The following is a 56160-nucleotide window of genomic DNA, read 5'->3' on the forward strand; positions in this document are numbered from 1 at the left end:
CCGCCCTCCTCCCGGACCGCCAACCTCGGCGACCGCGCCTTCGGGCACCTGCGCGAGCTGATCCTCAGCCGCGAGATCCCCGGCGGCGCCGAGGTGCCGGAGGGACGGCTGGCCGAGCGGCTGAACGTGTCGCGCACGCCGATGCGCGAGGCGCTGGTCCGGCTGGTCGGCGAGGGGCTGCTGGAGCGCACCAGCGAGCGCAGCTACCGCGTCCGCATCGTCTCGGCCCGCGAGTTCTTCGAATGCATGCAGATGCGCGAGCTGCTGGAATGCCACGCCATCGAAACCGCGGTTCCGCTGGTCGGCGACGCCGATCTGGCCGAGCTGCGGCGCGGGCTCGACGCGCTGGAAGGCGGCGAGGACGACATGCAGCACTGGCTCTACGACAACCATTTCCACAGCTTCTTCGCCCGCGTCAGCGGCAACGCGACGCTGGCCGAGACCATCACCCGCATGCGGGTGGTCGCCCGGCTGTTCCGCATCTCCAGCAGCTTCCACCGCAAGGGCGAGATCGACACGGAGCACCGGGCGGTGCTGGACGCGGTGGAGCGGCGCGACGCCGCCGCCGCCAAGGCCGCCATGCTGGCGCATCTGCGCAACCTCCAGGACGACGCCCGCCGCGCCATCGCCGCCGAGGCCAATCCGGGCGGCTATTTTTTGTAATTCCGCTTTTCCGTGATCCCGGCAACCGCAAGACCCGTCCTTCGGGACCGAGGGAGAGTTCCATGCCGCAGTTCGACACCGTAATCCGCAACGGCACGCTGGCCACCGCGTCCGACGTGTTCGCCGCCGACCTCGGCGTGATCGGCGGCCGCATCGCCGCCATCGGCGCCGGGCTGGGACCCGGCACCCGCGAGATCGATGCGGCCGGCCGGCTGGTGATGCCCGGCGGCGTCGACGGCCATTGCCACCTCGATCAGCCGACCAGCGACGGCTCGCAGTCGGCCGACGATTTCGAGACCGGCACCCGCTCGGCTGCCTGCGGCGGCACCACGACGGTCATCCCCTTCGCCTGCCAGTTCAAGGGCCAGTCGCTGCGCGACGCGGTGACCGACTACCACCGCCGGGCCGACGGCAAGGCGGTGATCGACTACGCCTTCCACCTCATCGTCAGCGACCCGACCGACCAGCTGCTCGGCCAGGACCTGCCGGCGCTGATCCATGACGGCTACACGTCGTTCAAGATCTACATGACCTATGACGACATGAAGCTGAACGACCGGCAGGTGCTGGAACTGCTCAGCGTCGCCCGGCGCGACGGCGCCATGGCGATGATCCATGCCGAGAACGCCGACTTCATCGGCTGGCTGACCGACAGGCTGCTCGCCGCCGGCCACACAGCACCACGCTACCACGCCGATTCCCGGCCGATGCTGGTGGAGCGCGAGGCGACCCACCGCGCCATCGCCATGGCCGAACTGGCCGATGTGCCGATCCTGATCGTCCATGTCTCGGGCCGCGAGGCCATCGAGCAGATCCACTGGGCGCAGGGCCGCGGCATGCGCATCTACGCCGAGACCTGCCCGCAATACATGGTGCTGACCGAGCACGACCTGCACGGCCACGGCATGGAGGGGGCCAAGTGCATCTGCTCGCCGCCGCCGCGCGACAAGGCCAACCAGGCGGCGGTCTGGGACGCGCTGGCGGGCGGCACCTTCCACATCGTCTCGTCCGACCATGCGCCCTTCCGCTATCAGGACCCCAAGGGCAAGATGCTGCACGGCGCCGACACGCCCTTCAACTGGATCCCCAACGGCGTGCCGGGCATCGAGACGCGGCTGCCGATCCTGTTCTCCGAAGGAGTGAAAAAGGGCCGCATCAGCCTCCAGCGCTTCGTCGAGCTGTCGTCGACCAACCCGGCCAAGATGTACGGCCTGCACCCGCGCAAGGGCAGCCTCGCCATCGGCGCCGATGCCGACATCGTCATCTACGATCCGGACCGCAAGGTGACCATCACCAACGCCATGCTGCACCACAATGTCGACTACACCCCCTACGAGGGGCTGGAGGTGACCGGCTGGCCGGAGACCGTGCTGTCGCGCGGCGAGGTGGTGGTGGAGGGCGGCGCCTGCGTGGCCCAACCCGGCCGCGGCGCCTTCCTGCGCTGCGACACGCCGGATCTGGCACGGCCGAAGGTCGGCGCCGACTGAAGAGACGACTGCCCTTTCCTGAATTTCAGACGCGAGGATCACCGACCATGGACGCCCTGACCATCACCGCCGGCCCCTTCACCTTCGGCGCCCGTTTCGAGACGGCCGCCGCGCCGAAGACCTGCGCCAAGTTCCGCAGCCTGCTGCCCTACGAGGGCCAGATCGTCCATGTCCGCTGGAGCGGCGAAGGGGTGTGGATTCCGCTGGGCGACACCGATTTCGGCCTCGGCTACGAGAACCACACCAGCCACCCGGCGCCGGGCCAGTTCATCCTCTATCCGGGCGGCATCAGCGAGACCGAGATCCTGCTGGCCTATGGCGGCGTCCAGTTCTCCAGCAAGATGGGCCAGCTCGCCGGCAACCACTTCATCACCATCACCGACGGGCTGGAGAATCTGGCGGAACTCGGCAAGCGCACCCTGTGGCAGGGCGCGCAGCCGATCCGCTTCGAACCGGCCCGCTGACGCGGCAGCGGACATCGGCGGTCGGAACGACCTCAGCAACCGGGCCTGGGCGGTGACGGTGCCGCGGTCCGTTTCCGGCCCGTCCGTCAGGACGGCACGGGCTCCGGAGCCACGTCGTCGAACCGCCATTTGAGCCGCACGCCCCCCTCGCCCGTCGGCGCCAGCGCCGGAATGGCGGAGAGCAGCCGCCGCGTGTAGGCGTGGGACGGATGATCGAAGACGGTGTCGCGGTCTCCCTGTTCGACGATGCGGCCGTCCTGCATGACAACGACGCGGTCGGCGATCTGTTCGACCACACCGAGGTCATGGCTGATGAACAGGCAGGAAAAGCCGTGCCGCGCCTGGAGATCGGCGAACAGCTCCAGCACCTGGGCGCGCACCGTCACGTCGAGGGCGGAGACCGGCTCGTCGGCGATCACGAAAGCCGGACGGCGGACCACCGCGCGGGCGATGGCGACGCGCTGGCGCTGGCCGCCTGACAGCTCGTGCGGATAGCGGTCGGCAAAAGGTCCGGCGAGGCCGACTTCCGACAGCACCTCTGCCACCCGGTCGGCCTTCTCGCCCCGGCCCATGGCTGGCACGGTGCGCAGGGCCTCGCCGACCAGCGCGCCGATGGTCATTCGCGGGTCGAGCGAGGAATAGGGGTCCTGGAAGACCATCTGGCAGTTGCGGCGGTAAACGGCCCATCCCGGGCCGCCCGCCCCGATCGGCCGGCCGGCATAGCGGATGGTCCCGCCGCTGGAGGGCAGCAGCCCGGCGATGGCGCGGCCCAGCGTCGTCTTGCCCGAGCCAGAGCCGCCGACCAGGGCCACCACCTCCCGCGGCATGATCGACAGGGACAGGCCGTGCAGCGCGCGCTTGCCCGCTTCCTTGCGGAACAGGCCGCGGCGGCCGCCATACTCGACGACGAGGTCCCGGACCTCGATGATCGGCGTCGCGGCGGGCGGAATGGGCCGCGCGGGCAAGCGGCGCGGCATCGCCGACAGAAGTGCCCGGGTGTAGGGGTGTTGCGGCGCGCGCAGCAGCTCGTCGCTGCGCCCCTGCTCGACGATCTCGCCCCTGCGCATGACGATGATGCGGTCGGTGTAGCGCGCGACCATCGACAGGTCGTGGCTGATCATCAGCACCGCGGTCCCGTGCGCCCGCGTCAGCCCGACCATCAGCTCGAGAACGTCGCGCTGAACCACGGCGTCGAGCGCCGTCGTCGGCTCATCGGCGATCAGCAGCGCCGGCTGGAGGAGCATGACCGAGGCCAGCATGATCCGCTGGCGCATGCCGCCCGAGAACTGGTGCGGGTAGGCGGCCAGCGCCCCGTCGGGATCGGCGATGCCGACCCGCCGCAGCATGTCGAGCACCAGGGCGCGCCGTCCGTCGGCGGACAGCGTGCGCTGGTGCACGGCCAGCCCCTCCTCCAGCTGCCGCCCGATGGTCATCGACGGGTTGAGCGAGGTCATCGGCTCCTGGAAGACCATGCCGATGCGGCCGCCACGCAGGTCGCGCAGCTCCTTCGCCGACAAGCCGGCGAGGTCGCGGCCCTCGAAGCGGATGGTGCCGGCGGTGCGGCGGATCGCCGGCGGCTGGAGCGCCATGATGGAACGCACGGCCAGCGTCTTGCCGCTGCCGGATTCGCCGACGATGCCGACGATCTCGCCCGGCGCCACCGCGAAGCTGACGCCGCGGACGACCTCCGTACCGGTGGCCGCGACGCTGAGGCTCAGAGCCTCCACGTCGAGAAGGGCGCCGGAGGAAACGATGTCGGTCATGTCAGGAGGCCCCTCTCATGCGCGGATCGAGCCTGTCGCGCAGCGCGTCGCCCAGCAGGTTGATGCCGAGCAGGGTCAGGGAGATGCAGAAGCCGGGGAAGATGGCGAGCCAGACCGCCTGGGCGATGAAGGGCCGGCTTGCCGCCAGCATGTTCCCCCAGGTCGGCGCCGGCGGCGGCACGCCCAGCCCAAGGAAGCTGAGCGCGCTTTCGGCCAGCAGAACCCAGCCGAACATCGAGGTGGCCAGCACGATCATCGGCCCGACGCAGTTCGGCAGGATGTGGCGCAGGACGGTGTAGAGTTCCGAATTCCCCATCACGCGCGAGGCCTCGACGAACTCGCGCTCGCGCAGCGACAGCACCGTGCCGCGCACGATGCGGGCGACCGAGGGCGTGTAGGCGAGGCCGAGGGCGACGATGATCCCATAGCTGTTGGCGCCGGCCACCGTCAGCAGGCCGAGCGCCAGCAGGATCGCCGGAAAGGCCAGAAGGGCGTCGTTGAACGCCATCAGGATGCGGTCGGTCCAGCCGCGCAGATAGCCGGAGACCAGGCCGACCGCGGTGCCGAGCAGGCCGGCCGCCGCGACCGTGGACAGGCTGATCAGCATGCTGGTCGCCGCCGCCGCCATCAGGCGGCTCAGCACGTCGCGGCCGAACTCGTCTGTGCCCAGCCAGTGGGAAGCCCCCGGCGGAGCCAGCCGGCCGACGAAATCGATCTTGAGCGGGTCGTAGGGAGTCCAGACCGCGCCCAGCACCGCCCCGACGACGACCGTGCCGATGATCGCGCCGCCGAGGACGACGTTGAGGGAAAGCCGTTTCATTCCGCGGTCACCCTGGGATCGAAGAGCGGATAGAGCAGATCGACCACGAGGTTCACGGCCACGTAGACGAAGGCGACGAACAGCAGGCAGCCCTGGATGACCGGATAGTCGCGCGCGAAGATCGCGTCGACGAGCAGACGGCCGAGCCCCGGAATTGTGAAGACCGTCTCGACCACCGCGATGCCGCCCAGCAGGTTGCCGAGCACCAGCCCGATCAGCGTCCAGGTCGGCCCGAAGGCGTTCTTGAAGGCATGCCGCCACAGCACGGCGGATTCGGACAGCCCCTTGGCGCGGGCATGGGTGATGTAGTCGAGACGCAGCACCTCCAGCGTGCTGGCGCGGGACATGCGGATCAGCACCCCCATCTCGTGCAGGAACAGGGTCATCACCGGCATGACGATGTAGAGCAGCGCCGCTCCCGGATCCTCGGAGAAGGACACGTAGCCGACGACGGGAAGCCAGTTGAGCTGCAGGCCGAGGAAGAGCAGCAGCAGCAGGCCGAGCCAGAAGGTCGGGATCGAATAGAGCAGCGTCGCCGTTCCGACCAGGAACAGGTCGGTGCCGGTGTTCTGGCGCCACGCGGCGATCATGCCGGCCGGCACCGCGAACAGGCTGGCCAGCAGCACGGCGATGAGAACGACACGCGCGCTGATCCAGAAGCGGTCGAGCACCAGCGGCAGGACCGGCTGGTTGGAGGTGATGGATATGCCGAGGTCGCCGTGCAGCATGTTGCCGAACCAGATGCCGAACTGGACCGGCAGGCTCTGGTCGAGGCCCAGCCGCTCATGCAGGTCGGCGAGGCTGGCCGGGGTCGCGAGATCGCCGAGCATCAGTGCGGCGGGATCGCCCGGTATGAGGCGGATCAGCACGAAGACCGTCACCGCCATGATCAGCAGCGTCGGCACCGCCATGGCGATCCGTTTGAACACGAAATGCAGCACGCCCGTCTCCTCTCCGCGGCGGGACCCTGCTACCGGGGATCCCGCGACCTCACCCATGCGCGGACGATCAGTTCCCGACCACCCTGGCGCCCCAGACGCGAGCCTTGCCTTCCCACGGGTCGGCTCCCTGGACACGCTTGGTGTGGGCCCAGGCTTCCTGACCGTTGGAGAAGATGATCAGCGGAGTCGCCTCCATCTGCCGCTTGTGCAGCTCATCGAAGATCGCCTGGCGCTGCGCCTCGTCGGAGATGGTGGACACCTTCGTGATCAGGTCCTGGACCGCGGGATCGTCCCAGATCTTGCGCGGCTGGCTGTCCTTCGGGCCCGAGAACTGCTCATAGCTCAGCGCCGGGTCGAGGCGCCCGGAATAGGAGAAGGACATCATCTGGTAATTGCCGGTGTTGTAGCGGTCGAGCTGCGTCACCCATTCCAGCACTTCGATCTGGGCGTTGATGCCGACCGCCTGCATCATCGCCTGGGCGATCACCGCGGCGTTGAAGCTGGGGACATGGACGCGCTTGTTGGCGATGATTTTAATGGGCTCGCCCTTGTAGCCGGCCTCCTTGAGCAGCGCCTTCGCCTTGGCCGGGTCGTAGGTGTAGCCCTTGGCCTGGACGGCGTCGTAGTAGGCGGAGGTGACGGCAACGCCGGAATTGTTCGGCTTGCCTTCGCCATTCGTCACGGCGGCCACCAGCTGCGGGATGTCGAGCGAGGCGGCGATCGCCTGACGCAGCTTGACATTGCCGAGCAGCGGGTCGCGCGTCTGGAACAGGAAGGTGTGCTTGGTGGTGGACGGGTAGAAGCCGGCCTCGACCGTCTTGGTCTTGTTCAGCTCCGGCACGTCGGTTTCCAGCACCTGTGCCACGTCCACCGCGCCGGAGGCCAGCGCCGCCTTGGCCGTGGAGGCATCGGGAACCACCAGGAACTTCACCGAGGCGAGCGCCGTGCGCTTGGCCCCGACCATGCCGTCGGGCTTGTCGCCCGGCGGCGACTGGTAACCGTCGAAGCGGGCGACGGTCACATACTCGCCGCGGCGCCATTCACCGAAGCGGAAGGGACCGGTGCCGACCGGCTTGTCCCAGCTGCCGTCGGGCTTCAGCGAGTCCTTGTGGAGGATGGCGGTACCGCCGCAATCGGTGCGGGCGAGGGCGTCGAGGAACAGCGCGCTGGCATGATCGAGCGTCATGGTGACGGTGCGGTCGTCCGGCGCCTCGACCTTCTCGACCTTCAGGCCGTTCCGCCCGTCGAAGTCGGAGCGGCAGCGCCAGTCCGTCTTCGGATCCATATAGCGGTTCCAGCTCCACAGCACGTCCGCCGACGTCAGCGGAGCGCCGTTGTGGAAGGTCACGCCCTGGCGCAGGCGGAAGCTGTAGGTCTTGCCGTCGTCCGACCGCTCGACCGATTCCGCAAGCAGCGGTGCGACGGAGCCGTTGGCGCGGTAGCCCACCAGCCCCTCGACCATGTGCAGGACGACGGCATCGGTGTTGTCGTCCCGGTTCACGCCCGGATTGGTGCTGCGGATGTCGGCGTTCAGCGCGACGGTGATGCTCTGGGCGGAGGCGGTCGCCGCTCCAGCCGCCAGCGCCGTGCCCAACAGGGCTGCCAGGAACCTCGTCATCGACCTACCCCTCTGTTCATGCGTCATTGTCGTTGAACGCCGGCCTGTTTGCCGGCCGGCGCGTAAAGGCTAGGAACCACCTGCCGCCGGCCCGGATGGCCCGGCCGGCGGACGCACGCGGATCGCCATGCCGTCCCGCTGCGGATCGGCGCCACCGCTGCAGACCCCGCCGTCGATGCGGATGCCGTGCAGGGCGGCGAAGGCGTAGCTCTGCCACGACCGCTTCACCGCATAACCCTGCTCCGCCAGCGCATCGGTGACCGAGCGGCGGATGCGGTTCGACACGTCGATGGTGTTGGAGACCGCCATGACGCGCGGGGCGCTGACCGCCTCCAGCATCGGCATGCCGAAGTCGATCACGTTCATGATCCCCTGCGCCATCGCCGGGGCGATGTAGCTGCCGCCCGGCGCCCCCATCACGACGAAGGGCCGGTCGCCCTTGAAGACGATGGTCGGCGCCGCGGAGCTGGCGCGCCGCTTGCCCGGCGCGATGGAGCCGGCGCGCCCCGGCCGCGGGTCGAAGCGGGCCATGGTCCCGTTGTACATGAAGCCGAGACCGTCGGTAATGGCGCCCGACGGGCTGCCCAGCGTGTGCGTCAGGGCGACGGCATTGCCCTGGGCGTCCACCACCGAGATGTGCGTGGTGTCGCGGCTGGATTTGTCGAGCCGCGACACCTCGGCGCGGTTGCCGGCGCGGATGTCCTCGGCCAGCGCCCCGCAATAATCCTTGGCGATCAGCCGGTCCACCGGGACCTCCACATAGGCCGGGTCGCCCATGTGCCTGTCCTTGTCCACCGTCATCCGCTTCATCGCCTCGGCAAGCAAGCGGACATGCTCGGCCGAGCCATGCTCCAGCGCGCCGATGTCGAAATTCTCCAGGATGTGGAGAAGCTGGAGCATCGGGAAGCCGCTGGCCGGCGGCGGGCTGGTCGAGATGCGGTGCCCGCGATACTCGCCCCAGACCGGCGCCGCGGTCGAAACCTCGTAGGCGGCGAGATCGTCCAGGCCGATCAGCCCGCCATGCACCGCCATGTCGGCGGCGATCTCCTCCGCGATCTCGCCGCGGTAGAACAGGTCGGGTCCGCCCGCCGCGATCCGCTCCAGCGTCCGCGTCAGGTCGGGGTTGAGGACGAGATCGCCGGGGCGCTTCACCGTGCCGTCGGGCCGGAAATAGATGTCCCGGCCGGTGCGGCTGTGGCGCAGCTTGTCGATGGTGTCGACCTCGCCGCTGCCGCTCTGGTCGAGCGACCAGTACCAGTGGACATGGGGCCGGACCATGAAGCCGCGCCTGGCCTGGGCGATGGCCGGGGCCATCACGTCGGCCCAGTCGAAGGTCCCGTAGCGGCCGAGCGCCTCGGCATAGCCCTTCAGGCTGCCCGGCGTGCAGACGGCGAGATGGCCGATCTCGCTGATGCCGCCTTCGAGCAGGAAGCCGAAGCCGTCGCGCGTCTGGCCGAGCAGCAGGTCGGTCCACATGTCAGGCCGGGCGGCGAGCGGGGCGCGGGCGTAGAATTCCAGGATGTCGTGGACGCCGCGTCCCGGCATGTAGACCTGCATCGAACCGAAGCCGCCGATGCCCGACATCTGGGGATCGACGACCCCCTGGACGAAGGCGCAGGCGATGGCCGCGTCGACGGCGTTGCCGCCGCGCTCCAGCACCTCCGCCCCGGCTTCCGCCGCCTCGGGCTGGGGGGCGACGATCATCGCCTCCCCGATCCGCTCTGCCACCATGATCGGCCCCCCCTCTCAGCCCCTGGCCGCGCGGCGGCGCTTCAGCATGTCGGCGAAGAAGTCCTGGACATGGCCGACCACCTTGTTGCCGTCATGCGGGACGTTGGGGACCAGATCGAAGCGGACCCGCATGCCGGCGGCCTCGAAGGAGCGGCGCAGGCTGTCGAGCCGCTCCGGCCGGGTGCGGCCGGCGTCGTTGGCGCCGGGCATCCAATGACGGCCGCCCTCGCGGTGGGTGATCTCCCAGGTCTCCAGATCGGCGGCGCCGACCACCATCTGGACCGGAACCGACGCCATGGCCGCGGGATCGACCTCGATGCCGAAGCGCGCCTTCATGTCGCGCACGCCGACCCACCAGTCGCGCGTCGGGTCGAGCAGCGTCACCGATCCCGGCGCGCCGATGGAGACGGCCCACAGCCGCTGCGGCCGCAGCAGGAAGAAGCGGTTGGCGAAATGCCCGCCGCCGGAATAGCCGAACAGGGCGAAACGGGACACGTCGAAGCCATAGCGCTCCCCGACCTCGTCGACGATGGACAGCAGCACCTCGTCGTACCGGATGTCGGCTTCCTGCATGTACTTGAAGCCGTCGCGGTTGCCGTCGCCGCGCACCCCCACCGGGAACAGCGGGCAGAGGATGGCGCAGTTGTTCCAGCGGCCGAAGTCGGCGAAGGCGTCGCGGTAGGCCATGAAGGCGCGGCCGGTCCCGTGCATCACCACCGCCAGGTCCGGAGCGGCGCCCTCGACCGGCGGCGGAACGTAGAGGCAGTAGGAAAAGCGCGGATCGTGCCGGCTGGCGAACACCGTGGTGTGGCCGAGGTCGTAGATTTGCCGGCCGCGGTCCTGCGGGGCGCCGATTTCGGCATCGGCACCGGCCTTGGCACCGGCGGGACCGCCCGGGGGCGCGTCGAGGAGAGTCATCGCGGTTCCAATTGGTATAGAAATTGGCGCCAAAATTGGTTACACATTGCCGGCGCGTTGGCAAGGGGGCAATTCCGTTTTTCCGATGATCGGTGGGCACAGCGTTCCGCCGGTCCGGATGGAAGGAGGTGGCGAGCGGATTCCGGCGGAGGGGGAAATCCCCGGACATCCGTTGCCGCCTGCGCGGGGCCGCCTTACGATACGGCGCGCCGGCTCCGGTGCCGTCTTCGGCGCCGCCGGAGCGATGGTTCAGACAGAATGCGAGGTCACCTGCGTCCCATGAGCGTCAAAGCGGATCCTGCCTCCGGCAACCTCGTCGACCGCATGGCGCGCGACATCCAGGCCGGCGTCTTCGCGCCGGGAATGTGGCTGAAGCAGATCGACCTGGAGACCCGCTACGAGGCCAAACGGATGGAGGTGAGGCGCGCGCTCGACCAGCTCGCGCTCAAGCGGCTGGTGCGGCATGTGCCGAACCGGGGTTATCACGTCCATACCCCCGACAACCGACAGGCCGAGGAGGTGCGCGAAGTCCGGCTGATCCTGGAGACGGCGGCGGCAGGCAGCGTCGTCGCCAATGCGACCGCCGCCGACATCGCGGCGCTTCGTGCGCTCGCGCAGCGCTTCGCCGACCTCATCCTGGAGGGAACGCTGCTGGACCTTTACGAGGCCAACATCGCCTTCCACGCCAAGCTGCTGGCGCTGGGGTCGAACCGCGAGCTGATCAACATCGTCTGGGAATTGCGGGGACGCGGCCCGTCGGCGCCGGTCACCCAGTGGAAGACACGCGCGCGCATCGAGCAGTCGAACCGCGAACATTTCCACATGGTCGAGGCCATCGCGGCCGGCGACGCCGACGCGCTGCGCCGGCTGACCGCCGACCATATCCTGCAGACGGAGGAACGTCAGCCGACGCAGCGAGACGACGGCGCGTGATCAGGACAATCGCGTTTGAGAACATGTTTGTAGCCGGGCCATACGGGCCGGTGCGGAGCGGCGGCCAACACGGTCCGGACAGAAGCTGGCACTGACCGGGCCGACTTTGCGGAAAGCGATTCTTCCGCCGGCTGCCGCTATGTGGCCGCGTGCTCTTCGATGCTATCGACGCGTTCCGGATAAAACGCCAAATGTTCGCGGATGGCGGCCACGGCAGGATAGGGAGTCTCGTAGGTCCAGACAGCGTTGACCGCGACGCGATCGCCCACGCGCAGGCTGTAGTAAGTGGCATCGCCTTTGTAAGGGCAATGCGTCGTGTGCGCCGTGCGCTCGAAGGCCGTCATGTCGGCATCCGCGCGGGGAATATAGTGGACCACGGGCAACTTCGCCTCCGTCAGCGTCAGGGCGCGTGCCGTGTCGGCGACGACCCGGCCGGCGAAGACGACACGGATCCGATTCGGGTTGGGGTTTATCGTGATGGGATGCTCGGGGCCGGGAATTTTCACAGCGATACTCCTTGCTCGCCAGTGGTCGCGCCGGTCATGGCGCGGCCATCATGCCATAGACCAGCGACTCTTGATCCCGACCTGTCGGAATCAAGAGCTTCGGCGGTATGGGCCGGCCACTTATGACCGTGGTGCCGCCGATCGGCGGCCGGCGCTCTCGCCATGCTACTCTGGGCGGCGTGACGGAGCGTTGTCCCTGTTTCACATCCGTGCCACAGGTGGCTCCACCGATGAAAGATGGGATCTCAATGAGCATGCAGCCATGGGAAGGACGTGACCGGCTGGTCGCGATCGACATCGAGACGACCGGACGGCGCCTGCCGAGCCTCCAGGACATCCGCAAGGCGCCCAAGGGCCTGCGTCAGCCCGGCATCATCATCGAGATCGGGTGTCTCGAACTCTTCCGTGAGGGCGATGGCTGGAGGAAAGCGGGCAGCTGGGAGTCGCGGGTCAACCCCGACGCCCCTCTCCATCCCGACGCCATCAAGGTGCACGGCATCAAGCCAGCCGACCTGAAGGCGGCGCCCCGCTTTCCCGAGGTGGCCGACGCGCTTCTCGCCTTCCTTGGCGAGGATCTTCTGGTGGCGCATGCCTATGAGAACGAGATGGACTTCCTGAACTACGAGTTCGCGCGCTGCGGACGCGCCGCATGGGGTGCCGACACGTTCCCGGCGGACCGGTTCATCTGTACCAAGGAGATGTCGCACGCGGTCTTCCCCGGGGCTTCAGGCTCGCTCGATGCGCTGTGCGATCGGCTGTGGCTCGACCGGAGCGATCGCTTCGCCCACCATGGCGCGCTGCTCGACGCAGACCTGACGGCTGACGCCTTCGTCAAGATGGCGTTGGGAGATACCGGCCCGCGCGACGCCGTGTACGAGTGAGGCGCAGCGCTTCGTCTCTCTGCATGCCGCCGTCTGCAACACCGTCACCCTCCGGCACCGCCTGGCCTCCCGCCGCACCCTGCGCACCTTTCGGGGCGCAGGCAATGGCCGATTGGCTGGCCGCGACCGCAGCGCCGTGACGCAGTCGGCGGATGCCAGGTTCTATGCAGGCCGGTTCAGTTCCCGTGACAATGCCTCCGCTGCGGCTCGGATGGACACATCAAGGTCGGCCGGCGTCAAGCAGCAGCGCTTCGGCGTCGGCCACGGACAGCGGGCGGGCGAACAGGTAGCCTTGAGCATAGTCGCAACCGATCCGGGTCAGGACCGCCCGCTCCTCTTCGGTCTCGACCCCTTCGGCGACGACCTCCAGCCCGATGCGGTGGGCCAGCTCGACGATGCCGCACAGCAGCGATTCCTGCCTGGGATCGCTGCCGAGCGCGCTGACGAAGCTCTTGTCGATCTTCACGATATCGAAGGGCAGGCTGCCGAGGTGCGACAGCGAGGAATAGCCGGTGCCGAAATCATCCATGCACAGCTCCACGCCCAACGCATGAAAGCGTTCCAGAATGGCACGTGCCTGATCATGGTCAGCGACGGTCATGCTCTCCGTCACCTCGACCTTCAATCCGGCGGCGCGGCCGCCGGCCAGATACGCCAGCATGTCGTCGACATAGCGTTCGTCCCACATCTGGCGGGCCGACAGGTTGACGTTGACGGTCAGGGCCGCACCCCCGGCCATCCGGCGCCAGCGACCGAGCTGCTCCACCGCCCGTTCCAGCACATGGCGGCCGAGCGGCAGGATCTGGCCGGTTTCCTCGGCGACCGGGATGAACTGGGCCGGGCTGACCGGACCGAGGTCAGGGTGGCGCCAGCGCACCAGCGCCTCGAACCCGGTGAGCCGGCCGTCGGGAAGCGAGACGATCGGCTGATAGACCAGGAATATGTCGCCGGCCTCCAGCGACGGGGTCAGATCGCGTTGCAGGCGGCTGCGGATCAGGATCGCCTCGCGCAGGGAAGCGTCGAACAGTACGGTGCGCCCCTTGCCATGCTCCTTGGCACGGTAGAGCGCGATGTCGGCATCGCGCAGCAGGCCATCGGGATCATCGCTGGTGCCGTCGTCGACCGCCAGCCCGATGCTGAGCCCGACCCGCAGTTCCATGCCGCCGACGCAGAGCGGGCGCTGGAAGGCGGTCTCCAGCCCCTGGGCGCGGGCGATCGCCGCCTCCCGCCCGGACGGGACCGCGACGACGAATTCGTCGCCGCCCAGCCGGACGACGAACTCCCCTGCGTCCATCAGGCCGGCGATCCGCTCCGCCGTCGCGACCAGCACGCGGTCGCCCACCGCATGGCCCAGGCTGTCGTTGACCACCTTGAAGCCGTCGAGATCGAGGAACAGCAGCGCCAGATCGCTGCGGCCGATACCCTCCGCTGCCCGGCTCTCGCGCAGCCAGTGGATCAGATAAGCGCGGTTGGGCAGACCGGTCAGGAAATCGTGGGTGGCCTGATGGACCAGCCTCGCCTCGTAGGATTTGCGGTCGCTGACATCGGCGGCGGAGCCGGCCAGCCGCGCCACCCGGCCGTCCGGACCGGCGGCGACGATGCCGTGAAGATGAAGCCAGCGGACGGCGTCCTCCGGCGTTGGCCCATCCGGCTTCGGCCCTTCCGGCTTCGGGTTGGGCGGCAGGACGCGGAACTCCACATCGAAGCTGGCGCCGTCCGCTCCATGCTCGCCCTGACGGATCGCGGCGAGCACGGCATGCCGGTCGTCGGGATGGATGTGGGCCAGCAGGGCGGCGAGGCCGGGATCGCCGCCGTCGGCCGGCAGATGAAGCATCTGGCGCAGGCGGGCCGACAGGTAGAAGTCTCCGCTCTCCAGGTCCCAGTCCCACAGCCCGTCGTTGGTCGCGGCGGCGGCCATGGCATAGCGGCGCTCGCTCTCGCCCAACCGGCGCGTCTTCTCCTCGATGGCGGCGAACAGGTCCCGCAGGGCGGTCCGGCTGTCCTCCAGGCTGCGTCCGAGCAGACCCAGCTCGTCCCGCCGGAAGCCAGCTTCACGCCGCCGGCCCCCGCCCTGGAACGGGCGATCGAGGTCGCGGCGGGCCAGACGCCGGGCGTCCTCCACCAGACGGCCGAGCGGGCCGACGATGCGGCTGCGGGTAAACCACACGGCGGTCCCGGCCAACGCCAGGACCAGCACGGCGATGATGCCGCCGCCGACCGCCATCAGCCATTGCAGGGCCTCGATGTCGGTCAGGGTGGCGGCGGTCAGCCGCGCACGCTGCGCACTCAAATGGCTGTTCAGCGCCGCCAGCCCTTTGACCGCGTCGCGGCGGCAGGCGTCGAACGCCTCCGCCGGGATGGCCGCCGCCGGATCCTCCATCTGCACCTGGATGGCGTCGAGAAAGGCGGCGATGGCGGCAATGGCCCGCGCCTCGTCCTCGCCGGGGGTGACGATGTCGCGGTAGATCGCAAGATTGGCCCGCGCCAGGGCCAGGGACCGGTCCAGCGCCGCATGGCCGCCCGCCGCATGGCCGCCTGCCGCATGGCCTGCCGTGCCAGCCTGCGCGCCCTCGCGGAAATGGTCGATGACGCCGCCCAGGCCGAGATGCCCGCGGACCTCCGACAGCGCGTCCGATCTGGTGGCGGCCTGTAGATCGTAATCGCGCCAGCCGTCGGCCACCCTGTCCATGCCCTGCATCAGTTGCAGCCCGACCGCCAGCATCACGGCCAGACAGACGACCAGGGCCGCCGCCAGCAGCAGTGCCGAGCGGGCGATGGTCAGGGTCCGGCGGCCCGTTCCGGAGCCGCTTCCGGGGCCTGCCCTGTCATGCATGGCACCGGGCAGGGCTCCGGACTCTTCACTGACGATGTCGGTCACCCCGGTTTTCCCTCCGCCCTCTGGAAATCACGCGCGCAACGCCTGGGAGAAGCTGTGCGCCGCCCCTTCCAGCCGCTTGGTCTCGCTGCCGAGCGATTGTGCGGAGGAGAACATGCTTTCCGCAACCATTCCGGCCTGTTCGGCTGCCTGTGCAACCTCGGAAATCGCGGCGCTGACCGCGCCGGCCGCACCGGCAGTCTCCTGGATGTTGCGGGCGATCTCGCGCGTCGCCTCGTCCTGCTGGGTGACGGCGTCGGCGATCTCCTGCGCCATGCGGCAGACCTGCCCCAGGCTGCCGCCGATGCCCTGGATGGCGTCGACCGCGCCATCGGTGGCGCTGCGGATCGTCGCGATCTGCTGGGTGATGTCCTCGGTCGCCCGGGCGGTCTGGTTGGCAAGATTCTTCACCTCCTGCGCCACCACGGCGAAGCCCTTGCCGGCCTCCCCCGCCCGTGCCGCCTCGATGGTGGCGTTCAGCGCCAGAAGGTTGGTCTGGCTGGCGATGGCGTTGATCAGCCCGACCACCTCGCCGATGCGCTGCACCGCCTCGGCGAGGCTGGCGACGGTGGCGGAGGAGCGGTCGGCCTGTTCGACCGCCGCCGTGGTCATGGCGACCGAGCCCTGCACCCGCTGGCCGATCCCGGCGATGGAGGCCGACAGCTCCTCGGTGGCGGTGGCGACCGCCTGGACGGTTCCGGCGGTGCGGGCGGCTGCGGCCGAGACCTCCTGCGTGCTGCCGATGGTCCGGCTGGAGGAGGAGGCCAGATCCTGCCCGGTGCGGTGAAGCGTGCCGGCCCGCCCGGCCAGCGCGGCGGCCAGCGAGCCGATCTCCGCCTCGAAGGAACGGAGGTTGCGTTCCAGCGCCTCCTGGCGCCGGCGGGCCTCTTCGGCTTCGGCGCGTTCGCGGTCCCCGGCGGCGCGCAGCCGGACCAGCCCGTCGCGGAACACCTCGACGGTGCCGGCCATGGCGCCGATCTCGTCGCGGCGGCCGACCAGCGGCACGGCACCGTCCAGATCGCCGCCAGCCAGACGCTGCATAGAGGCGGCAAGCCGCGCCAGCGGACGGACGATGCGGTGATGGGTGAACCACAGGAACAGGCCGGCGATGGCGACCAGCAGCACCAGCGCCACACTGCCGCCGGTCAGCACCGTGCCGGTCAGGCCGGCGATGCCCTGGCGGTTGGCCTCGCCGAGAGCGGCGCGCGCCCGCGTCAGCTCGCCGTTCAGCGTCCGCATCGCCGCCACCGCCGGCGCAGTGTCGAGTGCCGCGGTGCGGGCCAGCCGGTCGAGCGGCGTGTGCGCCGCCACCGCGGCCTCCGCCTCCGTGAGTTTGCTGTCCATTTGCGCCATCGCCGCGGCGATGCTGTCGAGGGCCTTTTCCTCCGCCACGCTCAGCTCGCCGGCATAGCGGTAGACCTCCAGATTGGCGGCAGCGGATTTCAGGCTCTGCCGGACGTCGGCGGCACGGGCGGGATCGCCGCTCAGCAGATAGTCGCCGAAACGGTGGATCACCCCGCCGAAGCCCAGCGCGCCGCGCAGGTCGGACAGGGCGTCGGCCTTGGCCGCGGCGCCCAGGTCGTAGGCGTTCCAGCGCTCGTCGACCTGCCGGATGCCCTGCACGGTGACGAGGCTGACCGCCAGCACCAGCGCCAGCACGGCGACCAGCCCGGACGACAGCAGCCAGCCGAGCCGGGCGATCCGCCGGTGGGCGGAGAGCGGAAACCTGTTCTGGTGGCTGTTCTGGTGGCTGCTCTCGACGGCGGTCATTGACGGTCTCCCATCCGGCGGCGGCTGAGGTGAAGGAGCCAGTGGTCGACCGACAGCCGTCCGCCGCCGCGAACGATCAGGCCGGCGAGCAGCAGCATCCAGAAATAATGCTGCGGGTTGCTGAAGGCCGGGTTTGCCGCACCCAGCACGAATTGGATCGTCAGCGCCATCGCCAGCAGCGGCAGCGCCGCCAGCCGCGTCGCCAGCCCCAGCACCAGCAGGACCGGCATGGTCAGCTCGGTGGCGGCGGCCAGCAGGGCGGCGATATCCGGCGGCAGCAGCGGCACCCGGTATTCCTCCTGGAACAGGAAGAGGGTGGCCGGCCAATCGCCGACCTTCTGCAGGCCGGAGCGGAAGAAGATCGGCGCCATCGTCAGCCGGACGGCAAGGTCGAACAGGGGGGCCGCATACCGGTCGAGCCATCCGGCGGCATGGTCGCGGAGGTCCGGCAGCCGGGCGAGCCGGGCGGGGTGCTGCCCCCAGGAAGACGTCCGGGGACTTGCGGGCGATGACGTCATGGGTCGTTCCCTTCGCGTCCGGTGAGGGAGGGGCGCCGGTCCAGCGCGAAGCCGGCCAGCAGCCGGTTCTGCAACAGCAGCGCCAGCAGGGATTGGAGGTCGGCGCCGGCGGCCGCCTCGTCCGCGGCGGCCTCGTCCAGGGTGGCGCCGGCCAGCAACCCGGCGGCGAGCGCGCCGTCGGCCGCGGTCAGCCGGGTGCAGCGCACCTCGCCTTCGCCGCAACCGTCTCCGTCGCCGGGGACGCGGCCGATCAGAACCGCTTCCGGCAGGGGCGCCGGTGTCGCGTCGGCATCCTTCCACAGCGCATGGAGGTTCCAGCCCGATTGCACCAGCCGCAGCGACGGGTGCGGCGCCAGCCGCAGGGAGCCCGCCTGGTCCGGCGGGATGGCGGCGAGCCGGGCGAGGTCGAGCGGTTCGGCGTCGGCGGCGAACAGCGCCTCGTGCATCGCCCAGTCGAGCCGGGCGAGGTCGGGCGCCCAAGCCGGGAGTTCGGCGGCCGGTTCCAGGTCGGCAAGCCAATCGGCGAAGCCGGCGCCGTAGCTCCACAGCATTGGCAGGCGGGGCGGGGCCTCCGCCGCGAAGCGGCAGGCGAGCATGGTGAAGGGCTGCTCGCCCAATTGTTTGGATAGCGCCCGGCGCAGGGTGGGGTGAGCGTGACCGAGAATAGCGGCCAGCGACCCCATCACCGTGTTGCGGTAGACCGCCAGCCGCCCGGCCGGCAAATCCGGGCGCAAGGCCGCGGCGACCGCCGGATCGCCGCGCAGCAGATAGGCGGCGAAGTCGCGCTGAAAACCAGCAAGTTTCGCGTCAGCCGGCACGATGGACCTCCGCGATCCTGGCCGGCATTTCGACAGGCCGCATCCGGGCATCGAGCAGCCGCTGCGCCCTTCCCGCCTCGGCCAGAAGCCCGTCGAGCGGCGGCAGGTCGTTGTCCCATTCGACCAGCACCGGCCGTGGGCCGATGCGGTCCAGCACCTCGGCACAGAGCGCCATCACAGGCTCGCCGACCGTGCTGCCATGGTCGTCGATCAGCAGCTCCTCGCCGCCGACCGTCACGCGGGCATGACCGGCCAGATGCAGTTCACCGACCGCCTCGGCCGGGATGGCGTCGAGCCACGCCGACGGATCGAAGCCGAGATTGACCGAGGAGACGTAGAGGTTGTTGACGTCGAGCAGCAGGCCGCAGCCGGTGCGGGCGGCCAGTTCCGCCAGGAATTCGGCTTCGGGAATGGCGCTGTCGGCGAAGGCGAGGCAGGCCGCCGGATTCTCGACCAGGATGCGCCGGCCGAAAGCGTCCTGGGCGTGGTCGATGTTGCGGCGGACCCGGTCCAGGCTGTCCTCGGTGTAGGGCAGCGGCAGCAGGTCGTTGAGGTAGGTGGCGTCGGTGACGCTCCAGGACAGATGTTCGGAGATCAGCCCCGGTTCCAGCCGGTCATAGAGGCCGCGCAACCGCATCAGATGGTCGGGGTCGAGACCGCCGGCACTGCCCAGCGACAGGCCGACGCCGTGGCAGCTTACGACCGTGTCGCGGCGGACCCGTAAAATGCCGGCCAGACGCGGGCCGCCGGGAACCAGATAGTTTTCCGGATGGATCTCGACCCAGGGAATGGGACAGCCGGCCGCGACGAACGCCTCCCGATGCGGCTCGCGCAGGCCGATGCCGGCGGCGACCGGCACCGGCCGAGGGAGCGTGGAGGGCGCCGCCGCGGCCATCGCCTCAGCCCTTCTTCTTGGTGTTGGCGCCGTCGAACGGCTTCAGCGATCCCATTTCCTCGGCACAGGTGCCGGCCTTCACCAGTTTCCAGTCGCCGCCGTCGAAGGTCAGGTTGCTGTTGCCGGCGCAGGAATGCAGGCCCTTGGCATGGGCGCAGCCATTCTCGCCCGGCTTGGAGATGCCATAGCATTTCTCCATGTTGGACTGCGCGGCGGCCGGGCCGGCCATCAGGGCCAGGGCACCGGTAAGCGCACCGGCCAGGGCGCCGGCGATCGGAAGCAGGGCCAACGTCGTCGTGGGGGTCTTCGCGGGGGTCTTGGTGGCGGTCATGGTCGTGTTCCTCCGTTGCGGAATGACTGTGGTTTTGGAAAGGTGGGCGCCGGTCAGGACGCCGGGACGCGGTCGTGCAGCAGATCGACGAGCGCCTGCGGCTCCGGGCGTTGGGTGAAGTCGGCGTCGATGGCGGCGAAGCGCACGACGCCGCTTGGCGACAGCAGGTAGGTCGCCGGGATCGGCAGCTGCCAGGGCTCTCCGGGCGGACGGCCCTGGCGGGCGTTGAGGTCGAGGCCGCGGTCGCGGTAGAGATCGCGCAGTTCGTCCGGCACACGGAAGACGAGGCCGTAGCTGCGGGCCACCATCGCCCCCTGGTCGGACAGGATGTCGAAATCCAGCGCGTTGCGCTCCGCCAGCGTCAGGCTGTGGTCGGGCAATTCGGGCGACACCGCCACCAGCCGGGCGCCCCCGGCGGTCAAGTGCGGCAGCGCCAGCTGCATGGCCCTGAGCTGGGCGCAACAATAGGGACACCACTCGCCGCGATAGAACAGCAGGATGACCGGCCCCCGCTCCAGCGTCTCGTAGAGGGAGACCGTCCGGCCCAGATGGTTCGGCAAGGCGAAGTCGGGAGCCTGAAGGCCGGGGCGCAACGCCCCCAGCTCGACCCCGCGCGCCTTCAGATCGGCGACCACCCGGTCCATCATCGCAAGCACCCCCGGCAGGGTCTTCCCGGTCTGCGCCCGGATGCTGCGGAGTTGGCGTTGAAGACGCATCGGGCATTTCCCTGTCGGCGTGTCCGTTGCCCCGATCCTGTCAAAAGCCGGATTTGCGAAACATAGGGGGACACGCACAATATCTTTGCGCAGAATGCAAGAATGCGCCTGGGGACGGGATGTGGCAGGGCGCGGGGCGCGGAGGACGGCATGGACCGGCTGGACGATCTGACGGTGCTGGTAGAGGTGGTGGACAGCGGCAGCCTGTCTGCGGCGGCGGAGCGGCTGGGTCTCTCGGCGTCGGCGATCAGCCGGCGCATCGCCCAGATGGAGAACCGGCTGGGCACCCGCCTGCTGGCGCGCACGACGCGGCGGATCGCGCTGACCGACGCCGGCGCCACCTTCTGCCTGCGGGCCCGCGCCATCCTGGCGGCGTTGGACGAAGCGGAACAGTCGCTGACCGAGATGGGCGAGGAGCCGCGCGGCACCCTGCGCATCACCATGCCGGTGCTGTTCGGGCAGATGCGGGTGGCGCCGCTGCTGGCATCGTATCTGCACCGTCACCCCGGCGTGTCGCTGGAGGTCAGCCTGAACGACCGCGTGCAACGGCTGGTCGAGGAGGGGTTCGATCTGGCGATCCGCGCCGGACGGCTGGCCGACTCCAGCCTGATCGCCCGCCGGCTGCGGCCGTTGCGCCGCCATGTGGTGGCCAGTCCGGACTATCTGGAGCGGCGTGGCGTACCGCGGTCGCCGGCCGATCTCGTCCGTCATGAGTGCCTGACGCTGCTGTCGGGTTCCGGCCGGACGGAATGGGAGTTCATGGCCGGCGACCGGCGCGAGATCCTGCGGCCGTCCGGCAGTTTCCAGGCCGACAGCCTGTGGCTGCTGCGCCATGCCGCGGTGGGCGGGCTGGGGCTGGCGCGGCTGGCCGATTTCATCGTCGAGCAGGACATCCGCGCCGGCCGCCTCGTCCCGCTCCTGTCCGAACTGGAGGTGACGGACGAGGCCATCCATGTCGTCTACCCGGCGACCCGCCACGTCTCGCCGAAGGTGCGCAGCTTCATCGAGCATCTGCTCACCGGATTGAACAAACCGGAATCAGCCGACCTGCCGGGATCAGCCGACCTGATAGACACCTCCGGCGCTTGAGACTGCAACAGGCCGGGGAGCAGCTTGCGCCCCCCCCCCGCTGCCGGTCCTCGCTTACAAGGCGGCATGCCCCTTCACCGCCACCTCAAGGCGGGCCTTGAGGTCGAGGAAGCGCGCATCGATGGCCAGCGGGTCATCCCGGTTGAGCGCGATCATCGCCGCCCGTGCTTCGCCGCCGCGGATCACCTCCAGCGCCTCCGCTTCGATCCCTGCCACGATGGCCGCGGCCACGGCTTCCGCGCTCTCGCGGCTGAAGCCCAGCTCCGGGCCGGCAGTGTTCGACGCCATCATCGGGGTGTCCGTGGCCCCGGGATAAACGGTCAGCACATGGACGCCCTCGCCTTTCAGTTCACGGCGCAAGGCCTCGCCGAATCGTGCCAGACCGGCCTTGGCGCCGGCATAAGTGGCGTAGAATGGCGCGCCGACTAGCCCCAGGCCCGACGAAACATTCACGACCATCCCCTCGCCGCTGGTGCGCAGCGCTGGAAGAGCGGCCCGCGTCAGCAGGATCGGCGCGGTCAGATCGACGGCGATCATCGCGAGGATGTCCTCCTCCGCGACATGCTCCAGCCGCCCGGCACGGACGCCGCCGGCGTTGTTGACCAGGATGTCGAGCCCGCCCAATGCGCCGAGCGCCTGGTCGAGCGTCTGCCGACGCCCCTCGGTGGTCGCGACATCGGCCACGATGCCGCTCACCGAATTTCCAGCCTTCCGCAAGGCATCGACCGCGGCAGCCAACCGGTCGGGGCGCCGGCCGGTGATGGCAAGGGCCACCCCCTTCTCGCCGAGCGCCTGGGCAACAGCAAAGCCGATGCCGCTGGAGCCGCCGGTGATCAGCGCGCGTTTCCCAGAGAGAATCATGTCAGCTCCGTATGGATCGATTGTGGCAATGGGACCTGCCGGCTGGGGACAGGAACAGCGCTGTGCCCCCGTGTCAGGCGACGGCGGGCTTGCTCCACTCGTTGCCCTTCATGAAGGCGTCGAGCGGCGTGTGGGTGATGTGGTTGGTGTAGTTGCTCATCACCTTGGTGGCGACGCCGAGCACCACCTCCAGCACGTTGCGGCGGGTGAAGCCGGCCGCCAGGAAGGCATCGACGTCCGCGTCGGCGACCCAGCCGCGATTGCGCACCACCAGCGTGGCGAAGCGGTGCAGTGCCTCCAGCCGGGCGTCGGGCAGTTCGCTGCCGGCGCGCAGCGCGGCGATCACGTCCTCGCCCATCTTCTGCATCCGGGCGAGCGTGGTGTGGCCAGCCATGCAGTAGTGGCACTCGTTCTCGAAATTGGCGGTCAGATAGACGACCTGCTGCTCATGCGTGGTGAGCGTGGTCTTGGAGAACAGGTCCCACAGCGCCGTGTAGCCGGCCAGCAGTTCCGGCGATTCCGCCATATAGGACTGCAGGTTCGGCACGAAGCCGAAAGCGGCCTTCACGCCCTCGAAAATCGGCTTTGCGGCATCGGGGGCGGTGTCGAGGGTGTGGCTGGTGAATTGGGTCATGGAGGAGGGTCCTTGTTCCGTCGGCTGCGTTCGACGGGACGGACCCTGACCCATTCCAAGAGCGGCGCGTAGGCGGGCTGCGCGACTAATGCCTATGCCTCCTGGGAATGATCCTGCTGGGACTGGCGTCCACCCAAGTCCGCATCCTCAACCGGCGCGCCATCTCCATTCACGATCCCCGCGACGAACTCCGCAAAGGCGCGCGCCTTGGTGCTGGCCAGCCGCCCGGTGGGAAACACCGCCCACAAATCGATCGGCGGCAGCGTCCAGTCTTCCAGCACGCGCCGCACCGACCCGTCCGCAAGCTCGGGACCGAACATCCAGTCGGACGCGACCGCCAGCCCCAGATCGGCCAGAACCGCCGCCCGGATCCCTTCCGCCGCGCTGACCCGCAGCCGGCCGCGCACCACGACCGACGCTTCGGTCCCGCCCTGCCGGAATGCCCAGCCGTTGCTGAGCTGGCTATAGACCACCGCATCGTGATCGGCGAGATCGGCCGGGGTCCGCGGCACGCCCGCGCGGGCAAGATAGGCGGGCGTCGCCACGACCGAACGGCCACCGCTGGCAATCCGCCGCGCCACCGCCGTCGAATCCGACAGCGTACCCATGCGCAGGGCGACGTCGATCCCCTCGGACACCAGATCGATCACCCGGTCGTCCAGGATCACCTCCATGTCCAGGTCCGGATGGCGGCTCAGAAACTCGGGGAGGCGCGGCACGATCAGCAGCCGGGCGAAGGTGGTCGCGGCGCAGATGCGCAGCCGGCCCGACAGTCCGGCACCGGCGCCCCGCGCCTCCAGTTCCGCTTCGTCGGCCTCCCGGATGGCGAGCCGGGCGCGCTCATAAAAACGCAGTCCCGCTTCGGTGGGCGTCAGGCCGTGGGTCGACCGCAGCAGCAGGCGCACCTGCAACCGCTCCTCCAACTGCGCAATCGTCTTGGAGATGGCCGGCTGCCCCACCCCCAACTGCCGGGCGGCACCCGAGAAGGAGCCGGTCTCCACCACGCGCACGAAGCTGGCCATCGCCTGCAATCGGTCCATCGTTATTCCTGACAGGAATTGCCGTTATCGCTCCAGCCGGTCTGCCGCCCGGAGGTTGGAATGGCGATAACTCTCCCATCGGCGGCGACGCTGCAAGGGAGAAGCGAAGGACTGGGGAGCCGTCAACGAGATCGTGCCCGCCGGCCAATTGCCCGCCCGCTCCGCCGCCGCAAACGGCTGATCCGCATTCCCTCCACTCCATACGGCAAAGGACTTCCCCATGTCGCTCCAGGACAGGCTCGACGCCTTCAAGGCCGATTTCCAGGCGGGCAAGCCGCCCTACAATGTCCCCCGCACGGTGATCGAGACGATGCACCGCGCCACCGCCGAACTGATCGCCTCGGACGCCGCCGGCCGTGCGCTCAAGGCCGGGGACAAGGCCCCCGCCTTCACGTTGAACGACCCCGACGGCAAGGCGGTGTCGTCCGCCGCCCTGCTGGCGGAGGGGCCGCTGGTGGTCAGCTTCTACCGCGGCGTCTGGTGCCCCTACTGCAACATGGAACTCCAGGCATTGCAGGCGGCGCTGCCGACCTTCCGGTCCCTCGGAGCGAACCTGCTCGCCATTTCGCCGCAGACGGCCCCGAACAGCCGCAAGTCGGTGCGCCAGAACGCGCTCGGCTTCCCGATCCTGTCGGATCCGCACAACGACGTCGCTGCTGCGTTCGGCCTGCGCTTTGCGCTGCCCGATTATCTGGTCGAACTTTACAAGGGGCTGAAGAACGACCTGCCGGCATTCAACGGCGACCCAAGCTGGACGCTGCCGATGCCGGCCCGCTTCGTCATCGGGCAGGATGGCACGATCCTCTACGCCGAGGTCAACCCGGACTACACCCGCCGCCCCGAACCCGAGGACATGCTGCCGGCCCTGCGCGGCGTCAGCCGGACGGCGGCCGCGTGATCTCCGGCGATCACAACGGCGTCCTTCAAGCGACGAATCAAGCCGTGTGCCTGCGCAGAACCGCCATTGCGCTTCACCATCTCAGGAACCGACGTCCGGCGAGACAGCCCGCAACACCCATGAGGAGGATAGCGGCGGAATACCAAGCCGCCACGAAAAGCGGGCTGTCGTCGGGGCAGTGCATCGCGTAGAAGGTGGCCGCGATGCCGCCCGCTGCCAGACCGGCGAACCCGCCCGCCAGCGCCGGGCGCTCCGGAGCGCCCCGCCGCATCACGGCGATCAGGAGGGCAAGCGGCCCAATGGCCATCAGTGGGATCAGGATCAGGCAGAAGCCGGCGTTGGCGCCGACGAGGCGCGACTGCCAAAGGTTCGCCGGGACCTGATAAAGCTCCAGCGCGACCGCAGCCGCCAGGAGGACCGGAACGGCGCCAAGCACCAGCCGCCAGCCGCCGGCCGCCATTCCCGGCCGGCTCAGGCGCAGGGCGACGCCCAGGGCGCCCAGGGCCAGCGGCACCGTCGCGACGAACTTGAACAGGAAACGTGCGCTCTCCGCCGCCCGTCCGATGTCCGGCCGGATCCCGATCACGGCAAGGAAGACACCGCCGGCAACGAGAATGCCCAACAGGGTCGCCGTCATGAAGGCCGTACCGAAGCCGAAACGCGGCGGCGGGTCGAGCGCCAGCCGGTCGATCAAATCCTCTGTCCTCATGTCGACTGGATCCGGCACAGCTGCGCCAGGGATTTCAACGCCCGGTGCAGCGCGACGCGCACCGCGCCCTCGGTCATCTTGAAGCGGTCGGCCGTTTCGCGGATGCTGTCGCCGTCGATCGAGATCGAGCGGACGATGTCCTGCTGGCGCCGCTTCAGGGTCGCCAGATGGCTGTCGATGTCCAGCTGCGCCAAGCCCCCGGCCTGCTCCTCGGCCGCTAACGTGTCCATGACGTCCTCAATCGGCACATTCGTCCGCCGGCCCCTCCGGCGCAGCGCATCGATGATCTTATTGCGCACGATCGCCCCGATCCAGGGACCGATCGGCCGTGACGAATCCCAGCTCCCACGCTTGAGATGGATCGCCAGCAGAACCTCCTGCACGATGTCCTCGGTCTCGCTGTCCGGTGCCCCCAGCGTCCGGCAGCGTGACCGCGCCATCGCCCGCAGATGCGGAGTGATGCAAAGCAGGAACCGGCGGTAGGCAGCGGAATCGCCGGCGAGCGCCATGCGCATCAGGTCCGCCCATTCCTGCTCCAATCCCTGGTCCCACATGCTCGTCCCCCGGTCCGGATGCGATGACGGTCAGGCCGAGGCTTCATTCTATTGCACCCGATCCGAATCGCGAAATCACCGTCGGTCACAAAGGCGTGATCGGCAAGAAGCCGGCCTGCGTGGCCGTCCGGCGTCCATGGGTTTCGCCCGCGCAGGCTTTGTAACGAACCCGTGCTTCGCGGCGTAAGGACCTGAAGGGGGATACTCCCCACCCCAGGGAACGCGGAGATCGGGAATGCCGACCGGAAACATCCATGGCGCAGGGCGCAACGGGGAACGCCTGTCCTCAACGGCGGGAGATGGCGATGCGGATGATGTCGTCATCGGCGATCACGGCGCCGTCCGCCTCCTTCCAACTGGGAAGCGAGGGAAAATCCTTCCTGGGGATGTCCAGGACATTCAGGTGCCGCGCGAGGATCGCCACCGTCTCGATGGGGATGCCGACCAGACGCCCGCCATGGCCGAACCAATCGTCGCATCGCGACACCAGCACGATCCTGCCGTTCTGCATCCGAACCACCTCCGTCACATGGCCAAGGGTACGATCGTCCTCGTCGAGCAGCGGAAGTCCGCGCAGATCGCCGACCCGGACTTTCTGCGGGAAGCGCCGCTTCATCCGCTCCTCCGGCGTCGAGCTGTCCGCCTCGGGCAGCGTCTGGGTGTGGGCTCCTCCTTCCGCTCGCCTGGGCTTGGCATCGTCGGCATGGGCCGGGCTTCGGATCAGGCCCAGAGTCATCGCAGCGAGAAAAAAGACAGTCATGGCGGATCGCATGATGATGCCTCATGGATAACTGAAATCTTTAAACAAAGAAATAGCCCAACCACCGATATGCGTCAATATTCGCGTATAAAATAAAATAGTTTAGACGCAAAGATGGAGAATACCGAAAATGAAACCTTTAAAATTTATGCATCCTCTTACGGTCAGGCTGATGCATTGGACGAACGCGGCGGCGATGATCATCATGATCATGAGCGGGTGGAAGATCTACAACGACGAGGTTCTGTTCGGCTTTCTGCATTTCCCCGAGGAGATCGTGCTGGGCATATGGGCGCAGCACGCCCTGCAATGGCACTTCCTGGGCATGTGGATCCTGGTGCTGAACGGGATCGCCTATCTGACCTACGGCATCCTGTCCGGCCGGTTCCGCCGGCTGTTCTTCCCCATATCTCCGCGTGAACTGGTCCGCGAGGCCGTGGCCGCCCTACGATTCCGGCTCGAGCACGCCGACCTCACGCACTACAACGCCGTCCAGAAGAGTCTCTATGTCGGCGTGATCCTCGTGGTGGTGCTTCAGGTCGTTTCCGGCCTCGCCATCTGGAAGCCGGTGCAATTCTCTTTCCTCGTGTCGCTCTTCTACGACTTCCAGGGCGCGCGTCTGGCCCATTTCGCCGGAATGACGGCCATCGTGCTGTTCGTCCTGATCCATGTCTCGCTGGCGATTTTGGTGCCGCGGACCCTTCTCGGCATGCTGACCGGCGGGCCGCGCCTCGATGCCGGCCGGGAGACTCCGGTAACGCCTTCCCAAGCCTCGAACCCGTGACGGATGCCGACCATGCCTCTGCGCCGCCCGTTCACCTCGCTCTTCCGGCCGCAACGCGGACCGGACCAGACCGTCCTCGCCGAACACCGCGACCTCATCGAGACGATCGGCCGCCGCAAGCTGCTGCGCGGCACCCTCAGCCTCGGCGCCCTGACGATGCTGACCGGCTGCAACGTCTCCGACCGCGATGCCGTCCAAACCGTTCTCCGGGCGGTGTCCGGCTTCAACGACGGGGTCCAGGCCCTGCTGTTCGACCCGAACAAGCTGGCACCGACCTATGCGGCGTCCCAGGTCGTAAAGCCGCCGCGCTTCAACGCCTATTACGAGATCGAGGACCTGAAGCCGGTCGACATCGGCGGCTGGAAGCTGGAGCTGAGCGGCCTGATCGCCGACAAGCGGCCCTGGAGCCTGGAGCGGATCTACGCCCTGCCGGAACAGGAAGAAATCATCAAGCACATCTGCGTCGAGGGCTGGGATTACATCGGCCAGTGGTCGGGCCCCAACCTCCGGGATTTCCTCACAAGAGTGGGGGCGGACCTGAGCGCCAAATACGTCGTCTTCCACGGGAACGACGATTACATGGAGAGCATCGACATGCCCTCGGCTCTGCACCCCCAGACCATCCTGGCCACCAAATACGCGGGCGAGCCGATCACCGATCCCTTCGGCTTTCCTCTGCGCCTGCGCACGGCGGTGAAGCTCGGCTTCAAGAACCCGAAATGGATCCGTGCCATCGAGGTCACCAACAGCTACTCGCCCGGTTTCTGGGAGAAGCAGGGCTTCAACTGGTTCAGCGGGCTTTGACATGCCGGAAGCTCGATAAACCGTGCCTTCGCTGTCCCTCGCCGCCCTCTGCGCCGCGACCGGCCTTGTCCTGTGGATGGCCAGCGGCTACGCGCTCGCGCGGTCGCTGGCGTTCGACCGTGCCATCGCCTTGACGCTGGCGCCTGTCCTGGGCTGGGCGGTGCAGAACGCCCTGGCGCTGCTGCTCTCGCTCGTCGGCGGATTCTCGCCGGTTGCGACCGTCGGCGCCATGGCCCTGGTCTGTGCGGCCGGGCTCCTGAGGGTCCGTCGAGACGGGAGCGAGGATCGCATCCCGCCCCTCACCCTGTGGGTCTGTCTCGCCACCGCCGTCATGGCTGCCGGACCGGCGCTTGCTGTGCTGCCGAAATTCACCGGCGACGGTATCGCCGTGGCGCCGGCACTCTTCGATCACGCGAAGATCGCGCTGATCGACCAGATCGTCCGGGAGGGCGTTCCGCCGGTCAACCCCGTCTATGGCGGGGCGGAGGCGCCGGCCGGGGTCGCCTACTACTATCTCTGGCAGTTCGGCGCCGCACAGCTTGCCCAACTCACCGGTGCGACCGGCTGGGAGGCCGACGCGGCGGCAAGCTGGCTGACGGCCTTCTCGACCCTGCTGCTGATGGCGGGGCTCGCCCGTCACTTCAGCGGCAGCAGCCTCGCCCCCTTCCTCGCGATTGGCCTCAGCGGCCTGGGTTCCCTGCGGCCGGTCCTGGTCGCAATGGTCGGCGAGGAGACGCTCGAACACTGGCTCCAGCCTGCCACCGGGCTCGCCGGATGGCTGTTCCAGACGAGTTGGAGCCCGCACCATGTCCAGGCCGCCGGCTGCGTCGTGGTGGCGGTGATGACCATGGTCCGGCTCGCCCGGCGGCCCGGAGCGCTCACGACCGTCACCCTGGCGCTTCTGGCGGCGGCGGCCTACCAGAGTTCGATCTGGGTCGGCGGAGTGGTCTTCGTCCTGGCGGCGGCCGGATGCGCCCTTTTCCTGGCACGCTCCCGCCCGGCTCGCTCCCACCCGGCCGGCGGGGTGGGGACCTTCCTCCTGCTCGGCAGCGTCGCGGCGGTCGTCGCCGTCGCCATCGCCTCCCCGCTGCTGGTCGAGCAGTATCGCAGCGCCGTCGCCCGGGGTGGCGGCCGTCTCATCGCCATCGATCCCTTCGAAGTGCTGGGGCCCGCCCTGCCGCAACCACTCGGCCGGGTACTCGACGTGCCGGCCTACTGGCTGGTGCTGCTGGTCGTCGAGTTTCCGCTCGTCTATCTCGCGGGGGCCATCGCTCTCGCGCGGATGGCGGCACGGCCGGATGCTCGGCCGGACGGGCCGCCGGATGGGCTGCTCGTCCGCGCCCTCGCCATCCTGACGGCGGCCAGCCTCGGCGCGGGCTGGCTGCTCGTCAGCACAGCCGGTGTGAACAACGATCTCGGCTGGCGCGCCGTGCTGCCCGGCCTGATGGTGCTGACGGCCGCCGCCGGGGCCGGGCTGGCCCGCTGCGTGGAGCGGCGTGCGGCGCTTCCCCTGGTCCTGGCGATGGCCGCCGCGACGGCGACGCTGCCCGACGGGCTGCGCCTCGCCGCGGAGAATCTGGCGGGCAGGCCCTCCTCCTCGGCCGCCGCGTTCGCACGGTCGCCGGCCCTGTGGCAGGCGGTCCGGCGCCATGCGCCGCCCGACGCACGGGTCGCCAGCAACCCCGCCCTGTTCGCCGACATGACGCCCTGGCCGGTGAACCTGTCCTGGGCGCTGTTTGCCGACCGCCGCTCCTGCTTCGCCGGGAACGAACTGGCCATCGCCTTCGCCGCCCTGCAGTCCGAGCGTCGGGCGGCCATCGCCGAGCAGTTCGGGCGGGTTTTCGCCGGTGACGGGACGCCGGACGACATCCGGGCGCTCGCGTGGATCCATCGCTGCGACGTGGTGGTGGTCACGGTCTTCGACGGCGCCTGGAGCCGTGACCCCTTCGCCGCAAGCCCCCTCTACCGCCTCGCCGAAGCCGAACCCGGCCTGTGGCGGATCTACAGTGCCGGACCCCGGATGGCAGGCGACTGAACCCGGCCCAAAAAAATCCGACCGGGCCTGTAACGACGGGCCACCGGCCACCGTATCCCTCCCATGAGCCCCCGTTCCACTCACCATCGGCGACCACCGGAGCAACATCCTGAGGCCCCAACCTTGACGCCACGCACACCGATGCCCCGCACGCTGACGGCGCGGGCCCTGGGCGCCGGCCGGTCTCTGGCCGCCTCGCTGACGCCGCCCATCGACGTGAGCGCCACCTACATGCGCGACGCGGACAACGGCTACAGCTCCGGCCATGTCTACGGGCGCAAGGACAACGCGTCGGTCCAGCAGGCGGAGCGTCAGATCGCCGACCTGGAACATGCCCGCGAGGCGCTGCTCTTCGGCTCGGGCATGGCGGCCGCCACCACCCTGTTCCTGGCGGCATCGCCCACCCACATCGTCGCTCCGCGGCACATGTATTGGGGGCTGCATGTCTGGCTCGCCGAGGCCCATCGCTACGGGCACGAGGTGACCTTCGCCGACATGGCCGACCTCGACGCCATCGGCCGCGCCATCCGGCCGGGCCGCACCGGCATTGTCTGGATCGAAACGCCGAGCAACCCGCTCTGGACCGTCACCGACATCGCCGCCGTCGCCGAACTTGCGCACCGCGCGGGTGCATTGGTCTGCGTCGATTCCACGGCGGTGACGCCGGTGTTGACCCGGCCGCTCGACTGCGGCGCCGACATCGTGATGCATTCCGCGACCAAATACCTCAACGGTCACTCCGATGTGGTTGCCGGTGCCCTCGCGGCCTCGGCCCCCTCGGGTTTGTGGGACCGGATCGCGGCCATCCGCGACCAGCACGGCACGACACCCGGTCCGTTCGACGCCTGGCTCTTGATGCGTGGCCTGCGGACGCTCGATCTGCGGGTGCGCGAGCAGAGCCGCAGCGCCGCAACCCTGGCCGGCCGGCTGGCCGGCCATCCGGCGCTGTCCGCCGTGCTCTATCCCGGCCTTGCCGACCATCCCGGCCACGCCATCGCCGCCCGCCAGATGTCCGGCGGCTTCGGTGGCATGCTGTCCATCCGCGTCAGGGGCGGGGCGGCGGCGGCGGTGAAGGTGGCGGCCAACGTCCATCTCTGGCGGCGTGCGACCTCCTTCGGCGGCATCGAAAGCCTCATCGAGCACCGGTCCTCGATCGAGGGCCAGGGATCGCCCTGCCCCGACGATCTGCTGCGCCTGTCGGTCGGGCTCGAAGACCCGGACGACCTGTTCGGCGACCTCGAGCAGGCGCTCGCCCCCGGTCCACCGATCAGCAGCCCTCCCTCAGTCCGGTGGAGACCCGACCCATGACGACCGTAGCGGTGGCCATCATCTGCAAGACGCCCAGCCCCGGCAAGTCCAAGACCCGGCTGTCACCGCCTTTGCCGCCGGAGGAGTGTGCCGAAATCTCCGGCTGCTTCATCGCCGATCTGGCCGCGACCATCGCCGGCCTGTCGGAGGAGGGCGACGCACCCGGCTATGCGGTCTATACCCCAGTGGGCTCCGAAGAGGAGCTGCGGCAGCTGCTTCCCGACGGATTCGGGCTGGTCCCCCAGGGCGAGGGGGATCTCGGCCGGCGGCTGGACCAGGGCATCGCCGACCTTCTGGCGCAGGGCCATGCCGGTGCCATCCTCGTCAACTCCGACAGCCCGACCCTGCCGCGCCACATCCTCCGCGCCGCGGTCCAGGCGCTCAAGTCCGGCGACAACGCCGTCATCAGCCCGGCACTCGACGGCGGCTACACACTCATCGGCCTGTCGCGGCCCCATCCCGGACTGTTCGCGGACATCCCCTGGAGCACCGACACGGTCTACAGTCTGACGCTTGAACGGGCGCGCAAGATCGGCGTTCCGGTGATACCGCTCGATCCCTGGTACGACGTGGACGATGCCCGGTCCTACGCCATGCTGGAGGATGAACTCGACGGCCGGCCACCGCCTTTCTCCACCCCGGGTCAGCCGGTGCCGGAGGCGCCACGCACCCGCGCGTTCGTGCGACGCCGCCAGACGGCGATGGCGTCATGAGCAGCGCGCAGCCGCTTGAAACGGTGGCCGTCGTCATCCCCTGCCTCGACGAGGAGGACTCCATCGCCGACGTGGTGCGGGAGGTGATGGCCGAGGGCGTCGGCGAGGTCATCGTCGTCGACAACGGGTCCACCGACCGGACCGCCGAGCGGGCCGCCGCCGCGGGCGCCCGTGTCGTGGCCCAGCCGGTGCGCGGCTACGGCCGCGCCTGCGCCGCCGGGCTGGCCGCCGTCCGGCCCGGAACGGAGATCGTCTGCTTCCTCGACGGCGACGGCAGCGACGTGCCCGCCTTCATCCCGCAGGTCGTCCGGCCGGTCGCCGATGGCGAGGCGGACTTCGTCATGGGCTCGCGCCTGCGCGGGCGGCGCGAGCGCGGCTCGATGACGCCGCAGCAGATCGTGGCGGGGCGGATCGCCGGGACGCTGCTGCGGCTGACCTACCGGGTCCGTTTCACCGACATGTCGCCCTTGCGTGCGATGCGGGTCGACCGCCTGCGCGCGCTGGGCATGACCGAGGAAACCTATGGCTGGAACCTGGAGATGCAGATGCGGGCGGCGGGCGGCCTGCGTTGCCGGGAAATCCCGGTCGATCACCGGTGCCGGCGCGGCGGCCGGTCGAAGGTGTCCGGCGACCTCGCCGCCAGCCTGTCCGCCGCCTGGAAGATCGCGACCACATTCCTCCGCCTTGCATACCGGCGGCCCGCCGACCCCGCAGGCCGGTCGGCGCAGACCATCGTTCGGAGGTAAAGGAGCATGCGCGTTCTCCTCACCGGCGGGGCCGGCTTCATCGGCGGGCATGTGCTGGCCGAGCTTCTGCGCCGGGGCCACGAGGTGCGCGTCCTGGACTCGCTGCGTTCCGACGTGCACCCCACCCCACCGGCCTGGACGGCGCCGGCCGGCGTCGAGGCACTGATCGGCGACGTGCGGGACGCCGCGATTCTCGGCCGGGCCGTCGCCGGCGTCGACGCCGTCATCCATCTCGCCGCCAAGGTCGGGCTGGGCGTCGCCATCGGCGACATGCCCGACTACGCCTCTTCCAACGAGGTCGGCACGGCCGAGCTTCTGGTGGCGATGGCCCGTGCCGGCGTCCCCCGTCTGACGCTCGCCAGTTCGATGGTGGTCTATGGCGAGGGCTTCGGCCAGTGTGCCGAGCATGGACGGGTCCGGCCGGCGCCGCGGCAGGAAAGCGCGCTGGCGCAACGGCGGTTCGAGCCGCCCTGCCCGCTCTGCGGCCGGCCGCTCGAAAGCCTGCTCGTCGCCGAGGACACGCCCTTCGACCCGCGCAACGCCTATGCCACCAGCAAGGCGGCGCAGGAGTTCTACGCCGCCAACTGGGCGCGGTCGACCGGCGGTACGGTCGCGATGATGCGCTATCACAACGTCTACGGGCCTGGCATGCCGCGCGACACCCCCTATGCCGGCGTCGCCTCGATCTTCACCTCCGCGCTGCGGCGCGGCACGGCTCCGCGGGTCTTCGAGGATGGCCGGCAGAGACGGGACTTCGTGCATGTCCGCGATGTCGCCTCGGCCACCGTCGTCGCCTGCGAAGGACAGACGACCGGGGTCGCGGCCTACAATGTGGGATCCGGCACGCCACGCACGGTCGGCGACATGGCCGAGGCGCTGTCCAGGGCGCTGAACGGCCCGCCGCCGGTGGTGACCGGACAGTACCGGCTGGGCGACGTGCGCCACATCACCGCCGATTCCTCGCGGCTGCGCAGCCGCTTCGATTGGCGCCCGCGCATCGAGTTCGCCGAGGGCATGGCGGAACTCGCCCATCTCGACCCTGCTTCTCCCGGCGGCATGGTGCGCCTCCCATGAGCCGCACCATCCTGCTCGGTCCTGTTGCAAAGTCTGACATTGGTCGCGGAGAACCGCGGCATCAGCACTGTCAGGCGGCGATCCCGAACAGGCCGACGATGAAGGCGGCTACGCCGACTGTTTTTGTCGACGCCGTCCTGCCCCGGGACAGTCACGAGCCCGGCGCGGGGCCGCGCGCCTTGCTCGGCATCCGGCCGAACTGGGCCTTGAAATCACGCGAGAAATGCGCGGTGTCGGCGAACCCGCAGTCGAACGCGATGTCGGTGATCGAGCGGCGTGTGTTCTCCAGCAGCCAGCGCCCGTAATCCAGCCGCAACCGGCGCTGGAAGGCCGCCGGCGACACGCCGAGCGCCGCCTGGAAGGCGCGCTCCAGCTGCCGGGCGCTCACCCCGACATAGCGGGCAATGGCCTCGACCGACGGCGGGGAATCGAGCCTCTGCTCGATGAAATGCGACGCCTGCCGGACGCGGATGTCGGCGATGCCGTCGAGGTTGGCATAGAAATGGGCCTGCGGCAGCGCGGCGGACCGGATGTCCTGCAGCATCATATGGCGGACCGCCTGCCGCGCCTTCTGACCCCCGCAATGCCGGCCGATGAGATAGAGGCCGAGATCGATGGCGGCGGTCGATCCCGCGCAGGTGATCAGGTCGCCCTCGTCGATGAACAGCTGGTCGACCGTGGCGGTGACGGTCGGGAAGCGCTCGCGGAAGGCGTCCAGGACGTTCCAATGGACGCACACCCGCCGGCTGCCGACAAGGCCCGCATGGGCGATGGCGAAGGTCCCGGTGCAGACGCCGAGCAGCCGGACACGGCCGGACACCGCCCGCCGCAGATAGTCGGTCAGCCGGGCCGGCTGGACGTCGTTCAGGTAATCGTTGCCGCCGCAGACCGCGACATAGTCGAAGGACGCCGGATCGCGCAGATCCTCGTTCGGCGTGACCAGCACGCCGCAGCTCGACCGCCGGGCCTGCCCGCCGACGCTCATCACCGTCCAGCTGGCGTCGATCTGCCGGCTGCGCCCGCCGAGATCGGCGGCCAGCCGGACCGCGTCGATCAGCCCCGAAAAGGCGGTCAGCGTGAATTGATCCAGAAGGATGAAGCCGATCCGCAGGCGGGGGACCGTGCCGGGGTGTTCACTGCTCATGTCGGAATTATTCAAGCATCCGTCCGCAATCTTCTATCGGAAAAAGCCGCCCGCTGGCTAGCATCGACCCTGTTGCAAGGGTTTCACGCCCGCAAGGGCCGACATCGAGGGAGAGCGTCATGACTTCTCTGCGTGCTGCCACCTGTTGCGCCGCTCTGATGGCCGGTGCCGCCTTCGCCCAGCCCGCTGCCGCGCAGACCTCCCTGACCGTCGCCTGGTACGGCGGCAATTGGGGCGAGGCCTTCCGGGCCTGCGTCGCGGAGCCCTTCACCAAGGCGACCGGGATCAAGGTCGTGCCTGAGATCGGGACTTCGACGGTGACGCTGGCCAAGCTCCAGCAACAGAAGGCCGCGCCGACCATCGACGTCGCCTGGATGGACGGCGGCATCAGCGAACTGGCGCAGGCCGCCGGCGTCACCGGCGCCATCGACCCGCAGGCCGTGCCGAACCTCGCGAAGGTCTCGCCCGAAGCGGTCTACAAGGCCGACGGCGCCGTCTTCGCGGTTGGAACCGGCTACTACTCGCTGGGGCTGACCTATAACACCCAGAAGGTCAAGACGCCCCCGACCTCGTGGAACGATCTCTGGAACCCGGAATTCGCGGGCGCCGTCACCATCCCGTCCCCGGCCAACTCGTCGGGCGTTCCCTTCATCCTGTTCCTCAACAAGATCTGGGGCAACCCGGCCAACGACCTGTCCAAGACCTTCGCGAAGCTGAAGACCCTCGACACCGCGCTCTATTTCGACAGCTCGGGCGCCGCCTCCAACGCCTATCAGAGCGGCGAGGCGATCATCGGCGCCCATTTCAGCGTCGGCGCCTGGGATCTGGCGGACAAGGGCCTGCCGATCGGCTTCGCCGTTCCCAAGGAAGGCGTGTGGGCGACCGACGCGCGCCTGCATCTGGTGAAGGGCACGCCCCGCGCGGCCGAAGCCGCACGTTTCATCGACACCGCCCTGACCCCGCAGGCCTCCGCCTGCCTCGCCGAGAAGCTCTATCTCGGCCCGTCCGTGCAAGGGGTCTCCGTGGCGCCGGACATCGAGCGCAAGCTGCCCTGGGGCGTCGGCGGATCGGTCAGGAACCTGCAACTCTTCAACTGGGCCGACATCAACCGCGACCGGGGCGCGATCACCGACGCCTGGAACCGCGAACTCGCGCGCCAGTAAGGGGAACGAGGCATGCCCCCGGCCCTCCTGTCCATCCGCGATCTCGGCAAGCGCTTCGGTGGATTCCACGCGCTCAAGGGCGTCTCGCTGGAGGTCGAGCATGGCGAGTTCATCGCCCTGCTCGGCCCCAGCGGCTGCGGCAAGACCACGCTCCTGCGCTGCATCGCCGGCTTCCTCACCCCCGATTCCGGCGACATCCGGATCGGCGGGGACAGCGTGACGCGGCTGCCGCCGCACCGGCGGCCCCTGAACACGGTCTTCCAGAACTACGCCCTGTTCCCGCACATGAGCGTTCTCGACAACATCGCCTACGGCCCGCGCCGGCACGGCGTTCCGCGGGGCGAGGCGGCGGAGCGCGCGGCGCAGGCGCTGCAACTGGTCGGGCTTGAGGCGCTGGGCGCGCGCTACCCGCGCGAGCTGTCCGGGGGGCAGCAGCAGCGCGTCGCCCTGGCGCGCGCGGTGGTCAACCGGCCCAAGCTGCTGCTTCTGGACGAACCGCTGAGCGCGCTCGACATGAAGCTGCGCAAACGGATGCAGATCGAGCTGAAGCATCTGCAGGAGAAGCTGGGCATCGCCTTCGTGTTCGTCACCCACGACCAGGAGGAGGCGATGAGCATGGCGGACCGGATCGTCGTGATGAATCGCGGCCTGATCGAGCAGGTCGGGTCGGGGACGGCGGTCTACGCGACGCCGGCCACGCGCTTCGTCGCCGAATTCATCGGGGAGGCGAATTTTCTGCCTGGTGCTGCGGACGGCGACGGCGGGCTGCGGCTGGCCTTCGGGACGGCGGCGGTTCCTTATTCCGGCCCCCATCCCGCCCCCGGGCCCGGCACCGGCGCCGGGGGGAGCCGCACCGGCGTGCTGCGGCCCGAGCATCTGGAGCTTCTCGACCGCGCCGACGCGCCCGGTTTCCTCACCGAGCGCGGCATCGTCGAGGACGTGATCAACACCGGCGGCCAGACCCTCGTCATGGTCCGGGTCGGCGACGCCCTGCTGGCGAGCCGCCGCCTGGGCATGCCGGGCGCCGGCCTTGGCCGGGGAACCCAGGTCGTCGTCGGCTTCCGCCCGGAGCATCTGCACGTCGTCGCCGGCGAGCCGGTGCCATGACCGCCGCCCTGACCGGCGACCCCGCGACGGTCCCCGCCGCCGCGCCGCCCACCGCGCTCCGCCGCGCCCTGCCGCTGCTGGCCGCTCCCGTCGCCTTCTTCGTCGCCTTCTTCGCCGTGCCGATGGTCGTCGTGCTGTCCTCCAGCCTCATGGCCGGCGGCGCGCCGTCCCTGGCGAACTACGCCCGCGTGCTGCTCGACCAGTATCACTGGGACGTCCTGGCGGTCACCTTCCGGATCGCCGCGCTGACCACGCTGGCCGTCACGCTGCTGGGATATCCGCTGGCCTATTATCTGGTGCGGGTGGTGTCGTCGAACGCCCTGCGGCGGGGCTGCGTCATCCTGCTGCTGCTGCCGCTGTTCACCAGCAACATCGTCCGGTCCTTCGGGTGGATGATCCTGCTCGGCCGCAACGGTCTGGTCAACGACACGCTGGTCGGGATCGGGCTCCTGGAACGGCCAATCCGCTTCCTCGGCACCGAGACGGGCATTGTGATCGGCCTCGTCTACATCCTGCTACCCTTCATCGTCCTGGCGGTCGGCAACGCGCTGGCCACGGTGGACCCGACGCTGGAGGAGGCCTCGGCCGATCTCGGCTCCAGCCCGTTCACGACCTTCTGGACCGTGACCTTCCCGCTGTGCCTTCCCGGCCTGATCGCGGGCGTGATCATGGTCTTCACCCTGGCGGCGAGCGCCTACGTGACGCCGGCGCTGCTGAGCGGCGGCAAGATCACCGTCTTCCCGATGCTGATCTTCCAGCAATACAGCACGGTGTTCGACGTCCATTACGGCGGCGCGCTCAGCATCACCCTCCTGGTCTTCACGCTGGTGCTGGTGGCGCTGGCCGGGCGGATCGGCAACGGCGGAGGCAACCGGTCATGATCGCGCGCATTCTCCTGCGGATCGTCGCCTGGGCGGTGATGGCATATCTGGTGCTGCCGCTCGTGGTCATCGTCGGCGCGTCGCTGACCGCCACCAGCTATCTGGCCTTCCCGCCGCAGGGCCTCACGCTGGACTGGTACGGGCGGATGCTGGCCGACACCTCCTACGTGGCGGCCTTCGGAACCAGCACGGCGCTGGCGCTGGCGGCCACGGCGGGGGCGGTGCTGCTCGCCCTGCCGGCGGCCCTGGCCATCGCGCGCCACGATTTTCCAGCCAAGCGGACGCTGCTGTCGCTGCTGATGTCGCCGCTGGTGCTGCCGCACGTGGTGCTGGGCGCGGCCCTGCTGCAATACTGCGCCGCCCTGGGACTGATGCGCAGCTTCGCGGCCCTGCTGGTCGGCCATGTTGTGATCGTGACGCCCTTCGTGCTGCGCTCCGTCCTGCCGCAGCTGACGCCCGAGCAGCGCGCCCTGGAGGAGGCCTCGGCCGATCTCGGCGCCCGGCCCTTCGAAACCTTCCTGCTGGTGGTCCTGCCGCAGATCCGCGGCGGACTGACGAGCGGGGCGATCTTCGCCTTCATCTCGTCCTGGATCAACGTCGAGCTCAGCATCTTCAACACCACCGCCGAGCTGACGACGATCCCGGTCAAGCTTTTCAACTACGTCCAGTACACCATCGATCCGGTCATCGCCGCGGTCTCGTCGATCACCATCGCGGTGGCCGCCGTCACCATCGTTCTTCTCGACCTGACCGTGGGGCTCCACGTGCTGTCGAAGCGGCGCTGACCCCGTCCCGGTCCTCCATCCCCCTTTCTTCCCGCCAACACCCCGAGAGGCCCCAAGTCATGCGCAAGCAAGACGTGTTCGACGTTGTCTACACCCATACCGAGGGTGAGCCGCTCTGCATCGTCCACAGCGGCATTCCCTATCCTCCCGGCTCCAGCATCCTGGAGAAGCGCCAGTTCCTCGAAACCCACTATGACTGGCTGCGTTGCGCCCTGATGCGCGAACCGCGCGGGCACAAGGACATGTTCGGCGTCTTCCTGACGCCTCCGTCCGGTCCGGATGCCGACGCCGGGCTGATCTACATCGACGGCACCCAGTATTCGCACATGTGCGGGCACGGCACGATTGCCGTGGCCATGGCCATGGTGGCGCTGGGGCTGGTCCGGCGCGGCGAGGGCGACCGCACAACCATCCGCTTCGAGACCACCGCCGGCCTCGTGGTGGCCGAGGTGGCGACGGACGGCGAGGCCGTGCTCTGGACCCGGTTCGAGAATGTGCCGGCCTATGTCGCGGCCCAGGACGTGGCCTTCGAGCTGCCCGAGATCGGCCCCCTGAAGGCCGACATCGTCTGGGGCGGCAATTATTTCGGCATCATCGACCTGACCGGCACCGCGCTCCGCATCGGTCCGGAGAACGGCACGGCGCTGTCGCGCTACGGCGTGCTGGCGCGCGAGCAGCTGCGCCAGAAGGTCGCCATTCAGCATCCGGCCTCGGCCCACATCAACAACTTCAACTTCGTGACCTTCTGGCATGAGCCGACCATCGAAGGCGCCTTCTACAAGAACGTCCATGTGTTCAGCGCCGGCCAGCTGGACCGCTCGCCGGGCGGCACCGGCACCAGCGCCATGATGGCCATGTTCGAGGCGCGCGGCAGAATGACCATCGGCCAGACGATCCGTTCCGAGGGCCTGCTGGGCAGCGGCACCTTCGAAGGCTGCCTGCTCGGCGAGACCCGCCTGAACGGCGTGCGCGCGGTGCGGCCGACCGTCAAGGGCACCGCCAGCATCCTGGGGACGGCCCGCTGGGTCATCGACCGCAACGACCCGGTCGGATCGGGGTTCCTCGTCGCCTGACGGAACCGGCGGCAGCCCCGGTCCATTGGACTCCGGGCTGCCGCCGGTCGACGTTGGTGAACCGGGCCGGCTTTTCCGGAGGAGCCGCGTCAGGGGATCGGGGGCGTTGGACAGGCTCCGTGCCCGTCCACCGACCGGAGCCCTCCGTGGCCGTCCTCCCTTCAGTGGCTGATCATCCACGGCCTCGCCGTCGGAAACCCCTTGGCCCCGTCGGGGGTGCGCAGCACCGACCGCCCCTTTCCGCCGCTTCCGCAGCCGCAGCCGGGACCGTGCTTATGCTTCGGCCCGACCTCGGACAGCAGGCTCGGCCGGTCGGCGCTGCGTTCGTTGGTGGCGTGCGCCGTTCGCGTCGCGGCGGAGACGGTGGAGAAGGCCGGCGTCCTGCGGATCACCCGCCGCGACGGCACCTCGCAATAGGGGCAGGGCTGCGGCAGGCTGCATTCCGCCATCGGCCGCATCTCGGTGAAGTCGCCGCAGGTCGGGCACTCGTAATCGTACATCGGCATGGCACCGTCTCCTTCCTCTGCCGGTTACACGCGGTCCGGCGCGATGGGCATGTCGACGTCGCCGCTGATGAACTTCGTCGGGCCGTCGGCGTTCGGGCTGATGTCGAAGTCGAAGATCTGCGTCGGCAGGAACAGGGTGGCGCAGGCGTTGGGCACGTCGACGACGCCGCTGATGTGACCCTGCACCGGGGCGGTGCCGAGGATCGAATAGGCCTGGGCGCCGGAATAGCCGAACTTCTTCAGATATTCGATGGCGTTCAGGCAGGCCTGGCGGTAGGCGACATGGACGTCCAGGTAATGCTGCTCGCCCGCCTCGTCGACCGAGATGCCCTCGAAGATCAGGTAGTCGTTGTAGGTCGGGACGATGGGGCTCGGCTTGAAGATCGGGTTCTTGATGCCGTACTTCGCCATGCCGTCCTTGATCAGGTTCACCTTCAGGTGCGCCCAGCCCGCCATCTCGATGGCGCCGCAGAAGGTGATCTCGCCGTCGCCCTGGCTGAAATGCAGGTCGCCCATCGACAGGCCGGCGCCCTTCACATAGACCGGGAAATAGATGCGCGAGCCGCGCGACAGGTCCTTGATGTCGCAGTTGCCGCCATGCTCGCGCGGCGGCACGGTGCGGGCACCCTCCGCCGCCGCCTTGTCGCGGGCGTCGCCCTTCAGCCGGCCCATATGGGCGGTCGGCGCGTAGGGCGGGTTGGCGAGGCCGGGAACCCGGGTCGGATTGGTGTCGATCAGCGCCTGCTCGCGCTTGTTCCATTTGGCCAGCAGGTCGTGCGACGGCAGGCAGCCGATCAGGCCGGGATGGATCAGCCCGGCGAAACGGACGCCGGGGATGTGGCGCGACTTGGTGAACATGCCCTCGAAGTCCCAGATCGACTTCTGGGCCAGCGGGAAATGCTCGGTCAGGAAGCCGCCGCCGTTCTGCTTTGAGAAGAAGCCGTTGAAGCCCCACTGCTGCTGCGGGAAGGCGCCGATGTCCAGCAGATCGACCACCAGCAGGTCGCCCGGCTCCGCCCCCTCGACCCCGACCGGGCCGGACAGGAAATGGACCTGGCTGAGGTCGACGTCGCGCACGTCGGCGGCATCGTCGTCGTTTTTGATCTGGCCGCCGGTCCAATCGTAGCATTCCAGGATGAAGTCGTCGCCCGGCTTCACCGTCACCGCCATCGGGATGTCCGGATGCCAGCGGTTGTGGATCATGTCGTTCTCGTAGGGAGACTGCGACAGGTCGGCCTTGATCAGGGTGTCAGCCATGGTTTGCTCTTCCTTATCGATGGACTGATGGGTGACGGTGAAAGGCGGGAGGACGCGGAGTGCGGAACTCAGGCCGCCAGTTCCCGGAAGCCGTCCGGGAAGGGGTTCGGCTCGATGAGGTCACGGGTCTCGAAGACCAAATCGAACTGGCCGTCGCGCCGGGCGCGGCCGATGCGGGTCCGGGTCCACAGGTGATGGTTCTCGTGGATGCGCAGGGGACCGGCCGGCGCTCCGGCGAACTCGATGCCGGGAGAGGCGGCGGCGACGCGCGCCACGTCGAAGCTGCCGGCCTTCTCCACCGCCAGCTTCCACAGCCAGGGGCCGAGATAGGCGTTGTGGCTGACGTCGCCGATGACGCTGTCCGCTCCCCACATCGCCTTGAAGGCGGCGACGAAGGCGCGGTTGGCCGGCAGTTCCAGGCTCTGGAAATATTTGGCGCAGGTGAAGGCCCCGGCGATGTTCTCGCCGCCGATGCCCATCATCTCGTCCTCGGTGACGCTGTTGGTCATCAGGATCTGGCGGTCCAGCTCGATCCCGGCCGCCTTCAGCTGCTTGTAGAAGGCGACGTTGGAGCCGCCGACGACGATGGCGTAGATCACGTCGGGCTTGGCCGCCTTGATCCGCGCGACGATGGTCTCGAAACGGGTGTCGCCGAGTTCGGCATACTCCTCGCCGACGACGCGGCAGCCCTTTGCCTCGATGTGGCGCCGCGCGATGGCGTTGGAGGCGCGCGGCCAGATATAGTCCGACCCGACCAGGAAGAAGCTCTTCGCCCCCTTCTCGCGCATCACCCAGTCCAGCCCGGCCAGGATCTGCTGCGTCGCCTCCTGCCCGGTGTAGATGACGTGTTTCGACTGCTCCAGCCCCTCGTAGAAGGTCGGGTAGTAGAGCAGGCCGTCGCGCTTCTCCAGCACCGGCAGCACCTCCTTGCGCGAGGCGGAGGTCCAGCAACCGAAGATCGCCGCCACCTTGTCGGCCCCGAGCAGCTTGTCGGCGCGGGCGGCGAAGGTCGGCCAGTCGCTGGCGCCGTCCTCCTGCACGATCTCGATCCGCCGGCCCAGCACGCCGCCGGCCTCGTTGATCTGCTGGATCGCCAGCATCTCCGCCTGGATCGACCCGCCCTCGCTCAGCGCCATGGTGCCGGTGACGGAATGCAGGATGCCGACCTTCACCGCCTCGTCGGTGACGGCGATGCCGCTTTTGTTCACCACGGCGGTGGCCGGCGCGCCGGGGACCAGCCCCTGGGTGCGCCGCACCGTGGCGGCCGCCATCCGCCCGGCGACCGAGGCGCGGCGGCGCAGCGCCGCCTGCAGGCTGACCTCCGCCAGGAAATTGTTGACCTCGCGGCTCAGCTCGTCGGCATGGCCGGCGACCTGGGAGGCGACGCCCAGCACCTGCCCGGCCGCCGCGCCGGTGTCGGAGGCCGCATCCGAGACGCCGGCGATGTTGGACGCCACGCTTTCGGTGCCGCGCGCCGCCTCCTGCACGTTGCGGGCGATCTCGCCGGTGGCCGCCCCCTGCTGCTCGACCGCGGCGGCGATGGCGGCGGCGATCTCGTTGATCTCGGCGATGGTGCCGGCGATGGAGCGGATGGCGGCCACCGCCTCGGCCGTCGCCGACTGGATGGCGCCGACCTGGGTGGCGATGTCCTCGGTTGCCCTGGCGGTCTGGTTGGCCAGAGTCTTGACCTCGCTGGCGACGACGGCGAAGCCCTTGCCGGCCTCCCCCGCGCGCGCGGCTTCGATGGTGGCGTTCAGCGCCAGCAGGTTGGTCTGGCCGGCGATGCCCTGGATCAGCCCGATCACCTGCCCGATCCGCCCGGCGCTGTCGGCCAGGCTCTGCACCACCGTGTCGGTGCGGCGCGTGTCGGCGACCGCCTTGCCGGCGATGGCGGCCGAGGACGCGACCTGCCGGCCGATCTCCTGGATCGAGGCCGACAGCTCCTCCGTCGCCGTCGCCACGGTCTGGACGTTCATCGACGCCTGGGCCGACGACTGCGACATCGCCGCCGACAGCCGGTTGCTGCGCCCGGCGGTCTCGCTCATCGCCGTGGCGGTGCCGGTCATCTCGGCGGCGGCTGACGAGACGGTCTGCACCAGCCGGCCGACCTTGCTCTCGAAGGCGCGGGTCAGCGCCTCCAGCCGGGCGGCGCGCTCCTCGGTCGCCTTGCGTTCGGCCTCGCGCTCCGCCTCCCGCGCGTCGCGCAGCTCCGCGGCGGCGGCGATGCGGTCAAGGGCGTCGGCAAGCTCCCGCACCGGGTCGCCGCTTGCTCCGCCGCCCGAACCGGACAGCGCCGCGGCGCGGGTGCCGAGCGGCCCGAGTGCCGCGTCCCGGCGGTGGGCGAAGGTGGCTGCGGCGGTGGCCAGTGCTGCGGAAACGACGAGGCCGGCGGTCGCCACGCCGGTCGAACCGGTCAGCGGCACCGCCATGGCGGACAGCAGGGCGACCACGGCACAGGCGGTGGATGCGGACTTCGCAGGAGTCATGGCGCTTCCCTTCTGCGGTGGAGAGGCGGGACGCGGGAAAGGGGCGAAGGCGGCAGTATCCTGTCGGGGGTCAGACCGACAGCAGCCGCGCGACCTTCGCCTCGTCGATGCGGTCGCGGCTGTCCTCGTGGACGATCTCGCCGTTCTCGATCACCAGCACCCGGTCGGCGATGTCGAGCGCGAAGCTCAGCACCTGCTCCGACACGACGATGCTCAGCCCCTTCTCGTCGCGGATGCGGCGCAGGGTGCGCGCCATCTCGCGGATAATCGACGGCTGGATGCCTTCCGTCGGCTCGTCCAGCAGCAGAACCTTCGGCTTGGTCGCCAGGGCGCGGGCGATGGCGAGCTGCTGCTGCTGGCCGCCCGACAGGTTGCCGCCGCGCCGGCCCTTCATCTCCAGCAGCACCGGGAACAGCTCGTAGAGGTCGCCCGGCACGCTGCGCCCGCCATGGACGCCGAGCCCCGTCTCGATGTTCTCCTGCACGGTCATGGCCGGGAAGATCATCCGGCCCTGCGGGACGTAGGCGACGCCCTTCGCCACCCGCTCGTAGCTTTTGAGGCCGGTGATCTCGGTCGCGCCGATGCGGATGGCGCCGGACCGCGCCGGCACGATCCCCATCAGCGACTTCATCAGCGTCGTCTTGCCCATGCCGTTGCGGCCCATGACGGCGACGATCTCACCCGGCTCCACCGCGAAGTCGAGCCCGTGCAGGACCTCGCTCTCGCCGTAGGACACGCGGAGTTGGTTGACGGACAGCATCTGTTGATCCCCCGCTCAGTGGCCCAGATAGACTTCGACGACCTTGGGATCGTTCTTCACCCGCTCCATGCTGCCTTCCGACAGGATCTTCCCCTGGTGCAGCACGGTGACGCGGTGGGCGATGTCCTCGACGAACTTCATGTCGTGCTCGATCACCAGCACCGACCGGTTCTGGATGATCTTGTTGAGAAGCTCGGCGGTCTTCTTGCGCTCGTTGACGCTCATGCCGGCGACCGGCTCGTCCAGCATCAGCAGTTCCGGGTCCTGGATCAGCAGCATGCCGATCTCCAGCCACTGCTTCTGGCCGTGGCTCAGATATTCGGCGCGCTGGTCGAGATGGTCGGCCAGGAAGATCATCTCGGCGATCTCGGCCACCCGCTCGCGCACCGCGGCGTCGCGCTTGAAGGCCAGCGCGCCGAACACGGTGCGGCCGCGGGGGTAGGAGATCTCCAGATTCTCGAACACCGTCAGGTCGTCGTAGATCGACGGGTTCTGGAACTTGCGCCCGACCCCGGCCTTGACGATCTGGTGCTCCTTCATCGCCGTCAGTTCCTTGTTGCGGAACTTGATGGAGCCGCCGGACGCCCTGGTCCGTCCGCAGATCAGGTCGAGCACCGTGGTCTTGCCGGCGCCGTTCGGGCCGATGATGACGTGGATCTCGTTGCTGTCGACGTAGAAGGACAGGTCGTTGACCGCCTTGAAGCCGTCGAAGGAGACGGTCAGCCCTTCGACCGCCAGCAGGTAATCGGTGGGGTTCGCCATGGCTCTTCGCCCTCCTCAGTCGGCGGCGGTGTGGGGCGGGATGATCGGCGCGCCGGCATCGACACCAGCGGCGGCATCAGCCCGTCCGGCCACCGGCCGGCGCAGCCGCGGGGCGATGAACTGCTGGTAGAGCCCGGCCAGCCCGTTGGGGAACACCATCACCACGCCGATGAACAGGGCGCCCATGGCGAACAGCCACAGCTCCGGGAAGCTTTCCGACAGCATCGTCTTGGCCCAGTTGACCAGCAGCGTGCCGTAGACCGCGCCCAGCAACGACAGCCGGCCGCCGACCGCGCAGTAGATGACCATCTCGATCGACGGCACGATGCCGACGAAGGACGGCGACATGAAGCCGACCTGGAGCGTGAACATCGCACCCCCCACCGCCGACAGCGCCGCCGCGAAGCAGAAGACGAAGATCTTGAAGTTGGCGACGTCGTAGCCGGAGAAGCGGACCCGGTCCTCCTTGTCGCGCAGCGCCACCAGGATGCGGCCCAGCTTGGAGCGGCGGACATACAGGCACAGCAGGATGCAGCCGATCAGCAAGGCGGCGTTGACGAAGTACAGCACCAGCTTCGCCTCGTCGGTGCGGATGTCCCAGCCCTTCAGCGTGCGCAGGTCGGTGATGCCGTTGATGCCGCCGGTGTAGCCCTGCTGGCCGACGATCAGGATGGTCAGGATGGCGGCGAAGGCCTGGGTGATGATGGCGAAATACACGCCGCCGACCCGCCGCTTGAACATCGCCAGCCCGACGATGAAGGCCAGCAGCGCCGGGACCGCCACCACCGCGACGGTGGCGAAGGTCAGGCTGTGGAACGGCTCCCAGAACCAGGGCAGCGCCTTCAGCTGGTTCCAGTCCATGAAGTCGGGGATGCCGGGGGTGGACTGGATCTTGGTCGCTTCCGGGCTGGAGGCCTCCAGCTTCAGGAACATCGCCATGCAATAGCCGCCGATGCCGAAGAAGATGCCCTGCCCCAGCGACAGGATGCCGGCGCTGCCCCAGCACAGCACGAGGCCGAGCGCCACGAAGGCGTAGGTCAGGTATTTGCCGACCATGTTCAGCCGGAAGATGTCGAGCCCCAGCGGCAGGACGACGATCAGCAGGGCGGCCAGCAGCAGGATGCCGGCGACGTCACCGTCGATGCGGCCGAAGAGACGGCCCCGAGGGCGGCTTTGCGAGGTGCGCGTCATGGGATTGGCTCCTCAGCGGCGGACTTTGAGGACGAACAGGCCCTGCGGGCGCAGCATCAGGATCACGACGACGGTCAGCAGCGTCAGCACCTTGGCGGTCGAGCCGCTGAGGAAGAACTCCATCGTCGACTGCGCCTGGCTGATGGTGAAGGCCGACGCGATGGTGCCGATCAGGCTCTGGGCGCCGCCGAACACCACCACGAGGAAGGTGTCGACGATGTAGAGCTGGCCCGAGGTCGGCCCGGTGGAGCCCACCATGGTGAAGGCGCTGCCCGCCACCCCGGCGATGCCGCAGCCGAGCCCGAAGGTGTAGCGGTCGACCTTCTCGGTGTTGATGCCGACGGCACCGGCCATCACCCGGTTCTGCATCACCGCCCGCACGCCCTGGCCCCAGCGCGAGCGGAACATCACGGCATAGATCACGATTGTGATGGCGATGGTCAGGCCCATGACGAACAGGCCGTTGATCGGCACCTCGATGGTGTCGGTGACGGCGACCGAGCCCATCAGCCAGTCGGGCAGCACCACGCCGACCTCGCGCGCGCCGAAGACGGAGCGGAAGATCTGCTGGAGGATCAGACTCAATCCCCAGGTCGCCAGCAGCGTGTCGAGCGGCCGGCGGTAGAGGAAGCGGATCATCGCCCACTCCACCAGCATCCCCAGCGCCCCGCTGGCGAGGAAGGCCAGCGCCATGGCGATGAAGAAATAGGCCGGGAACAGCGCCGGCGCGGTGCTGGAGATGAAGTTGGAGCAGAGATAGGTCACATAGGCGCCGAGGATCATGAACTCCCCGTGCGCCATGTTGATGACGCCCATCTGCCCGAAGATGATGGCGAGGCCCAGCGCCATCAGCACGAAAACGGAAAACAGGATGAGCCCCGCGAATCCCTGCATGGCAAAGATCGACCCGAGCTCGGCCAGGCTGTAGCCCTCGAACATGATGGGAACTCCCGTCAGAGAGGCCCCCGCTCCGGCCTGCCGCCACTGGATGCGGAAGAGGCCGGAGCGGGGGCAGGTCCAGCCCCGCCGCCGCTTACTGGTAGCCCTTGGGGAAGGGGTTCGGCTCGATCAGGTCGGCGGTCTCGAAGACGACGTCGAACTGGCCGTCGGTGCGGGCGCGGCCGACGCGGGTCTTGCTCCACAAATGATGGTTCTCGTGGACGCGGACATAGCCTTCCGGCGCGCCGGTGAACTCGATGCCGGCCGAGGCGGCGGCGATCTTGTCGATGTCGAAGCTCTTGGCCTTCTCCGCCGTCAGCTTCCACAGCCAGGGGCCGAGATAGCCCGCCTGGGTGACGTCGCCGATCACGCTCTCGCCGCCCCACATCTTCTTGAAGGCGGCGACGAACTTCTCGTTGTTGGGGTTCTTCAGCGACTGGAAATACTTCATGCAGGCATAGGCGCCGGCGATGTTCTCGCCGCCGATGCCCAGCATCTCGTCCTCGGTGACGGAGATGGTCATCAGCGTCTGCTTGTTCAGGTCGATGCCGGCCGCCTTCAGCTGCTTGTAGAAGGCGACGTTCGACCCGCCGACGACCGAGGCGTAGATCACGTCCGGCTTGGTCAGCTTGATCTTGTTGATGACCGAATTGAACTGGGTGTGGCCGAGCGGGAAATACTCCTCGCCGACCACCTTCTGCCCGTGCATCTCGATGTGCTTGCGGGCGATTTTGTTGGAGGTGCGCGGCCAGATATAGTCGGAGCCGATCAGGAAGAAGGTCTTCGCCCCCTTCTCCTTCGTCACCCAGTCGAGCCCGGCCAGGATCTGCTGGGTGGCTTCCTGCCCGGTGTAGATGACGTTCTTCGACTGCTCCAGCCCTTCGTAGAAGGTCGGGTAATAGAGCATGCCGTTGTACTGCTCGAACACCGGCAGCACCGCCTTGCGCGAGGCCGAGGTCCAGCAGCCGAACACCGCCGCCACCTTGTCCTCGACCAGCAGCTTGCGCGCCTTCTCGGCGAAGGTCGGCCAGTCGCTGGCGCCGTCCTCCTGGATCACCTCGATCTTGCGGCCCAGCACGCCGCCCATCTCGTTGATCTGGGCGATGGCCAGCTTCTCGGCCTGCACCGAGCCGGTCTCCGAAATCGCCATGGTGCCGGTGGTGGAATGCAGGATGCCGACCTTCACCGTGCTGTCGGTGACGGCCAGCTTCGTCGTGTTGACGGCGTCGGTCGGCAGCGCCTGGGCCAGCGCGCCGCGCGGCAGCAGGCCGATGGCCGGCAGCGCCGCCATGCCGAGGAGGAGCTTGCGGCGGAGCGGCGAAGGCAGGCCGCCGGTGAGCTTGTCCGCATCGATCTTGTCCGAGGACATGAAACCTCCTGATGTTGGCCGTTGTCGCCCTGCAAAGACCGTCCGCAACCGGGGGACGGCTGTTTTGAAAGGCGCTTTTTTTCGGGGGGAGTTGGCGGAACCATCCGCGACAGGACAGCCCGATGGTTGGCCGAACGGTGCGGTGCAGCAATACGTGGATTTGCGTATAGGGGCGCCGGGCGGCAAATCGTTATAAAACTGCGGCAGTCCGAATTCGATCCGGCGCTCGCAACCACCCAAAAGCGAGTGACGCCTCCGTGTCCTCTCGCAGAATATACCGTTTCTCAGCCTTTTTTGTTCGGTATCTTTATTTCTGACAGACTGACGGAACCGCGGGCTTTACTATGAGACCGGCGAACAAGAGGAAAAGTAGAACAATCTGCACCGCAAACTGATTTCAGGGGGGCGAATGGGGCCGATGGCGGGGCGCCAGAGGGTGATCGCGGTCCGGCGGACCTACAACAGGTGGGTCGCCAACCAGACGCTGGAGGATTACGCGCTGCGCTTCACCGCGCGGAAGGCGCGGCGCTGGTCCCCGCTGCGCGTCGCCAACACCGCGCTCGGCTCGATTTCCTTCCTGGCGCTGGAGGCCATCGGCGGGGCGGTCACGCTGAATTACGGCTTCACCAACGCGCTGCTCGCCATCCTGACCGCCGCCGCCCTGATCTTCGCCAGCGCGCTGCCGATCAGCTATTACGCCAGCCGGTATGGCGTGGACATGGATCTGCTGACGCGCGGCGCCGGATTCGGCTATATCGGCTCGACCATCACCTCGCTGATCTACGCCTCCTTCACCTTCATCTTCTTCGCCATCGAGGCGGCGATCATGGCGACGGCGCTGGAGATGGCGTTCGGCCTGCCGCTGGCCGCCGGCTACGTCGTCAGCTCGCTGATGGTGATCCCGCTGGTCGCCTACGGCTTCACCGTCATCAGCCGCCTCCAGCTCTGGACCCAGCCGCTGTGGCTGGCGCTGCACGCCCTCCCCTTCCTGTTCATCGCCGTCCAGGACGGCGAGGCCTTCGCCGCCTGGACCCGCTTCCCCGGCCGGGCGTCGGATGCGGGCGTCGGCTGTGGCGGCGGGGGCTTCGACCCGATGCTGTTCGGCGCCGCGGCGTCGGTGGTGTTCTCGCTGCTGGCGCAGATCGGCGAGCAGGTCGACTTCATCCGCTTCCTGCCCTACGACCCCGACGCAAAGGGCCGCAAGAGGCTGTACTGGTGGACGGCGCTGGTGGCGGCCGGGCCGGGCTGGATCGTCATCGGCACGATCAAGCTTCTGCTGGGCTCCTTCCTGGTGGTGCTGGCCTTGCAGAACGCCGTGCCGCTGGAGCTGGCGGCGGAGCCGACGCGGATGTATCTCGTCGCCTTCCAGTATGTGACGCCGTCGCCGCAGCTGGCGCTGGGCCTCACCGGCCTGTTCGTCGTGCTGTCGCAGCTGAAGATCAACGTCACCAACACCTATGCCGGCTCCATCGCCTGGTCGAACTTCTTCTCGCGCCTGACCCACAGCCATCCCGGCCGGGTGGTGTGGGTGGTGTTCAACGTCGTCATCGGCCTGATGCTGATGGAGCTGGGCATCTACAAGACGCTGGAGCCGGTGCTCGGGCTCTATTCCAGCGTTGCCGCCTCGTGGATCGGCGCCCTGGTCGCCGATCTGGTGGTGAACAAGCCGCTTGGCCTCAGCCCGCGCCATGTCGAGTTCAAGCGCGCCCATCTCTACGACATCAACCCGGTCGGCGTCGGCGCCATGCTGCTGGCGACGGTGCTGTCGATGCTGGCCTTCCTGGGCGGGCTGGGGACGACCCTGAAGGTCTGCGCGCCCTTCCTCGCCTTCGCCGCCGCCTTCCTCGCCGCCCCCGCCATCGCCTGGGCGACCCGCGGCCGCTACTACATCGCCCGCCGCCCCTTCGAGGACTGGAACGGCGAGGAGGCGATCCGCTGCCGCATCTGCCAGCACGCCTTCGAGCCCGACGACATGGCCTTCTGCCCGGTCTATGCCGGGGCGATCTGCTCGCTCTGCTGTTCGCTGGACGCCCGCTGCGGCGACGGCTGCAAGAAGGACGCGCGGCTGGGCGTGCAGCTGCGCCACGCGCTCGACGCCATCCTGCCGCCGCGGGCCGCCACGGCGCTGAAGGCCCGGCTCGGCCATTATCTCGGCGTCCTGCTGATGCTGGCGCTCGCCATCGGCGCCGTGCTGTCGCTGGTCTATGTCGAGGTCGCGTCGGTCAATGCCGAGGCGCAGGCGCTGATCCGCAGCACGCTGTGGAAAGTCTTCTTTATCCTGATGATCGTCGCCGGCGTCGCCACCTGGCTGTTCGTGCTGGCGCGGGAAAGCCGCAAGGTGGCGCAGGAGGAGACGCACAGGCAGACCGCCCTGCTGATGCGGGAGATCGAGGCGCACGAGCGCACCGACGCCCAGCTTCAGAAGGCGAAGGAGGCGGCGGAGGCGGCGAACCTCGCCAAGAGCCGCTATCTGGTCGGCATCGGCCACGAGTTCCGCACGCCCCTCAGCGCCATCTTCGGCTATTCTCAGATGCTGGAGCGCGATCCGGCCGTGCCGCCGCACCGGGTGGATGCTGTGCGCGTCATCCGCCGCAGCGCCGAACATCTGTCCGGGCTGCTCGACGGGCTGCTCGACGTGTCGAAGATCGAAAGCGGCCGGTTGCAGCTGAACCGGGCGGAGGTGCGCTTCGGCGACCTGCTCGACCAGCTCGTCGGCATGTTCCAGCTCCAGGCGGAGGCCAAGGGCATCGCCTTCCGCTTCGAGGCGCCGGAGGATCTGCCGCCGGTGGTCTTCACCGACGAGGGCCGCATCCGCCAGATCCTGATCAACCTGCTGTCCAACGCCATCAAGTTCACCGACAGCGGCGCCGTCTGCCTGCGCGTTCGCCACCGCAGCCAGATCGCCGAATTCGAGGTCGAGGACACCGGCCCCGGCATCGCCGCGGCCGATCTGGATCGCATCTTCCAGCCCTTCGAGCGCGGCTCGGCCGCCAACCCGATGGTGCCCGGCATGGGGCTCGGCCTGACCATCACCAAGCTGCTGACCCAGGTGATGGGCGGCGAGATCACAGTGACCAGCACGCCCGGCGCCGGCAGCCTGTTCCGGGTGCGGCTGATGATGTCGGCGGCGATGCTGTCGACCGCCTCGGCCCAGCCCGATCGTCCGATCCGCGGCTATCGCGGGGCGCGCCTGACCGTGCTGGTCACCGACGACGACCTCGCCCACCGCAACCTGCTGGCCGATCTGCTGGCCGAGCTTGGCTTCACCGTCATCAAGGCGACAGACGGTCCGACCTGCCTCGCCATGGCGGAGCTGCACCGGCCGGACATCCTGCTGCTCGACATCTCGATGCCCGGCATGAACGGGCTGGAGGTGGCGAGGCGCCTGCGCGCTTCCGGCCATGGCGACACCACCATCGTCCTGGTGTCGGCCGACACGCGGGAGGACCGTCCCGCCACGGGCGAGGGGGCCGGGACCGGCGCCGACGCCCGCGCAGACGGGAGCCAGCCGCATGACGGCTTCGTCGCCAAGCCGGTCTCCATTCCCAAGCTGCTCGCCTGCATCGGCCGGCTGCGCGGCATCGACTGGGAGTATGACACGCCGGCCGGCGCGGACGACGGACCGCCGGACTTCGCCGCGTCCGAACTGCCGCCGCAGCACCACATCGCCGAGCTGATCCATCTGGGCCGCATCGGCTATGTCCGCGGCATGCAGGCGAAGCTGGCCGAGATCGCCGCCGCCCATCCGGAGCTGGAGCGCTTCGTCGGCCGCATGCGGACGCTCGTCAGCAATTACGACCTGAACCAGTATATGGCCGCGCTGGAGGCGGTGTACCGCGATGACAGCCATGACGATGCCAGCCATGACGATGAAATCCGTAACCAGACCGCGTGACGTCGTCCTCGTCGTCGACGATTCGCCCGAAGCCCTCAGCTTCCTGACCGACGCGCTGGAGGAGGCCGGGGTGACCGTGCTGGTGGCGCTGGACGGCCGCAAGGCGCTGGCCCTGCTGGAGCAGGTGACCCCCGACGTGATCCTGATGGACGCGATCATGCCGGGGCTGGACGGCTTCGAGACCTGCCGCCAGTTGAAGCGCAGCAGCCAGGTCGCCCATGTCCCCGTCATCTTCATGACCGGGCTCACCGAAACGGAGCACATCCTGAAAGGCTTCGCCGCCGGCGGGGTCGATTACGTCACCAAGCCGATCGTCGCCGAAACTCTGATCGCCCGCATGTACGCCCACCTCGCCAACGCCCGTGTCGCCCAGAGCACGCGGGCGGCGCTGGACGTCACCGGCCGCACCCTGCTCGCCGCCAACCACCGCGGCGAGGTGTTGTGGTGCACGCCGCAGACCACCCGCATGCTGGAAGCCGCTTTCGGCCCCTCAACCACCGACGGCCACGCCACCGGCGTCTCGCTGCCGGAGGAGGCGCGCCGCTGGCTGGCCGACCGTCAGGCCGGCGGCGGCGGGCGCAAGCCGGACAGCGTGGTGATCGCCACCCTTGCCGACGGCCGCCGCCTGCGCCTCAGCCCGGTCGGCCAGACCGGCCCCGACGAGATCCTGCTGCAACTGGCCGAGGAGTCCGGTGCCGGCGAGGGCGGGCTGCTGAAGGACAAGCTGTCGCTGACCCCGCGCGAGGCGGAGGTGCTGATGTGGGTCGCCAACGGCAAGCCGAACCGCGACATCGCCGAAATCCTCGGTCTCAGCCCGCGCACGGTCGACAAGCATCTGGAGCAGATCTATGCAAAGCTCGGCGTTGAGAACCGGGCCGCCGCCGCCGCCATGGCGGTGCGGGCGCTGAACGGGCGTTAGCTGGACGGCCCGCGAAGCCGGGTTCCGGATCCCGGTTGGAAGCGACGCAGGCAACGGTTCTCGCGTTGTATGACCGCCTCGACGGTGAAGTCGAGGAATGCAGCCTTGTCCGTCAGCGTCTTGCGATCCTAGGCGCCGGTGAAGTCGGCGATCGCGTCGCGGCCATCCCCCGAGACGAACGCGAACGGATCGGCACGACTTTGGTGCAGAAGTCGGCCTGAAGGCGGGTTTTGCCCGGAAGCGATGGAGATCGGGCGGCCCTGCGGGAGGGCGCCCGCTCGCCAGCCTGAAAACACCGGTCACGTCAGGAAGCTGTCAGATTTCGCCCACATACTGTCAGCAAGGGCCGCAATGCGCGGCATCAGCAAAACGACAGACTGTGTTGGAGGAAACGATGAGCAGGACGTCGCAGACGGTCCGTCCCGCCCCTGTGGGTGCCGTGGGTGCCCCGGCTGATCCGGTGGCTGCCGCGGTTCCGGCCACCCCGCTGCTGGAGGTGTCCGGCGTCACCTTGCAGTACAAGACCACGGATCATCTGGTGACCGCGACCTACCGGGTCGATTTCCAGGTCTTCAAGTCCGACCGCTACGTCCTGCTCGGGCCGTCGGGCTGCGGGAAATCCACCCTGCTGAAGGCCATCGGCGGCTATCTGGAACCGGTGGAGGGCGCCATCCGGCTGAACGGGCACGAGGTGACCCGGCCCGGTCCCGACCGCATGATGGTGTTCCAGGAATTCGACCAGCTGCTGCCCTGGAAGAGCGTGCGCGAGAATGTGCTGTTCGCGCTGACCACCAGCGGCCGTGCCAAGGGGGCGGAGGCGGCGGAGCGGACCGACCATTACATCAACAAGGTCGGTCTGGCGAAGTTCGCGCACAGCTTCCCGCACACGCTGTCCGGCGGCATGAAGCAGCGCGTCGCCATCGCCCGCGGCATGGCGATGGAGCCCGACGTCCTGCTGATGGACGAGCCCTATGCCGCGCTCGACGCCCTCACCCGCCGCCGCATGCAGGACGAACTGCTGCGCCTGTGGGACGACACCAAATTCACTGTCCTGTTCGTGACCCACTCCATCGAGGAGGCAATCCGCGTCGGCACCCGCATCCTGCTGCTGTCGCCGCATCCGGGGCAGGTGAAGGCCGAACTGAACAGCATCCCGCCGGAGCAGCTCGGCACCGCCGCGCAGGCGGAGCTGGAAGCCCGCATCAACGACATGCTGTTCGTCCACTGAGGCCCGCCATGACCATGCACTCCACCATGCACTCCATC

At 68.8% G+C, this 56160-nt stretch carries 53 protein-coding genes (1 of these 53 only partly in view); 24 read left to right on the plus strand and 29 right to left on the minus strand.

Going from position 1 to position 56160, the window contains the following annotated elements; translation table 11 throughout:
* From GBZ48_RS23200 to GBZ48_RS23210, 3 genes are all read left to right on the plus strand, one after another.
* Positions 1-663, plus strand: a 663-nt coding sequence (locus GBZ48_RS23200; RefSeq protein WP_174473171.1) for a GntR family transcriptional regulator, incomplete at its 5' end; no start/stop codon positions are given.
* Positions 664-725: 62 nt separating this feature from the next.
* Positions 726-2150, plus strand: coding sequence for a dihydropyrimidinase (gene hydA, locus GBZ48_RS23205; protein ID WP_174473172.1), 1425 nt, complete (start codon positions 726-728; stop codon positions 2148-2150).
* 47 nt (positions 2151-2197) lie between these two features.
* On the plus strand, positions 2198-2614 hold the full coding sequence (locus GBZ48_RS23210) for a DUF3830 family protein (RefSeq protein ID WP_174473173.1): 417 nt from the start codon (positions 2198-2200) through the stop codon (positions 2612-2614).
* A gap of 86 nt (positions 2615-2700) precedes the next feature.
* Here GBZ48_RS23210 and GBZ48_RS23215 read toward each other — a convergent pair whose 3' ends face one another.
* The 6 genes from GBZ48_RS23215 to GBZ48_RS23240 form a co-directional block, all read right to left on the minus strand.
* Positions 2701-4377, minus strand: a complete 1677-nt coding sequence (locus GBZ48_RS23215) for an ABC transporter ATP-binding protein (protein WP_174473174.1) — start codon at positions 4375-4377, stop codon at positions 2701-2703.
* A 1-nt stretch (position 4378) separates the two neighbouring features.
* Positions 4379-5197, minus strand: coding sequence for an ABC transporter permease (locus GBZ48_RS23220; RefSeq protein ID WP_174473175.1), 819 nt, complete (start codon positions 5195-5197; stop codon positions 4379-4381).
* Entirely contained in the window at positions 5194-6138 is a 945-nt protein-coding gene (locus GBZ48_RS23225) for an ABC transporter permease subunit (protein WP_174473176.1), read from the minus strand. The genes GBZ48_RS23220 and GBZ48_RS23225 overlap by 4 nt, the downstream gene beginning before the upstream one ends.
* Before the next feature lie 67 nt (positions 6139-6205).
* On the minus strand, positions 6206-7756 hold the full coding sequence (locus GBZ48_RS23230; RefSeq protein WP_174473177.1) for an ABC transporter substrate-binding protein: 1551 nt from the start codon (positions 7754-7756) through the stop codon (positions 6206-6208).
* Between the two features lie 69 nt (positions 7757-7825).
* Positions 7826-9487, minus strand: coding sequence for a gamma-glutamyltransferase (gene ggt, locus GBZ48_RS23235; protein WP_246307405.1), 1662 nt, complete (start codon positions 9485-9487; stop codon positions 7826-7828).
* Positions 9488-9502: 15 nt separating this feature from the next.
* Positions 9503-10405, minus strand: coding sequence for an alpha/beta hydrolase family protein (locus GBZ48_RS23240; protein WP_174473178.1), 903 nt, complete (start codon positions 10403-10405; stop codon positions 9503-9505).
* A 279-nt stretch (positions 10406-10684) separates the two neighbouring features.
* Here GBZ48_RS23240 and GBZ48_RS23245 point away from each other — a divergent pair, with 279 nt between their 5' ends.
* Complete coding sequence (locus GBZ48_RS23245; protein ID WP_209798283.1) at positions 10685-11338, plus strand: GntR family transcriptional regulator; 654 nt, start codon at positions 10685-10687, stop codon at positions 11336-11338.
* Positions 11339-11475: 137 nt separating this feature from the next.
* Here the strand turns inward: GBZ48_RS23245 and GBZ48_RS23250 are convergent, their stop codons facing one another.
* The gene (locus tag GBZ48_RS23250; RefSeq protein ID WP_174473179.1) at positions 11476-11844 is read right to left on the minus strand and encodes a DUF427 domain-containing protein; all 369 of its coding nucleotides are present in this window, start codon (positions 11842-11844) and stop codon (positions 11476-11478) included.
* A gap of 248 nt (positions 11845-12092) precedes the next feature.
* Here GBZ48_RS23250 and GBZ48_RS23255 point away from each other — a divergent pair, with 248 nt between their 5' ends.
* Positions 12093-12725: a 3'-5' exonuclease gene (locus GBZ48_RS23255; protein ID WP_174473180.1), complete on the plus strand. Its 633-nt coding sequence runs from the start codon at positions 12093-12095 to the stop codon at positions 12723-12725.
* 220 nt (positions 12726-12945) lie between these two features.
* On the opposite strand, the gene GBZ48_RS23260 is transcribed toward GBZ48_RS23255, so the two are convergent.
* The 7 genes from GBZ48_RS23260 to GBZ48_RS23290 are packed head-to-tail and all read right to left on the minus strand — an operon-like array spanning position 12946 to position 20648.
* On the minus strand, positions 12946-15603 hold the full coding sequence (locus GBZ48_RS23260) for an EAL domain-containing protein (RefSeq protein ID WP_174473181.1): 2658 nt from the start codon (positions 15601-15603) through the stop codon (positions 12946-12948).
* Positions 15604-15630: 27 nt separating this feature from the next.
* A complete protein-coding gene (locus GBZ48_RS36415; protein WP_246307406.1) occupies positions 15631-17370 on the minus strand; it encodes a methyl-accepting chemotaxis protein in 1740 nt (579 codons plus the stop codon).
* Entirely contained in the window at positions 17367-17888 is a 522-nt protein-coding gene (locus tag GBZ48_RS23270; protein ID WP_246307407.1) for a DoxX family protein, read from the minus strand. The genes GBZ48_RS36415 and GBZ48_RS23270 overlap by 4 nt, the downstream gene beginning before the upstream one ends.
* Positions 17885-18706: an HvfC/BufC family peptide modification chaperone gene (locus GBZ48_RS23275; protein WP_174473182.1), complete on the minus strand. Its 822-nt coding sequence runs from the start codon at positions 18704-18706 to the stop codon at positions 17885-17887. The genes GBZ48_RS23270 and GBZ48_RS23275 overlap by 4 nt, the downstream gene beginning before the upstream one ends.
* Entirely contained in the window at positions 18696-19601 is a 906-nt protein-coding gene (gene bufB / locus GBZ48_RS23280) for an MNIO family bufferin maturase (protein WP_174473183.1), read from the minus strand. The genes GBZ48_RS23275 and bufB overlap by 11 nt, the downstream gene beginning before the upstream one ends.
* A gap of 4 nt (positions 19602-19605) precedes the next feature.
* Positions 19606-19932, minus strand: a complete 327-nt coding sequence (locus GBZ48_RS23285) for a BufA1 family periplasmic bufferin-type metallophore (protein WP_174473184.1) — start codon at positions 19930-19932, stop codon at positions 19606-19608.
* Positions 19933-19985: 53 nt separating this feature from the next.
* Entirely contained in the window at positions 19986-20648 is a 663-nt protein-coding gene (locus GBZ48_RS23290) for a peroxiredoxin-like family protein (RefSeq protein ID WP_246307408.1), read from the minus strand.
* 150 nt (positions 20649-20798) lie between these two features.
* Here GBZ48_RS23290 and GBZ48_RS23295 point away from each other — a divergent pair, with 150 nt between their 5' ends.
* The gene (locus GBZ48_RS23295) at positions 20799-21737 is read left to right on the plus strand and encodes a LysR family transcriptional regulator (RefSeq protein WP_174473186.1); all 939 of its coding nucleotides are present in this window, start codon (positions 20799-20801) and stop codon (positions 21735-21737) included.
* Positions 21738-21791: 54 nt separating this feature from the next.
* On the opposite strand, the gene GBZ48_RS23300 is transcribed toward GBZ48_RS23295, so the two are convergent.
* The 3 genes from GBZ48_RS23300 to GBZ48_RS23310 all read right to left on the minus strand — a co-directional run bounded on the left by GBZ48_RS23300 (position 21792) and on the right by GBZ48_RS23310 (position 24272).
* Entirely contained in the window at positions 21792-22598 is an 807-nt protein-coding gene (locus tag GBZ48_RS23300) for an SDR family NAD(P)-dependent oxidoreductase (protein WP_174473187.1), read from the minus strand.
* Between the two features lie 73 nt (positions 22599-22671).
* The gene (locus GBZ48_RS23305) at positions 22672-23232 is read right to left on the minus strand and encodes a carboxymuconolactone decarboxylase family protein (protein WP_174473188.1); all 561 of its coding nucleotides are present in this window, start codon (positions 23230-23232) and stop codon (positions 22672-22674) included.
* Between the two features lie 92 nt (positions 23233-23324).
* A complete protein-coding gene (locus tag GBZ48_RS23310) occupies positions 23325-24272 on the minus strand; it encodes a LysR family transcriptional regulator (RefSeq protein ID WP_174473189.1) in 948 nt (315 codons plus the stop codon).
* A 220-nt stretch (positions 24273-24492) separates the two neighbouring features.
* On the opposite strand from GBZ48_RS23310, the gene GBZ48_RS23315 reads away from it, so the two are divergent.
* Positions 24493-25170, plus strand: coding sequence for a peroxiredoxin-like family protein (locus GBZ48_RS23315; RefSeq protein WP_174473190.1), 678 nt, complete (start codon positions 24493-24495; stop codon positions 25168-25170).
* Positions 25171-25243: 73 nt separating this feature from the next.
* Here the strand turns inward: GBZ48_RS23315 and GBZ48_RS23320 are convergent, their stop codons facing one another.
* From GBZ48_RS23320 to GBZ48_RS23330, 3 genes are all read right to left on the minus strand, one after another.
* Positions 25244-25864 carry an NrsF family protein gene (locus GBZ48_RS23320; RefSeq protein WP_209798282.1) on the minus strand — a complete coding sequence of 207 codons (621 nt, stop codon included), beginning with the start codon at positions 25862-25864 and terminating at the stop codon, positions 25244-25246.
* A gap of 11 nt (positions 25865-25875) precedes the next feature.
* Positions 25876-26433 carry a sigma-70 family RNA polymerase sigma factor gene (locus tag GBZ48_RS23325; RefSeq protein ID WP_174473192.1) on the minus strand — a complete coding sequence of 186 codons (558 nt, stop codon included), beginning with the start codon at positions 26431-26433 and terminating at the stop codon, positions 25876-25878.
* Between the two features lie 286 nt (positions 26434-26719).
* On the minus strand, positions 26720-27193 hold the full coding sequence (locus GBZ48_RS23330) for a PRC-barrel domain-containing protein (protein WP_174473193.1): 474 nt from the start codon (positions 27191-27193) through the stop codon (positions 26720-26722).
* Positions 27194-27341: 148 nt separating this feature from the next.
* Between GBZ48_RS23330 and GBZ48_RS23335 the strand changes: the two genes are divergently transcribed.
* The 7 genes from GBZ48_RS23335 to GBZ48_RS23365 all read left to right on the plus strand — a co-directional run bounded on the left by GBZ48_RS23335 (position 27342) and on the right by GBZ48_RS23365 (position 34657).
* On the plus strand, positions 27342-27977 hold the full coding sequence (locus GBZ48_RS23335) for a cytochrome b/b6 domain-containing protein (protein ID WP_281362472.1): 636 nt from the start codon (positions 27342-27344) through the stop codon (positions 27975-27977).
* A gap of 12 nt (positions 27978-27989) precedes the next feature.
* Positions 27990-28781: a molybdopterin-dependent oxidoreductase gene (locus tag GBZ48_RS23340; protein ID WP_174473195.1), complete on the plus strand. Its 792-nt coding sequence runs from the start codon at positions 27990-27992 to the stop codon at positions 28779-28781.
* A gap of 22 nt (positions 28782-28803) precedes the next feature.
* A complete protein-coding gene (locus GBZ48_RS23345) occupies positions 28804-30816 on the plus strand; it encodes a hypothetical protein (RefSeq protein WP_174473196.1) in 2013 nt (670 codons plus the stop codon).
* Positions 30817-30939: 123 nt separating this feature from the next.
* Complete coding sequence (locus tag GBZ48_RS23350) at positions 30940-32124, plus strand: trans-sulfuration enzyme family protein (RefSeq protein ID WP_246307410.1); 1185 nt, start codon at positions 30940-30942, stop codon at positions 32122-32124.
* Positions 32121-32837 (plus strand): TIGR04282 family arsenosugar biosynthesis glycosyltransferase, encoded by a 717-nt coding sequence (locus tag GBZ48_RS23355; protein ID WP_174473197.1) that lies wholly within the window; start codon positions 32121-32123, stop codon positions 32835-32837. The genes GBZ48_RS23350 and GBZ48_RS23355 overlap by 4 nt, the downstream gene beginning before the upstream one ends.
* On the plus strand, positions 32834-33583 hold the full coding sequence (locus GBZ48_RS23360; RefSeq protein WP_174473198.1) for a glycosyltransferase family 2 protein: 750 nt from the start codon (positions 32834-32836) through the stop codon (positions 33581-33583). The genes GBZ48_RS23355 and GBZ48_RS23360 overlap by 4 nt, the downstream gene beginning before the upstream one ends.
* 6 nt (positions 33584-33589) lie before the next feature.
* On the plus strand, positions 33590-34657 hold the full coding sequence (locus GBZ48_RS23365; protein WP_174473199.1) for an NAD-dependent epimerase/dehydratase family protein: 1068 nt from the start codon (positions 33590-33592) through the stop codon (positions 34655-34657).
* 151 nt (positions 34658-34808) lie between these two features.
* Here GBZ48_RS23365 and GBZ48_RS23370 read toward each other — a convergent pair whose 3' ends face one another.
* Positions 34809-35801 (minus strand): GlxA family transcriptional regulator, encoded by a 993-nt coding sequence (locus GBZ48_RS23370; protein ID WP_174473200.1) that lies wholly within the window; start codon positions 35799-35801, stop codon positions 34809-34811.
* A 119-nt stretch (positions 35802-35920) separates the two neighbouring features.
* Here GBZ48_RS23370 and GBZ48_RS23375 point away from each other — a divergent pair, with 119 nt between their 5' ends.
* The 5 genes from GBZ48_RS23375 to GBZ48_RS23395 are packed head-to-tail and all read left to right on the plus strand — an operon-like array spanning position 35921 to position 40810.
* Entirely contained in the window at positions 35921-36964 is a 1044-nt protein-coding gene (locus GBZ48_RS23375; RefSeq protein ID WP_174473201.1) for an ABC transporter substrate-binding protein, read from the plus strand.
* A 12-nt stretch (positions 36965-36976) separates the two neighbouring features.
* Positions 36977-38071: an ABC transporter ATP-binding protein gene (locus GBZ48_RS23380; protein ID WP_174473202.1), complete on the plus strand. Its 1095-nt coding sequence runs from the start codon at positions 36977-36979 to the stop codon at positions 38069-38071.
* Positions 38068-38952, plus strand: coding sequence for an ABC transporter permease (locus tag GBZ48_RS23385; protein ID WP_174473203.1), 885 nt, complete (start codon positions 38068-38070; stop codon positions 38950-38952). Before GBZ48_RS23380 ends, GBZ48_RS23385 begins: the two co-directional genes overlap by 4 nt.
* Positions 38949-39737 (plus strand): ABC transporter permease, encoded by a 789-nt coding sequence (locus GBZ48_RS23390; protein WP_174473204.1) that lies wholly within the window; start codon positions 38949-38951, stop codon positions 39735-39737. Before GBZ48_RS23385 ends, GBZ48_RS23390 begins: the two co-directional genes overlap by 4 nt.
* Before the next feature lie 59 nt (positions 39738-39796).
* Complete coding sequence (locus tag GBZ48_RS23395) at positions 39797-40810, plus strand: proline racemase family protein (RefSeq protein WP_174473205.1); 1014 nt, start codon at positions 39797-39799, stop codon at positions 40808-40810.
* A 161-nt stretch (positions 40811-40971) separates the two neighbouring features.
* Here the strand turns inward: GBZ48_RS23395 and GBZ48_RS23400 are convergent, their stop codons facing one another.
* From GBZ48_RS23400 to urtA (GBZ48_RS23440), 8 genes are all read right to left on the minus strand, one after another.
* The gene (locus tag GBZ48_RS23400) at positions 40972-41316 is read right to left on the minus strand and encodes an FmdB family zinc ribbon protein (protein ID WP_174473206.1); all 345 of its coding nucleotides are present in this window, start codon (positions 41314-41316) and stop codon (positions 40972-40974) included.
* 24 nt (positions 41317-41340) lie between these two features.
* Complete coding sequence (gene fmdA, locus GBZ48_RS23405) at positions 41341-42573, minus strand: formamidase (protein ID WP_174473207.1); 1233 nt, start codon at positions 42571-42573, stop codon at positions 41341-41343.
* 68 nt (positions 42574-42641) lie between these two features.
* Complete coding sequence (gene urtA / locus GBZ48_RS37085; RefSeq protein ID WP_425486011.1) at positions 42642-45059, minus strand: urea ABC transporter substrate-binding protein; 2418 nt, start codon at positions 45057-45059, stop codon at positions 42642-42644.
* Positions 45060-45129: 70 nt separating this feature from the next.
* On the minus strand, positions 45130-45819 hold the full coding sequence (gene urtE, locus GBZ48_RS23420; protein ID WP_174473208.1) for an urea ABC transporter ATP-binding subunit UrtE: 690 nt from the start codon (positions 45817-45819) through the stop codon (positions 45130-45132).
* A 15-nt stretch (positions 45820-45834) separates the two neighbouring features.
* The gene (urtD, locus tag GBZ48_RS23425) at positions 45835-46581 is read right to left on the minus strand and encodes an urea ABC transporter ATP-binding protein UrtD (RefSeq protein WP_174473209.1); all 747 of its coding nucleotides are present in this window, start codon (positions 46579-46581) and stop codon (positions 45835-45837) included.
* Between the two features lie 15 nt (positions 46582-46596).
* Positions 46597-47772, minus strand: coding sequence for an urea ABC transporter permease subunit UrtC (urtC, locus tag GBZ48_RS23430; protein ID WP_174473210.1), 1176 nt, complete (start codon positions 47770-47772; stop codon positions 46597-46599).
* A gap of 12 nt (positions 47773-47784) precedes the next feature.
* Positions 47785-48711: an urea ABC transporter permease subunit UrtB gene (gene urtB, locus GBZ48_RS23435; RefSeq protein ID WP_174473211.1), complete on the minus strand. Its 927-nt coding sequence runs from the start codon at positions 48709-48711 to the stop codon at positions 47785-47787.
* Positions 48712-48805: 94 nt separating this feature from the next.
* Positions 48806-50080: an urea ABC transporter substrate-binding protein gene (gene urtA / locus GBZ48_RS23440; protein ID WP_109050811.1), complete on the minus strand. Its 1275-nt coding sequence runs from the start codon at positions 50078-50080 to the stop codon at positions 48806-48808.
* Positions 50081-50498: 418 nt separating this feature from the next.
* On the opposite strand from urtA (GBZ48_RS23440), the gene GBZ48_RS23445 reads away from it, so the two are divergent.
* The 5 genes from GBZ48_RS23445 to GBZ48_RS23465 form a co-directional block, all read left to right on the plus strand.
* The gene (locus GBZ48_RS23445) at positions 50499-53975 is read left to right on the plus strand and encodes a hybrid sensor histidine kinase/response regulator (protein WP_174473212.1); all 3477 of its coding nucleotides are present in this window, start codon (positions 50499-50501) and stop codon (positions 53973-53975) included.
* Positions 53944-54894, plus strand: a complete 951-nt coding sequence (locus tag GBZ48_RS23450; RefSeq protein WP_174473213.1) for a response regulator — start codon at positions 53944-53946, stop codon at positions 54892-54894. The genes GBZ48_RS23445 and GBZ48_RS23450 overlap by 32 nt, the downstream gene beginning before the upstream one ends.
* A gap of 35 nt (positions 54895-54929) precedes the next feature.
* Entirely contained in the window at positions 54930-55115 is a 186-nt protein-coding gene (locus GBZ48_RS23455; RefSeq protein ID WP_174473214.1) for a hypothetical protein, read from the plus strand.
* Positions 55116-55288: 173 nt separating this feature from the next.
* Entirely contained in the window at positions 55289-56122 is an 834-nt protein-coding gene (locus GBZ48_RS23460) for an ABC transporter ATP-binding protein (RefSeq protein ID WP_174473215.1), read from the plus strand.
* Positions 56123-56130: 8 nt separating this feature from the next.
* Positions 56131-56160, plus strand: the start of a protein-coding gene (locus GBZ48_RS23465) for an ABC transporter permease (protein WP_246307411.1). The gene runs 858 nt beyond the window's last position; only the first 30 of its 888 coding nucleotides appear in the window; it begins with the start codon at positions 56131-56133; its stop codon lies off the right edge, out of view.

The sequence above is a fragment of the Azospirillum melinis genome (genome assembly GCF_013340935.1).
Taxonomy (GTDB): domain Bacteria; phylum Pseudomonadota; class Alphaproteobacteria; order Azospirillales; family Azospirillaceae; genus Azospirillum; species Azospirillum melinis.

Excerpts from the sequence above, each read along its gene's own strand:
- GBZ48_RS23310 (WP_174473189.1), bottom strand. The coding sequence starts at position 24,272 with ATGGACCGATTGCAGGCGATGGCCAGCTTCGTGCGCGTGGTGGAGACC.
- hydA (WP_174473172.1), top strand. The coding sequence starts at position 726 with ATGCCGCAGTTCGACACCGTAATCCGCAACGGCACGCTGGCCACCGCG.
- GBZ48_RS23300 (WP_174473187.1), bottom strand. The coding sequence starts at position 22,598 with ATGATTCTCTCTGGGAAACGCGCGCTGATCACCGGCGGCTCCAGCGGC.
- urtA (WP_109050811.1), bottom strand. The coding sequence starts at position 50,080 with ATGTCCTCGGACAAGATCGATGCGGACAAGCTCACCGGCGGCCTGCCT.
- urtC (WP_174473210.1), bottom strand. The coding sequence starts at position 47,772 with ATGACGCGCACCTCGCAAAGCCGCCCTCGGGGCCGTCTCTTCGGCCGC.
- ggt (WP_246307405.1), bottom strand. The coding sequence starts at position 9,487 with ATGGTGGCAGAGCGGATCGGGGAGGCGATGATCGTCGCCCCCCAGCCC.
- GBZ48_RS23315 (WP_174473190.1), top strand. The coding sequence starts at position 24,493 with ATGTCGCTCCAGGACAGGCTCGACGCCTTCAAGGCCGATTTCCAGGCG.
- fmdA (WP_174473207.1), bottom strand. The coding sequence starts at position 42,573 with ATGGCTGACACCCTGATCAAGGCCGACCTGTCGCAGTCTCCCTACGAG.
- urtA (WP_425486011.1), bottom strand. The coding sequence starts at position 45,059 with ATGACTCCTGCGAAGTCCGCATCCACCGCCTGTGCCGTGGTCGCCCTG.
- GBZ48_RS23335 (WP_281362472.1), top strand. The coding sequence starts at position 27,342 with ATGCATCCTCTTACGGTCAGGCTGATGCATTGGACGAACGCGGCGGCG.
- GBZ48_RS23365 (WP_174473199.1), top strand. The coding sequence starts at position 33,590 with ATGCGCGTTCTCCTCACCGGCGGGGCCGGCTTCATCGGCGGGCATGTG.
- GBZ48_RS36415 (WP_246307406.1), bottom strand. The coding sequence starts at position 17,370 with ATGACCGCCGTCGAGAGCAGCCACCAGAACAGCCACCAGAACAGGTTT.
- GBZ48_RS23450 (WP_174473213.1), top strand. The coding sequence starts at position 53,944 with ATGACGATGAAATCCGTAACCAGACCGCGTGACGTCGTCCTCGTCGTC.
- GBZ48_RS23355 (WP_174473197.1), top strand. The coding sequence starts at position 32,121 with ATGACGACCGTAGCGGTGGCCATCATCTGCAAGACGCCCAGCCCCGGC.
- GBZ48_RS23270 (WP_246307407.1), bottom strand. The coding sequence starts at position 17,888 with ATGACGTCATCGCCCGCAAGTCCCCGGACGTCTTCCTGGGGGCAGCAC.
- urtB (WP_174473211.1), bottom strand. The coding sequence starts at position 48,711 with ATGTTCGAGGGCTACAGCCTGGCCGAGCTCGGGTCGATCTTTGCCATG.
- GBZ48_RS23390 (WP_174473204.1), top strand. The coding sequence starts at position 38,949 with ATGATCGCGCGCATTCTCCTGCGGATCGTCGCCTGGGCGGTGATGGCA.
- GBZ48_RS23240 (WP_174473178.1), bottom strand. The coding sequence starts at position 10,405 with ATGACTCTCCTCGACGCGCCCCCGGGCGGTCCCGCCGGTGCCAAGGCC.
- GBZ48_RS23305 (WP_174473188.1), bottom strand. The coding sequence starts at position 23,232 with ATGACCCAATTCACCAGCCACACCCTCGACACCGCCCCCGATGCCGCA.
- GBZ48_RS23230 (WP_174473177.1), bottom strand. The coding sequence starts at position 7,756 with ATGACGAGGTTCCTGGCAGCCCTGTTGGGCACGGCGCTGGCGGCTGGA.
- GBZ48_RS23285 (WP_174473184.1), bottom strand. The coding sequence starts at position 19,932 with ATGACCGCCACCAAGACCCCCGCGAAGACCCCCACGACGACGTTGGCC.
- GBZ48_RS23290 (WP_246307408.1), bottom strand. The coding sequence starts at position 20,648 with ATGCGTCTTCAACGCCAACTCCGCAGCATCCGGGCGCAGACCGGGAAG.
- GBZ48_RS23395 (WP_174473205.1), top strand. The coding sequence starts at position 39,797 with ATGCGCAAGCAAGACGTGTTCGACGTTGTCTACACCCATACCGAGGGT.
- GBZ48_RS23210 (WP_174473173.1), top strand. The coding sequence starts at position 2,198 with ATGGACGCCCTGACCATCACCGCCGGCCCCTTCACCTTCGGCGCCCGT.
- urtE (WP_174473208.1), bottom strand. The coding sequence starts at position 45,819 with ATGCTGTCCGTCAACCAACTCCGCGTGTCCTACGGCGAGAGCGAGGTC.
- GBZ48_RS23330 (WP_174473193.1), bottom strand. The coding sequence starts at position 27,193 with ATGACTGTCTTTTTTCTCGCTGCGATGACTCTGGGCCTGATCCGAAGC.
- GBZ48_RS23255 (WP_174473180.1), top strand. The coding sequence starts at position 12,093 with ATGAGCATGCAGCCATGGGAAGGACGTGACCGGCTGGTCGCGATCGAC.
- GBZ48_RS23385 (WP_174473203.1), top strand. The coding sequence starts at position 38,068 with ATGACCGCCGCCCTGACCGGCGACCCCGCGACGGTCCCCGCCGCCGCG.
- GBZ48_RS23340 (WP_174473195.1), top strand. The coding sequence starts at position 27,990 with ATGCCTCTGCGCCGCCCGTTCACCTCGCTCTTCCGGCCGCAACGCGGA.
- GBZ48_RS23245 (WP_209798283.1), top strand. The coding sequence starts at position 10,685 with ATGAGCGTCAAAGCGGATCCTGCCTCCGGCAACCTCGTCGACCGCATG.
- GBZ48_RS23215 (WP_174473174.1), bottom strand. The coding sequence starts at position 4,377 with ATGACCGACATCGTTTCCTCCGGCGCCCTTCTCGACGTGGAGGCTCTG.
- GBZ48_RS23445 (WP_174473212.1), top strand. The coding sequence starts at position 50,499 with ATGGCGGGGCGCCAGAGGGTGATCGCGGTCCGGCGGACCTACAACAGG.
- urtD (WP_174473209.1), bottom strand. The coding sequence starts at position 46,581 with ATGGCGAACCCCACCGATTACCTGCTGGCGGTCGAAGGGCTGACCGTC.
- GBZ48_RS23460 (WP_174473215.1), top strand. The coding sequence starts at position 55,289 with ATGAGCAGGACGTCGCAGACGGTCCGTCCCGCCCCTGTGGGTGCCGTG.
- GBZ48_RS23360 (WP_174473198.1), top strand. The coding sequence starts at position 32,834 with ATGAGCAGCGCGCAGCCGCTTGAAACGGTGGCCGTCGTCATCCCCTGC.
- bufB (WP_174473183.1), bottom strand. The coding sequence starts at position 19,601 with ATGGCCGCGGCGGCGCCCTCCACGCTCCCTCGGCCGGTGCCGGTCGCC.
- GBZ48_RS23220 (WP_174473175.1), bottom strand. The coding sequence starts at position 5,197 with ATGAAACGGCTTTCCCTCAACGTCGTCCTCGGCGGCGCGATCATCGGC.
- GBZ48_RS23295 (WP_174473186.1), top strand. The coding sequence starts at position 20,799 with ATGGACCGGCTGGACGATCTGACGGTGCTGGTAGAGGTGGTGGACAGC.
- GBZ48_RS23400 (WP_174473206.1), bottom strand. The coding sequence starts at position 41,316 with ATGCCGATGTACGATTACGAGTGCCCGACCTGCGGCGACTTCACCGAG.
- GBZ48_RS23380 (WP_174473202.1), top strand. The coding sequence starts at position 36,977 with ATGCCCCCGGCCCTCCTGTCCATCCGCGATCTCGGCAAGCGCTTCGGT.
- GBZ48_RS23325 (WP_174473192.1), bottom strand. The coding sequence starts at position 26,433 with ATGTGGGACCAGGGATTGGAGCAGGAATGGGCGGACCTGATGCGCATG.
- GBZ48_RS23375 (WP_174473201.1), top strand. The coding sequence starts at position 35,921 with ATGACTTCTCTGCGTGCTGCCACCTGTTGCGCCGCTCTGATGGCCGGT.
- GBZ48_RS23370 (WP_174473200.1), bottom strand. The coding sequence starts at position 35,801 with ATGAGCAGTGAACACCCCGGCACGGTCCCCCGCCTGCGGATCGGCTTC.